The organism is Leifsonia sp., from assembly GCF_051955155.1.
Lineage (GTDB): Bacteria > Actinomycetota > Actinomycetes > Actinomycetales > Microbacteriaceae > Leifsonia.
Map to the genome: position 1 here is coordinate 1 of NZ_JBQCGZ010000011.1, position 53,505 is coordinate 53,505.

Annotated in this window: 60 protein-coding genes and 1 pseudogene (1 of these 61 only partly in view); 28 read left to right on the top strand and 33 right to left on the bottom strand. The window is 73.0% G+C overall.

From position 1 onward, the window contains the following. Together ACTHMF_RS00890 and lnt are read left to right on the top strand one after the other, a co-directional pair. The coding region (locus ACTHMF_RS00890) for a DEAD/DEAH box helicase (RefSeq protein WP_440315910.1) at positions 1-1,709 on the top strand (1,709 nt) is incomplete at its 5' end. 37 nt (positions 1,710-1,746) lie between these two features. Further along, positions 1,747-3,297, top strand: a complete 1,551-nt coding sequence (gene lnt, locus ACTHMF_RS00895; RefSeq protein WP_440315911.1) for an apolipoprotein N-acyltransferase — start codon at positions 1,747-1,749, stop codon at positions 3,295-3,297. A gap of 26 nt (positions 3,298-3,323) precedes the next feature. On the opposite strand, the gene ACTHMF_RS00900 is transcribed toward lnt, so the two are convergent. The 4 genes from ACTHMF_RS00900 to ACTHMF_RS00915 all read right to left on the bottom strand — a co-directional run bounded on the left by ACTHMF_RS00900 (position 3,324) and on the right by ACTHMF_RS00915 (position 6,176). Next, on the bottom strand, positions 3,324-3,695 hold the full coding sequence (locus ACTHMF_RS00900; protein ID WP_314147423.1) for an RNA polymerase-binding protein RbpA: 372 nt from the start codon (positions 3,693-3,695) through the stop codon (positions 3,324-3,326). A gap of 284 nt (positions 3,696-3,979) precedes the next feature. After that, entirely contained in the window at positions 3,980-4,726 is a 747-nt protein-coding gene (locus ACTHMF_RS00905) for a glycerophosphodiester phosphodiesterase family protein (protein ID WP_440315912.1), read from the bottom strand. Next, positions 4,723-5,679, bottom strand: coding sequence for an SPFH domain-containing protein (locus ACTHMF_RS00910; protein WP_314147421.1), 957 nt, complete (start codon positions 5,677-5,679; stop codon positions 4,723-4,725). The genes ACTHMF_RS00905 and ACTHMF_RS00910 overlap by 4 nt, the downstream gene beginning before the upstream one ends. Next, positions 5,676-6,176, bottom strand: coding sequence for an NfeD family protein (locus ACTHMF_RS00915; RefSeq protein ID WP_314147420.1), 501 nt, complete (start codon positions 6,174-6,176; stop codon positions 5,676-5,678). The genes ACTHMF_RS00910 and ACTHMF_RS00915 overlap by 4 nt, the downstream gene beginning before the upstream one ends. Positions 6,177-6,284: 108 nt before the next feature. Here ACTHMF_RS00915 and ACTHMF_RS00920 point away from each other — a divergent pair, with 108 nt between their 5' ends. Together ACTHMF_RS00920 and ACTHMF_RS00925 are read left to right on the top strand one after the other, a co-directional pair. Beyond that, positions 6,285-7,055, top strand: coding sequence for an SDR family oxidoreductase (locus ACTHMF_RS00920; RefSeq protein WP_440315913.1), 771 nt, complete (start codon positions 6,285-6,287; stop codon positions 7,053-7,055). Then, positions 7,052-9,049, top strand: coding sequence for a S9 family peptidase (locus tag ACTHMF_RS00925; RefSeq protein ID WP_440315914.1), 1,998 nt, complete (start codon positions 7,052-7,054; stop codon positions 9,047-9,049). Before ACTHMF_RS00920 ends, ACTHMF_RS00925 begins: the two co-directional genes overlap by 4 nt. 58 nt (positions 9,050-9,107) lie before the next feature. On the opposite strand, the gene ACTHMF_RS00930 is transcribed toward ACTHMF_RS00925, so the two are convergent. After that, on the bottom strand, positions 9,108-9,746 hold the full coding sequence (locus ACTHMF_RS00930; protein ID WP_314147417.1) for an HdeD family acid-resistance protein: 639 nt from the start codon (positions 9,744-9,746) through the stop codon (positions 9,108-9,110). A gap of 129 nt (positions 9,747-9,875) precedes the next feature. Between ACTHMF_RS00930 and ACTHMF_RS00935 the strand changes: the two genes are divergently transcribed. The 3 genes from ACTHMF_RS00935 (at position 9,876) to ACTHMF_RS00945 (ending at position 11,673) form a co-directional block, all read left to right on the top strand. After that, positions 9,876-10,547: a Type 1 glutamine amidotransferase-like domain-containing protein gene (locus tag ACTHMF_RS00935; RefSeq protein ID WP_440315915.1), complete on the top strand. Its 672-nt coding sequence runs from the start codon at positions 9,876-9,878 to the stop codon at positions 10,545-10,547. Positions 10,548-10,844: 297 nt separating this feature from the next. Beyond that, a complete protein-coding gene (locus ACTHMF_RS00940) occupies positions 10,845-11,051 on the top strand; it encodes a hypothetical protein (protein ID WP_440315916.1) in 207 nt (68 codons plus the stop codon). A 181-nt stretch (positions 11,052-11,232) separates the two neighbouring features. Continuing rightward, a complete protein-coding gene (locus tag ACTHMF_RS00945) occupies positions 11,233-11,673 on the top strand; it encodes a winged helix-turn-helix transcriptional regulator (protein WP_314147414.1) in 441 nt (146 codons plus the stop codon). On the opposite strand, the gene ACTHMF_RS00950 is transcribed toward ACTHMF_RS00945, so the two are convergent. From ACTHMF_RS00950 to ACTHMF_RS00960, 3 genes are all read right to left on the bottom strand, one after another. Beyond that, on the bottom strand, positions 11,663-12,343 hold the full coding sequence (locus ACTHMF_RS00950; RefSeq protein ID WP_440315917.1) for an SDR family NAD(P)-dependent oxidoreductase: 681 nt from the start codon (positions 12,341-12,343) through the stop codon (positions 11,663-11,665). The two genes, ACTHMF_RS00945 and ACTHMF_RS00950, sit on opposite strands and share 11 nt — an antisense overlap. Before the next feature lie 51 nt (positions 12,344-12,394). Continuing rightward, positions 12,395-13,045, bottom strand: coding sequence for a DsbA family oxidoreductase (locus ACTHMF_RS00955; RefSeq protein WP_440315918.1), 651 nt, complete (start codon positions 13,043-13,045; stop codon positions 12,395-12,397). A gap of 383 nt (positions 13,046-13,428) precedes the next feature. Further along, complete coding sequence (locus tag ACTHMF_RS00960; protein WP_440315919.1) at positions 13,429-14,373, bottom strand: DUF1214 domain-containing protein; 945 nt, start codon at positions 14,371-14,373, stop codon at positions 13,429-13,431. 243 nt (positions 14,374-14,616) lie between these two features. On the opposite strand from ACTHMF_RS00960, the gene ACTHMF_RS00965 reads away from it, so the two are divergent. Then, positions 14,617-15,270, top strand: coding sequence for a CatA-like O-acetyltransferase (locus ACTHMF_RS00965; protein ID WP_440315920.1), 654 nt, complete (start codon positions 14,617-14,619; stop codon positions 15,268-15,270). A 9-nt stretch (positions 15,271-15,279) separates the two neighbouring features. Here ACTHMF_RS00965 and ACTHMF_RS00970 read toward each other — a convergent pair whose 3' ends face one another. Further along, the gene (locus ACTHMF_RS00970) at positions 15,280-16,134 is read right to left on the bottom strand and encodes a helix-turn-helix transcriptional regulator (protein ID WP_440315921.1); all 855 of its coding nucleotides are present in this window, start codon (positions 16,132-16,134) and stop codon (positions 15,280-15,282) included. Positions 16,135-16,235: 101 nt separating this feature from the next. On the opposite strand from ACTHMF_RS00970, the gene ACTHMF_RS00975 reads away from it, so the two are divergent. Beyond that, complete coding sequence (locus tag ACTHMF_RS00975; RefSeq protein WP_440315922.1) at positions 16,236-17,159, top strand: oxidoreductase; 924 nt, start codon at positions 16,236-16,238, stop codon at positions 17,157-17,159. A 135-nt stretch (positions 17,160-17,294) separates the two neighbouring features. Here ACTHMF_RS00975 and ACTHMF_RS00980 read toward each other — a convergent pair whose 3' ends face one another. The 3 genes from ACTHMF_RS00980 to ACTHMF_RS00990 form a co-directional block, all read right to left on the bottom strand. Further along, the gene (locus tag ACTHMF_RS00980; protein ID WP_440315923.1) at positions 17,295-18,050 is read right to left on the bottom strand and encodes an alpha/beta hydrolase; all 756 of its coding nucleotides are present in this window, start codon (positions 18,048-18,050) and stop codon (positions 17,295-17,297) included. Positions 18,051-18,222: 172 nt separating this feature from the next. Further along, the gene (locus ACTHMF_RS00985; RefSeq protein WP_440315924.1) at positions 18,223-19,116 is read right to left on the bottom strand and encodes a universal stress protein; all 894 of its coding nucleotides are present in this window, start codon (positions 19,114-19,116) and stop codon (positions 18,223-18,225) included. A gap of 90 nt (positions 19,117-19,206) precedes the next feature. Next, positions 19,207-19,905: a helix-turn-helix transcriptional regulator gene (locus tag ACTHMF_RS00990; protein ID WP_440315925.1), complete on the bottom strand. Its 699-nt coding sequence runs from the start codon at positions 19,903-19,905 to the stop codon at positions 19,207-19,209. Positions 19,906-19,954: 49 nt separating this feature from the next. On the opposite strand from ACTHMF_RS00990, the gene ACTHMF_RS00995 reads away from it, so the two are divergent. Further along, positions 19,955-20,656, top strand: a complete 702-nt coding sequence (locus tag ACTHMF_RS00995) for an alpha/beta fold hydrolase (protein ID WP_440315926.1) — start codon at positions 19,955-19,957, stop codon at positions 20,654-20,656. On the opposite strand, the gene ACTHMF_RS01000 is transcribed toward ACTHMF_RS00995, so the two are convergent. The 3 genes from ACTHMF_RS01000 to ACTHMF_RS01010 all read right to left on the bottom strand — a co-directional run bounded on the left by ACTHMF_RS01000 (position 20,653) and on the right by ACTHMF_RS01010 (position 21,787). Next, positions 20,653-20,787, bottom strand: coding sequence for a hypothetical protein (locus ACTHMF_RS01000; RefSeq protein WP_440315927.1), 135 nt, complete (start codon positions 20,785-20,787; stop codon positions 20,653-20,655). The genes ACTHMF_RS00995 and ACTHMF_RS01000 overlap by 4 nt on opposite strands. Beyond that, on the bottom strand, positions 20,777-20,899 hold the full coding sequence (locus tag ACTHMF_RS01005; RefSeq protein ID WP_440315928.1) for a hypothetical protein: 123 nt from the start codon (positions 20,897-20,899) through the stop codon (positions 20,777-20,779). The genes ACTHMF_RS01000 and ACTHMF_RS01005 overlap by 11 nt, the downstream gene beginning before the upstream one ends. A gap of 120 nt (positions 20,900-21,019) precedes the next feature. Continuing rightward, on the bottom strand, positions 21,020-21,787 hold the full coding sequence (locus tag ACTHMF_RS01010; RefSeq protein WP_440315929.1) for a nucleotidyltransferase domain-containing protein: 768 nt from the start codon (positions 21,785-21,787) through the stop codon (positions 21,020-21,022). 241 nt (positions 21,788-22,028) lie between these two features. Between ACTHMF_RS01010 and ACTHMF_RS01015 the strand changes: the two genes are divergently transcribed. Continuing rightward, entirely contained in the window at positions 22,029-22,334 is a 306-nt protein-coding gene (locus ACTHMF_RS01015) for a hypothetical protein (protein ID WP_440315930.1), read from the top strand. Here the strand turns inward: ACTHMF_RS01015 and ACTHMF_RS01020 are convergent. Genes ACTHMF_RS01020 through ACTHMF_RS01030 form a run of 3 tightly spaced genes read right to left on the bottom strand, consistent with a single transcriptional unit; the run spans position 22,304 to position 23,723 of the window. Beyond that, on the bottom strand, positions 22,304-22,783 hold the full coding sequence (locus ACTHMF_RS01020; protein WP_440315931.1) for a GNAT family N-acetyltransferase: 480 nt from the start codon (positions 22,781-22,783) through the stop codon (positions 22,304-22,306). The two genes, ACTHMF_RS01015 and ACTHMF_RS01020, sit on opposite strands and share 31 nt — an antisense overlap. Positions 22,784-22,821: 38 nt before the next feature. Next, positions 22,822-23,583, bottom strand: coding sequence for an alpha/beta fold hydrolase (locus ACTHMF_RS01025; RefSeq protein WP_440315932.1), 762 nt, complete (start codon positions 23,581-23,583; stop codon positions 22,822-22,824). Then, complete coding sequence (locus ACTHMF_RS01030) at positions 23,580-23,723, bottom strand: hypothetical protein (RefSeq protein ID WP_440315933.1); 144 nt, start codon at positions 23,721-23,723, stop codon at positions 23,580-23,582. The genes ACTHMF_RS01025 and ACTHMF_RS01030 overlap by 4 nt, the downstream gene beginning before the upstream one ends. Before the next feature lie 172 nt (positions 23,724-23,895). Between ACTHMF_RS01030 and ACTHMF_RS01035 the strand changes: the two genes are divergently transcribed. The 9 genes from ACTHMF_RS01035 (at position 23,896) to ACTHMF_RS01075 (ending at position 33,326) form a co-directional block, all read left to right on the top strand. After that, positions 23,896-24,144, top strand: coding sequence for a hypothetical protein (locus ACTHMF_RS01035; protein WP_440315934.1), 249 nt, complete (start codon positions 23,896-23,898; stop codon positions 24,142-24,144). Next, positions 24,141-25,172: a glycosyltransferase gene (locus tag ACTHMF_RS01040; protein WP_440315935.1), complete on the top strand. Its 1,032-nt coding sequence runs from the start codon at positions 24,141-24,143 to the stop codon at positions 25,170-25,172. The genes ACTHMF_RS01035 and ACTHMF_RS01040 overlap by 4 nt, the downstream gene beginning before the upstream one ends. Positions 25,173-25,204: 32 nt before the next feature. Then, positions 25,205-26,242: an iron-containing redox enzyme family protein gene (locus tag ACTHMF_RS01045; protein WP_440315936.1), complete on the top strand. Its 1,038-nt coding sequence runs from the start codon at positions 25,205-25,207 to the stop codon at positions 26,240-26,242. Continuing rightward, positions 26,239-26,445, top strand: a complete 207-nt coding sequence (locus tag ACTHMF_RS01050) for a CDGSH iron-sulfur domain-containing protein (protein ID WP_314149228.1) — start codon at positions 26,239-26,241, stop codon at positions 26,443-26,445. The genes ACTHMF_RS01045 and ACTHMF_RS01050 overlap by 4 nt, the downstream gene beginning before the upstream one ends. A gap of 87 nt (positions 26,446-26,532) precedes the next feature. Then, positions 26,533-26,742 carry a heavy-metal-associated domain-containing protein gene (locus ACTHMF_RS01055; RefSeq protein ID WP_314149229.1) on the top strand — a complete coding sequence of 70 codons (210 nt, stop codon included), beginning with the start codon at positions 26,533-26,535 and terminating at the stop codon, positions 26,740-26,742. A 22-nt stretch (positions 26,743-26,764) separates the two neighbouring features. Further along, on the top strand, positions 26,765-29,023 hold the full coding sequence (locus ACTHMF_RS01060) for a heavy metal translocating P-type ATPase (RefSeq protein ID WP_314149230.1): 2,259 nt from the start codon (positions 26,765-26,767) through the stop codon (positions 29,021-29,023). Positions 29,024-29,051: 28 nt separating this feature from the next. After that, a complete protein-coding gene (locus ACTHMF_RS01065) occupies positions 29,052-31,142 on the top strand; it encodes a heavy metal translocating P-type ATPase (protein WP_440315937.1) in 2,091 nt (696 codons plus the stop codon). A 9-nt stretch (positions 31,143-31,151) separates the two neighbouring features. Continuing rightward, on the top strand, positions 31,152-32,009 hold the full coding sequence (locus tag ACTHMF_RS01070; RefSeq protein WP_440315938.1) for an endo alpha-1,4 polygalactosaminidase: 858 nt from the start codon (positions 31,152-31,154) through the stop codon (positions 32,007-32,009). A 90-nt stretch (positions 32,010-32,099) separates the two neighbouring features. Then, positions 32,100-33,326 (top strand): MFS transporter, encoded by a 1,227-nt coding sequence (locus tag ACTHMF_RS01075; RefSeq protein WP_440315939.1) that lies wholly within the window; start codon positions 32,100-32,102, stop codon positions 33,324-33,326. A gap of 213 nt (positions 33,327-33,539) precedes the next feature. On the opposite strand, the pseudogene ACTHMF_RS01080 reads toward ACTHMF_RS01075, so the two are convergent. Both ACTHMF_RS01080 and ACTHMF_RS01085 read right to left on the bottom strand, forming a co-directional pair. Next, positions 33,540-33,902: pseudogene (locus ACTHMF_RS01080) on the bottom strand (isochorismatase family protein); the annotation flags it as partial. Then, on the bottom strand, positions 33,899-34,495 hold the full coding sequence (locus ACTHMF_RS01085; protein ID WP_440315940.1) for a dihydrofolate reductase family protein: 597 nt from the start codon (positions 34,493-34,495) through the stop codon (positions 33,899-33,901). The pseudogene ACTHMF_RS01080 and the gene ACTHMF_RS01085, both read right to left, overlap by 4 nt. A gap of 134 nt (positions 34,496-34,629) precedes the next feature. On the opposite strand from ACTHMF_RS01085, the gene ACTHMF_RS01090 reads away from it, so the two are divergent. Beyond that, positions 34,630-35,217 carry a Dps family protein gene (locus tag ACTHMF_RS01090; RefSeq protein WP_440315941.1) on the top strand — a complete coding sequence of 196 codons (588 nt, stop codon included), beginning with the start codon at positions 34,630-34,632 and terminating at the stop codon, positions 35,215-35,217. A 77-nt stretch (positions 35,218-35,294) separates the two neighbouring features. Here ACTHMF_RS01090 and ACTHMF_RS01095 read toward each other — a convergent pair whose 3' ends face one another. From ACTHMF_RS01095 to ACTHMF_RS01125, 7 genes are read right to left on the bottom strand one after another with little or no spacing between them, the layout of a single operon-like run. Further along, on the bottom strand, positions 35,295-35,969 hold the full coding sequence (locus ACTHMF_RS01095; RefSeq protein ID WP_440315942.1) for a glycosyltransferase: 675 nt from the start codon (positions 35,967-35,969) through the stop codon (positions 35,295-35,297). Further along, complete coding sequence (locus ACTHMF_RS01100) at positions 35,966-37,231, bottom strand: bifunctional PIG-L family deacetylase/class I SAM-dependent methyltransferase (protein WP_440315943.1); 1,266 nt, start codon at positions 37,229-37,231, stop codon at positions 35,966-35,968. The genes ACTHMF_RS01095 and ACTHMF_RS01100 overlap by 4 nt, the downstream gene beginning before the upstream one ends. Next, positions 37,225-38,274, bottom strand: coding sequence for a hypothetical protein (locus tag ACTHMF_RS01105; protein ID WP_440315944.1), 1,050 nt, complete (start codon positions 38,272-38,274; stop codon positions 37,225-37,227). The genes ACTHMF_RS01100 and ACTHMF_RS01105 overlap by 7 nt, the downstream gene beginning before the upstream one ends. Before the next feature lie 60 nt (positions 38,275-38,334). Then, on the bottom strand, positions 38,335-39,450 hold the full coding sequence (locus ACTHMF_RS01110) for a molybdopterin-binding protein (protein ID WP_440315964.1): 1,116 nt from the start codon (positions 39,448-39,450) through the stop codon (positions 38,335-38,337). 35 nt (positions 39,451-39,485) lie between these two features. Next, a complete protein-coding gene (locus tag ACTHMF_RS01115) occupies positions 39,486-39,722 on the bottom strand; it encodes a DUF6457 domain-containing protein (RefSeq protein WP_440315945.1) in 237 nt (78 codons plus the stop codon). A gap of 12 nt (positions 39,723-39,734) precedes the next feature. After that, the gene (locus tag ACTHMF_RS01120; RefSeq protein ID WP_440315946.1) at positions 39,735-40,196 is read right to left on the bottom strand and encodes a hypothetical protein; all 462 of its coding nucleotides are present in this window, start codon (positions 40,194-40,196) and stop codon (positions 39,735-39,737) included. Beyond that, positions 40,193-42,556: a molybdopterin oxidoreductase family protein gene (locus ACTHMF_RS01125; RefSeq protein ID WP_440315947.1), complete on the bottom strand. Its 2,364-nt coding sequence runs from the start codon at positions 42,554-42,556 to the stop codon at positions 40,193-40,195. Before ACTHMF_RS01125 ends, ACTHMF_RS01120 begins: the two co-directional genes overlap by 4 nt. 138 nt (positions 42,557-42,694) lie before the next feature. Here ACTHMF_RS01125 and ACTHMF_RS01130 point away from each other — a divergent pair, with 138 nt between their 5' ends. The 7 genes from ACTHMF_RS01130 to ACTHMF_RS01160 all read left to right on the top strand — a co-directional run bounded on the left by ACTHMF_RS01130 (position 42,695) and on the right by ACTHMF_RS01160 (position 47,411). Next, positions 42,695-43,135, top strand: coding sequence for a hypothetical protein (locus tag ACTHMF_RS01130; protein ID WP_440315948.1), 441 nt, complete (start codon positions 42,695-42,697; stop codon positions 43,133-43,135). Then, entirely contained in the window at positions 43,132-44,364 is a 1,233-nt protein-coding gene (locus tag ACTHMF_RS01135) for an NRAMP family divalent metal transporter (RefSeq protein ID WP_440315949.1), read from the top strand. The genes ACTHMF_RS01130 and ACTHMF_RS01135 overlap by 4 nt, the downstream gene beginning before the upstream one ends. Next, complete coding sequence (locus tag ACTHMF_RS01140; protein WP_440315950.1) at positions 44,361-44,756, top strand: hypothetical protein; 396 nt, start codon at positions 44,361-44,363, stop codon at positions 44,754-44,756. Before ACTHMF_RS01135 ends, ACTHMF_RS01140 begins: the two co-directional genes overlap by 4 nt. After that, positions 44,743-45,087 (top strand): PRC-barrel domain-containing protein, encoded by a 345-nt coding sequence (locus ACTHMF_RS01145; RefSeq protein ID WP_440315951.1) that lies wholly within the window; start codon positions 44,743-44,745, stop codon positions 45,085-45,087. Before ACTHMF_RS01140 ends, ACTHMF_RS01145 begins: the two co-directional genes overlap by 14 nt. A 63-nt stretch (positions 45,088-45,150) precedes the next feature. Next, complete coding sequence (locus tag ACTHMF_RS01150) at positions 45,151-46,365, top strand: cytochrome P450 (protein WP_440315952.1); 1,215 nt, start codon at positions 45,151-45,153, stop codon at positions 46,363-46,365. 57 nt (positions 46,366-46,422) lie between these two features. Continuing rightward, complete coding sequence (locus ACTHMF_RS01155; protein ID WP_440315965.1) at positions 46,423-46,869, top strand: CinA family protein; 447 nt, start codon at positions 46,423-46,425, stop codon at positions 46,867-46,869. An 86-nt stretch (positions 46,870-46,955) separates the two neighbouring features. After that, positions 46,956-47,411, top strand: a complete 456-nt coding sequence (locus ACTHMF_RS01160) for a DUF805 domain-containing protein (protein ID WP_440315953.1) — start codon at positions 46,956-46,958, stop codon at positions 47,409-47,411. Positions 47,412-47,470: 59 nt separating this feature from the next. Here the strand turns inward: ACTHMF_RS01160 and ACTHMF_RS01165 are convergent, their stop codons facing one another. The 6 genes from ACTHMF_RS01165 to ACTHMF_RS01190 all read right to left on the bottom strand — a co-directional run. Continuing rightward, positions 47,471-47,878 (bottom strand): RidA family protein, encoded by a 408-nt coding sequence (locus tag ACTHMF_RS01165; protein ID WP_440315954.1) that lies wholly within the window; start codon positions 47,876-47,878, stop codon positions 47,471-47,473. Positions 47,879-47,909: 31 nt separating this feature from the next. Further along, complete coding sequence (locus tag ACTHMF_RS01170) at positions 47,910-48,389, bottom strand: hypothetical protein (RefSeq protein ID WP_440315955.1); 480 nt, start codon at positions 48,387-48,389, stop codon at positions 47,910-47,912. A gap of 86 nt (positions 48,390-48,475) precedes the next feature. Then, positions 48,476-50,098, bottom strand: a complete 1,623-nt coding sequence (locus ACTHMF_RS01175; protein ID WP_440315956.1) for an esterase/lipase family protein — start codon at positions 50,096-50,098, stop codon at positions 48,476-48,478. A 4-nt stretch (positions 50,099-50,102) separates the two neighbouring features. Further along, positions 50,103-51,626 carry a flavin-containing monooxygenase gene (locus tag ACTHMF_RS01180; RefSeq protein ID WP_440315957.1) on the bottom strand — a complete coding sequence of 508 codons (1,524 nt, stop codon included), beginning with the start codon at positions 51,624-51,626 and terminating at the stop codon, positions 50,103-50,105. Beyond that, a complete protein-coding gene (locus tag ACTHMF_RS01185; protein WP_440315958.1) occupies positions 51,599-52,636 on the bottom strand; it encodes an alpha/beta fold hydrolase in 1,038 nt (345 codons plus the stop codon). Before ACTHMF_RS01185 ends, ACTHMF_RS01180 begins: the two co-directional genes overlap by 28 nt. A 63-nt stretch (positions 52,637-52,699) precedes the next feature. Beyond that, positions 52,700-53,505, bottom strand: partial view of a class II glutamine amidotransferase gene (locus tag ACTHMF_RS01190; protein ID WP_440315959.1) — the 3' portion only. Its footprint extends 37 nt past the window's final position; the window shows 806 of its 843 coding nt (coding positions 38-843); its start codon lies beyond the right edge, outside the window — the gene reads right to left on this strand; its stop codon occupies positions 52,700-52,702.

Below are 53,505 nucleotides of genomic sequence, written 5' to 3' on the forward strand. Positions count from 1 at the left end.
TGGTGCAGATGGCCCGCTACGGCGGCCGGGTGCTCAGCAGCAGGCAGATGCGCGACGTCGGCCGCTACCACTCGAAGGGCGGGCGCCCGGACGGCTACCGCATGAATCGCGCCGACCTCGTCGCGCTGCTCGATGACCGCAACCTGCTGCCCGCCATCTTCTTCATCTTCAGCCGCAACGGCTGCGACGCCGCCGTCCGCCAGACCCTGCGCGAGGGCGTGCGGCTCACCGAGCAGCGCGAGCGCGACGAGATCCGCGCCATCGTCGAGGAGCGCTGCCGCACGCTGCTCGACGAGGACCTCGCGGTGCTCGGCTACTGGGAGTGGCTGGAGGGCCTGGAGCGCGGGGTCGCGGCCCACCACGCCGGACTCCTGCCGGCCTTCAAGGAGGTCGTGGAGGAGCTGTTCCGCCGCAAGCTGGTCAAGGTCGTCTTCGCGACCGAGACGCTCGCGCTCGGCATCAACATGCCGGCGCGCACCGTCGTGCTGGAGAAGCTCGAGAAGTTCAACGGCGAGTCCCGCGTCCCGATCACGCCGGGGGAGTACACCCAGCTGACCGGACGTGCCGGCCGCCGCGGGATCGATGTCGAGGGGCACTCGGTCATCCAGTGGGAGGACGGCCTCGATCCGCAGTCGGTCGCGTCCCTCGCCTCCCGGCGCAGCTATCCGCTGAACTCGAGCTTCCGGCCCACCTACAACATGGCGGTGAACCTGATCGACCAGTTCGGCCGCCAGCGCACCCGCGAGATCCTGGAGTCGTCGTTCGCGCAGTTCCAGGCCGACCGGGCCGTGGTCGATCTGGCCCGCAAGGTCCGCCAGCAGGAGGAGTCCCTCGCCGGCTACGAGAAGGCGATGGAGTGCCACCTGGGCGACTTCCGCGAGTACTCGCGCATCCGCCGCGAGCTCAGCGACCTGGAGAAGAAGGGTCAGCGCATGGAGAACGCCTCCCGCGCCGACCGCGACCGCCGGCAGCGCCAGCTCGCCGCCCTGCGCAAGCGCATGCGCGAGCACCCCTGCCACCGCTGCCCCGACCGCGAGCAGCACGCGCGCTGGGCGGAGCGCTGGTGGAAGCTGAAGCGCGAGACGGACCGGCTGAGCGCCCAGATCCAGTCCCGCACCGGCGCGGTCGCGAAGGTGTTCGACCGGGTCTCCGACGTGCTGATCGAGCTCGGCTACCTGGTCGAGGAGGACGACGGCACCGCGCTGACGGTGCATGGCAGGACGCTGAAGCGGATCTACGGCGAGCGGGACCTGCTCGTCGCCGAATGCCTGCGCCGCGGCGCCTGGAAGGAGCTGGACGCGCCGAGCCTGGCCGCGATGGCGTGCGCGCTGGTCTTCGAGCCGCGCCGCGACGAGGGCCTCGCGCACGACAGGAACCTGCCCCGCGGGGCGTTCCGTCCCGCGCTGGAGAAGACGACGGACCTCTGGGCGCGCCTCGACGACCTGGAGCGCGAGCACCGCCTGCCCGGCAGCGAGCCGCCGTCCACTGCCCTCGCCCTGGCGATGCACCTGTGGGCGAAGGGCTCTGGCCTGGACGCCGTGCTCCGCGAGGCGGACATGGCCGCAGGCGACTTCGTCCGCTGGTCCAAGCAGACGATCGACCTCCTCGACCAGCTCTCGCTCGTCGCCCAGGGCCAGGTGGGCAGGACCGCCCGGCAGGCCCTGGAGGCGATCCGCCGCGGCATCGTGGCGTACTCGTCGGTGGCCTGAGCATTCCTGCAGGCCGGATGCCTTAGGCTCTCCCTTCGTGACCCCGTCCCCGCGCGCCCCGCTCCCGCTCTGGCTCGCGGTGCTCCTCGCGGCGGCCGCAGGGCCGGTGCTGGATGCCGCGTTCCCGGACCGGGACTGGTGGCCGCTGGTCTTCGTCGGCGTCGGGATGGTGCTGCTCGCGCTGCGCGGGCGCCGCGCCGGCTCCGCGTTCCTCGTCGGCTTCGTGGCGGGGGAGGCCTTCTATCTGGTGCACGTCTCCTGGACCGCGCTCTACCTCGGGCCGGTGCCGTGGGTGGCGCTCTCCACGTTCGAGGCGCTGTTCTGGGGCGTCGGCGGCATCCTGATCGCGCTCGCGTACCGCTGGGTGCCGCGCGCGTGGCCGTCGCGGCTCGGTCGGCTCGGGCTCGTTCCCGTGATCGTCGCCGGCCTCTGGGTGCTGCGCGAGTACGTGACGGGGACCTGGCCGTACGGCGGCTTCTCCTGGGGCCGCGTTGCGGAGTCCCAGTCGCAGAGCCCCTTGGCGCCGCTGGTCGCGTGGCTCGGCATCTCCGGGCTCGGCTTCGCGATGGTGTGGCTGGTGGCGCTGCTGATCGAGCTCTGGTTCGCGGTGGACGCGGCCGCGCTCTGGCGGGGTGCCATCGCCGTTGGCGCGGTCGCCCTGGTGCTCGTCGTCCCGGCCTGGCCGACCCCGACGCACGGGACGACAAGGATCGCCGCGGTGCAGGGCAACGGGCCGGCCGGCTACTTCGACAATGCCCCGCCGACCGCCGTGCTCGACACCCAGATCGCCGAGACCCAGAAGATCGAGGACGAGAAGGTGGACATGGTGGTCTGGCCAGAGGGATCGGCGCAGCCCGACCCGACCCGCGACCCGAACACCGCTGCCATCCTGGACGCCCTCAGCCGCCGGATGGAGGCACCGTTCATCGTCGGGACGATCACCTCCCGCGACGGGAAGCTCTTCAACACCTCGCTGCAGTGGGAGGCGGGGCGCGGCGTCGTCGACTACTACGACAAGAAGCACCCCGTGCCGTTCGGCGAGTACGTGCCGGACCGGTCGTTCTGGCGGCCGTTCGCGCCGGAGCTGATCGACCTGATCGGCCGCGACTACACCCCGGGAACGCGCGACAACGTCTTCGACGTGAACGGCGTGCGGGCCGGCATCTCGATCTGCTTCGACATCGTGGACGACCAGCTGCTCACCGACATGATGCAGGGCGGCGCGCAGGTGATCCTGGCACAGACGAACAACGCCGACTTCGGCGAGACCGACGAGAATCAGCAGCAGCTCGCCATCGCGCGGCTGCGGGCGATCGAGTCCGGGCGCGCGCTCGTGAACATCTCGACGGTGGGCAGCAGCCAGATCATCGCGCCGGACGGACGGACGATCTCCGAGATCCCGCCGTTCCGGCCCGGTCACATGGTGGCGGACGTCCCGCTCGGTACGACGACGACGCCGGCGACCCTGCTCAGCCGCGGGATCGAGTTCCTGGTCGCCGGGCTCGGCCTGTTCGGGCTGCTGGTCGCGTTCGGCGGCCGCCGCAACCCGGCCCCGGACGTGAGAAGGCCGCTCCCACCGGTGCGGTGAGAGCGGCCTCTGGGCGCCGGAACGGCTCAGGCGCTGTGCTTGTGCTCCGCGGTGCCGCGACGTGCGCGCAGGTACTGGAGGCGCTCCTCCAGGAGCTCCTCGAGCTCGGCGCGGGTGCGGCGCTCCAGCAGCATGTCCCAGTGGCTGCGCGGAGTCTTGACATCGGAGTGGTCGACCTCGACGGGAACGTCGTCGACGAGAAGCCGGGCCTCGTGCCCGCAGTGGCGGCACTCCCAGGTCTCGGGGGCCTCGGCCTCGGCGGAGAACACCATTTCGGTGTCCTTGCCGCAGACGGTGCACTGGTACGTGTAACGGGAACGCGGAGAATAGACGACGCCCTCTTCGCTCTGTAAGCTCTGGGCGCCAAGTCTCATTCCGCGCAAGCTGCGATCTGCCATTGTGTGGTCTCCTCTTCGCGCGAATCGTCACCAGTTATAAACCAGCAAGCTGGGGATTCTCTTTCCGCGGGAGCCGTTCTCTCAGTGGCCTCACAGTCCCGCAGCGACCTCGCGGCTCAGGAAGGGGCGTGCGTCTCGGCGCTCGCGCTAGCGCTCGCTGCCGCGGTCGCTGTCGCTTCCGCAGTTGTTCACGCGACACGCCGCGCGGTGCTTGCAACAACTGCGGAACGGATGGCGTCCCCGCGAACGCGTCCGCAGTTGTTCACGCGACACGCCGCGCCGGCCTAGCGCGAGTCGACCAGCGCTTTCAGCACGTCGCAGCGGTCCGTCACGATGCCGTCCACGCCCAGCTCCAGCAGCCGGATCATGTCCCCGGCGTCGTTGACGGTCCACACGTGCACCTCGGCCCCCGCCGCCTGGATCGCCCGCACCGATCGGGCGGTCACGATGCGCAGCGGGCCCCTGCGCTCCGGCACCTGCACGGCGGCGAAGCCGCGCAGCGCGCGCCGGGTGAGCCCGGGCAGCCCGAGCTTCGCGCCGAGCAGCGCGGGGACGAACTCGGGGACGGACGGCGAGGTGGCGACCCCGGGCAGCGCGGCCACGACGGAGCGCCTGCGGTCCTTCGAGAAGCTGGTGATCAGGACCCGGTCCTGCGCCCGGGCCGCGCGGATCGCCTCCGCTGCGGGGGCGGCCGACGCCTCGTCCTTGATGTCGATGTTGAACCGCGCCTGCGGGAACGCGTCCAGCGCCTCCGCGAGCGAGCAGAAGCCCTGGCCGTGGCCGAGGTCGACGCGGCGCAGCTCCGGCATGGTGAGCTGGCCGACGTTCACGGAGCGCCCGGCGACCCTGCCGAGGTCGGGGTCGTGGCTGATCACCGCGACCCCGTCCGCGGAGGCGTGCACGTCGGTCTCCAGGTGCGTCGCCCCGGCGTTCAGGGCGCGCAGGAACGCGAGCAGGGTGTTCTCCGGCGCGTCGAGCGCCAGCCCGCGGTGCGCGATGATCCGCGGGCGGCGTCCCTGGAGGAAGGTCACGCCGGGGGAGCGGGCGGAGCCTGCTCGGGCGTGGCCGCAGCCGCCGCCGCGGCAGCGCCCTTCTCGCCGAACGCCTGCCCGATGCCCTTCAGCGCCTCGGTGAGCTCGCTCGGGATGATCCAGAGCTTGTTCGCCGGGCCCTGCGCCAGCTGCGGCAGGGTCTGCAGGTACTGGTAGGCGAGCAGCAGGTTGTCGGGGTTCCCCTCGTGGATGGCGCCGAACACCGTGGTGATCGCCTTCGCCTCGCCCTCGGCGCGCAGGACCGCCGCCTTGGCGTCGCCCTCCGCGCGCAGGATCGCGGCCTGCCGCAGTCCCTCCGCGTTGAGGATCTCGGACTGCTTGGTGCCCTCGGCGGTGAGGATGAGCGCACGGCGGTCCCGCTCTGCGCGCATCTGCTTCTCCATCGAGTCCTGGATGGACGCGGGCGGGTCGATCGCCTTGAGCTCCACGCGGGAGACGCGGATTCCCCACTTGCCGGTCGCCTCGTCGAGCACGACGCGCAGCTGCCCGTTGATGTTGTCGCGGCTGGTCAGCGCCTCCTCGAGGTTGAGGCCGCCGACCACGTTGCGGAGCGTGGTGGTGGTCAGCTGCTCGACGGCGCCGAGGTAGTTGGCGATCTCGTAGGTGGCCGCCCTGGCGTCCGTCACCTGGAAGTAGACCACGGTGTCGATCGAGACGACCAGGTTGTCTTCGGTGATGACCGGCTGCGGCGGGAAGGAGACCACCTGCTCGCGCATGTCGATGAGCGGGCGCACCTTGTCGATGAACGGCACGACGACGTTCAGCCCCGGGTTGAGCGTCTTGTGGTACCTGCCCAGCCGCTCCACGACCCCTGCCCGCGCCTGCGGGATGATGCGGATGGCGCGGAACAGCGTGACCAGCACGAAGATCGCGATCACCAGGACGATGATCGAGACGATGATGGTCACGACGAGCTGGGTGACGTCCGTCACGTGGCGCTCCTCTCGGTCAGGTCGTCGGCTCCGGCCGACACGGGTGCGGGCGCGACGACGGCCGTCGCCCCCTCGATGCTCACGACGACGACGTGCTCGCCAGGCACGAGCTCGGCGGGGCCGAGCGGGGCGGGGGAGAGGCGCGCGGTCCAGGTCTCGCCGATCGCGAGCTTCACCTGGCCGCTGGTCCTGGACACCGTGGAGACGACGACGGCGCCCATCCCGATGAGCGCGGCGACGTTGCTCTTGGCCGGATCGCCGCCGCGCTTGAGCGCGTGCAGCAGGGGCGGCCGGATGAAGAACAGCAGGACGACGGACAGCGCGGCGGCGATGACGAGCTGCAGCCACCACGGCGCGCCGAAGAGTCCGGCGATCAGGCCGCCGAGGCTGCCGACGGCGATCATCAGGAACACGAAGTCGAGCGTCAGCATCTCGATGATGACGAAGACGAGGATGAGGACGAGCCACGCGATCCACGCGAAGGATGCGATGTCCATAGCAGCCCCCTTAGTGTCACTGATGACGCTACCAGCATCGCGCCCGGCCGCACGGAACCCACTTGGTAGTCTCAGATTCGAGAGTTTTCGTCGGATCTAGGAGTCTTCGTGTCCAACCCCCTCGCCGCTGCGTCCCTCACCGGCAAGCGCGCCCTCGTCACCGGTTCCTCGCGCGGCATCGGCGCAGACACCGCCCAGTACCTCGCGGAGGCGGGCGCGTCGGTGGTCATCAACTACCGCAACAAGGAGGCGCGGGCGGTCAAGCTCGCCGACCAGCTCCGGGCCGCGGGCGGCACGGCGCTGACGGTCGGGGCCGACCTGACCGACCCGGCGTCCGTCCAGGCGATGTTCGACACCGTCGCCACCGAGTGGGGCGGCCTGGACATCCTGGTCCTGAACGCGTCCGGCGGCATGGAGTCCGGGATGGCGGAGGACTACGCGATGCAGCTCAACCGCGACGCGCAGGTGAACGTCCTGAACGCGGCGCTCCCGCTGCTCGCCGAGGGCGGCCGCGTCGTGTTCGTGACCAGCCACCAGGCGCACTTCATCCGGACAACGCCGACGATGCCGGAGTACGAGGCCGTCGCCCTCAGCAAGCGGGCCGGCGAGGACGCCCTGCGCGAGCTCATCCCCGCGCTGACCGAGAAGGGCGTCGAGTTCGTCGTCGTCTCCGGCGACATGATCGAGGGCACGATCACGGCGACGCTGCTCAACCGCCTGAACCCGGGTGCGATCGACGCCCGCAAGGAGGCAGCGGGCAAGCTGTACAACGTGAGCGAGTTCGCCGCGGAGGTCGCCTCGGCCGTCGTGGACCCGGTCCCCGCCGATCACACCCGACTGGTCGGGGACGTGTCCAGCTTCGAGCCGGTGGCCGAATGAAGGCCGCAGACCTCGGCCTGCTGACCAGCGTCTCCACACCGACGGTCCACCCCGGCGGCACGCGCGCCGTCGTCTCGGTGACGCATCCCTCGCTCGAGGCGGACGCCGCGGTCGGGCAGCTGTGGAGCATCCCGCTCACCGGCCACGCCGCGCCACGACGGGTCACGCGCGGCTTCCGCGACACCGCGCCGCGGTTCTCACCGGACGGCAGGCTGATCGCCTTCCTGCGCGCGGTGCCGAAGTCGGCACCGCAGCTGTACGTGGTGGATGCGGCCGGCGGCGAGCCTGTGCAGGTGACCGACCGCACGCTCGGCGTGAGCGAGTTCGCGTGGGCGCCGGACGGCCGGTCGCTCGCGTTCGTGAGCAGGGAGCCCGAGCAGGGCAGATACGGCACCGTCGAGGGGATCGACCCGAACAGCGAGCCGGCCCGCCGCATCCGCACGCTGAAATATCAGGCGAACGGGCTCGGCTACATCGTCGACCGCCGTGCGCACGTCTTCCTGGTCGCCGTACCCGACGTCTGGGCGGAGCCGGCCGTCGCGCCGGTCCCGCAGCCGGACGGCTCCACGGGCGAGAAGCCGGGGGTTCCTGACGCGCGGCAGCTGACCTCGGGGGAGTGGGACGACACCACGATCGCGTTCGCCCCGGACGGCGCGACGCTCGCCTTCGTCTCCGCGCGGCACGAGGGCAGGGACGACGACCTGCGCTCGAACGTCTTCCTGGTCCCGGTCGACGGCTCCGGCGAGCCGGTGGACGCCACCGGCGGGCACGGGGACTTCTCCGTCGTCGCGCTGCAGTACGGGCTGAACGGCGTCCTGTACGTCAGCGCGCAGGAGGTGGGGGAGTCCGGGCGCGACTTCGTCGCCCGCAACACCGCGCTGTACGCGATCGACCGGCCGGACGCCGCACCGCGGCTGCTGACCGACCCGGAGACGGTCGACCTGACCGAGTCCGACATCGTCGCGTACGGCGACGACGCGGTGCTGGTCGCCGACCGCCGCCGCGGCGCGCTGGTGCTCACCAGGGTCACCTCGGCGGGCGACGTCGAGCGGCTCACCGACGACACGACCGTCGTCGGCGGCGTCGGCACGGCGGGGGACGTGGTGGTCGTGAGCATCGCGGACGCCGGCACCGCCGGCGACGTCGCGCTCGTGACCGACGGCGGCCTGACCCGGCTCACCGACTTCTCGCGCGCGGTCCGGGCGGCCGGCGTGATCGCCCCGCGCGAGCTGACCGTCACCGGCGCGGACGGCTACCCGGTGCACGGCTGGGCGGTGCTGCCGGAGGGCGAGGGTCCGCACCCGGTGCTGTTGAACATCCACGGCGGTCCCTTCGCGGCCTACACCGGCGCGCTCTTCGACGAGGCGCAGGTGTACGCGGCGGCCGGCTACGCGGTGCTGATGTGCAACCCGCGCGGCTCCGCGGGCTACGGCCAGGAGCACGGCCGGGTGATCCGGCAGCGGATGGGCACGGTCGACCTGGACGACGTGCTCGCCTTCCTGGACGGTGCCCTGGCGCAGCTGCCGGGGCTGGACGCCGAGCGCGTCGGCGTGATGGGCGGCTCCTACGGCGGCTACCTCACCGCGTGGACGATCGCGCACGATCACCGCTTCGCCGCTGCGATCGTGGAGCGCGGCTACCTCGACCCCGAGGCGTTCATCGGCACCAGCGACATCGGCAGCTTCTTCAGCGACGAGTACACGGGGACGGACCCGGAGCACATCCGCACGCAGAGCCCGCAGGCGGTCGTCGACCGCGTGACGACGCCGACGCTGGTGCTGCACTCGTCGTCCGACTTGCGCTGCCCGCTCGGGCAGGCCGAGCGCTACTACGCCGCGCTGAAGCGCAACGGCGTGGAGGCGGAGCTGGTGATCTTCCCCGGCGAGGACCACGAGCTGAGCCGCAGCGGGCGTCCCCGGCACCGCCGAGAGCGCTTCGAGATCATCCTGGACTGGTGGGCGCGGCACCTGCCGAGCAGGACGAACCGGGTCTGAGCCTCGGGACGACGACCGGACCGGCGGGGGAGCGGCACGCTTCCCCGCCGGTGGCGTCTCAGGCCGCGCGCGGCGTCGAGGGGGTGGACGTGGCGGCGAGCACCTCGCGCCCGAACGTGAACGCGCGGACGATGCCGATGATCCCGAGCACGATCAGCGCGACCGCGGCGAAAAGGATCAGGAACACCGTCGACGAGGCGGGCATGACGAGCACGACGAGCCCGGCGAGGATGCTGAGGATGCCGTAGGCGATGGCCCAGCCGGACGAGCGGGCGCGCCCGGACTCGACAAGCGACATGACGCCCTCGACGATCCAGCCGATGCCGATGAACGCGACGGCGAGGATGACGAGCACGGTGGCCGCCTCCGCGACGTTCTTGAGCGCGATGACGCCGGCGATCACCATGAGCACGCCGAGGATGATGTTGAGCGTGCGGATGCCGCCGCCGATGCCGCGGGCGAAGATCCCGACGCCGAGCCGCATGATCCCGGCGACCACGAAGTAGATGCCGAGGAAGATCGCGAAGACGGCGATCGTCTTGGCGGGCCAGAACAGCAGCACGACGCCGAGGATGACCGCGACGGCGCCGCTGACGCCGAGGACGGCGCGCATCGAGTTGATCGCGGCGCGGCTCATGTCGGTGGCGTCCAGCGAGAACTCGCGGAAGGCTCGGTCGAACGGGTCGGTGGTTGACATCGCGGGAACCCTTTCCGATGCGCACCGCGCGGGTCGCGGTGCGTCATTCGAACGATAGCGAGGCGGGCGCGGGTTCGGGCAGTCTGGCGCGCCGAGGGGGATAGGGTGGGCGCGTCGAAGGGGGAGGGGATGAAGCTTCTGCTCACATCGGGCGGCGTCACGAACGGCAGCATCCGGGACGCGCTGGTGGCGATGCTCGGAAAGCCGATCGGGGAGAGCAACGCCCTGTTCATCCCGACCGCGCAGTGGGGCCAGCCCGCGTGCAGCCCGCAGACCGTGTGGCGGTCGACCGTCGACGGCTGGGGCGACGATCCGTCGCTGGCGGGTCTCGGCTGGCGGTCCGTCGGCGTGCTCGAGCTGACCGCGCTGCCCGGCATCGCCGAGGAGCGCTGGATGCCGTGGGTGCGCGATGCGGACGTGCTGCTCGTCGACGGCGGCGAGGCGAGATACCTGGCCACCTGGATGACGAGGTCCGGTCTGGCCGGGATGCTGCCCGAGCTGACCGGCACCGTGTGGGTCGGCGTGAGCGCCGGCAGCATGGTGCTCACGCCGCGCGTCGGCCGAGAATTCCTCGACCTGGACCCGGACGGCCCGGACGAGACGCTCGGCGTCGTCGACTTCTCGATCTTCCCGCACCTGGACTATCCGGGCTGGACGGCGAACACGATGGCCGCGGCACGGCGCTGGGCGGAGCGCATCCCCGGCACCTCGTACGCGATCGACGACCAGACGGCGATCGCCGTGGTCGACGGGAGCGTCGAGGTGATCAGCGAGGGCCGGTGGGAGCGGTTCGGGGGCTGAGCGGGGCGGGGATCCGGTTGCGCGGGGCGGGTCGCAGCGGCCGCCGCAGTGATACTTACTGATGTCCGGTATGGCGCGCGAAGGAATATCCCACGTATGGTGGAAAGGTGCGGCGAAGGCGGCTCGAAGGGGAGTCCGCTCGACGGAGTTGCGACACAGCGTTGTGACGCAGGGCTCGGAAAGGAAGGCCAATGGAGGCGAACAACCCGCTCCGGTCTACGTGCCGTGTTATGCGTGAAGCGGCCTGGAGGTCTGAGCATGCGTGATGCACACTCCGACACAACCTTCTCCGATGTTGTGCGACGCGGACCTTTCGCCGTCGTCTACTGGTCGGTCGTCGTCGTCGCCGCCCTGGTCGTGGTCGCGAGCTACTTCATCGCATCGTCGGCTCAGCGCGCGGTCATCGGGCCCGTCGCGTTCTCTGCCGTGGCGGTGGTGATCGTCGCGCGGCAGGTGCTCGCGGCGCGTCTCCGCAGAAAGCGCCAGCGACAGCCAGACCGCTGACGTCCGTCCGGGCTCATGGGTTGCGCTCGCGCGCCCTGTCGGGCGACGATTCGACTGACAGCTGCCTGGTGCTCGGCTCTGCAGGAGGCGATCACGATGAGGGGACTCCTCCCGGCGACGGGCCGCGTTACATACGGGTAGTGTGGTTACAGGCAGACGAGGAAAGGCTGGGTGCGGCGCGGTGGCTGACAGGACAGTGAGCGGTCCGTGCCGCGCGTGGCCGGCGGAGAGCGGCTTCATCCGCGAGGTGCTGGACCGGATCGGCGACAAGTGGACGATGCTGGTCATCAGCACCCTCGGCGCCGAGCCCCTGCGCTACTCCGATCTCTTGGCCAGCATCCCCGGCATCTCGCAGCGGATGCTCACCGTGACGCTCAAGGCCCTGGAACGTGACGGCCTGCTCACGCGCACCGCGTTTCCCGAGGTTCCGCCGCGCGTTGTGTACGAGCTGACCGATCTCGGGCGTTCCCTGCTGGACGCCGTGCTGCCGATGGCGTCCTGGGCCGCGACCCACTACGAGGAGGTCGCCGCGAGTCGGGCCGCTCACGAGCACAGCGGAGTCGGCCGGGAGAAGGCGCATGGTGCGCTCGCCCGGCCGACCGGTAGCGCCGTTACTTCTTGACCACCAGCTCGTGCACCGCGCGGGTGTCGTGCAGGTCCCAATACAGCGCCGCGATGTCGGCGGCGGGGAGCCAGTCAACGCCGGGGGCCGGCGCATCGTCCGCGATGTACAGCGCGATCGCGACGTGGGCGACGTGCACGCCGGTCCCGGCCAGCGCGCCGCCGAGATTGAGTGCCCAGTTGCGCAGGGCCGCTCCGCCGGCGGTGACGTTGCCGTATTGCGCGACCGGGTAGACCGAACCGGCGCCGGTCGTGAACAGTAGGGTGCCGGATCCCGCGGTCAGGAGGTCGGGCAGGACCGCCTCCGTCGCGGCCATCGCCCCGTACAGGTAGTACTCGATCTGAGGCTGCACGTTCTCCGGTGTGGTCTCGCGGATGTCGACCGGGGCCAGCGGTCCCGCCGAAGCATCGGCGGGGGAGTACTCCAGTACGTCGATGCCGCCGAAGTGCTCCTTCGCGGCCACGAGCGCCGCTCGGAGCGCGGGCCGGTCGAGCACGTCGGCCGCAAAACCTGCGGCGGTGATGCCCTCGGCGGCGAGTTCGTCGACCAGGGCGTCGAGCTTGGCCGTGCTGCGCGAGATGAGCGCGACGTCGTAGCCTTCGGATCCGAATCTGCGGGCGATGGCGAGTCCGAGGCCGCGTCCGGCTCCGACGATGGCGATGGTGGGCATGGTTCTCCTCTGTCTTCTGTTGGTCTCTCTGAGCCGGCGCCGCGGATGCGACTATCCCGCGGCCGAATCTGCGGCGGCGGCCTCGACGGTCTGCTCGAGTGCCTGCGCGTACACCTCGACGGACTGGGCGCCCGAAGCGGCGAAGCGACGGTCGAACGCCGTGAACGGAACACCCTGGACGCCGAGATCCCGGCCCTCCTGAATGTCGTCGCGCACCGAGTCCGCGTATTCGGCGGTCGCCAGCACCTGCCGGACCCGCTGACCAGAGAGGCCGATCTCCTCTGCGACCTGAGCCAGGACGTCAGGGTCGAAGGGGTTGATCTCCCCGGCGAAGAAGCGGTCCTGGACCAGCGAGAAGAGCTCCAGCCCCTTGCCCGCCTGGTCGGCGTAGTGCACGACGCGGTGGAAATCGAAGGTGTTCGCGTTGAGTCTGTCGAGCGAGAACGGCAGGCCCTCCCGATGCGCGAGCGCTTGGATGCGGCGCTCCGCGGTCAAGACGGCCTCGGCGTTCCCACCGTGCGAGCGGATGAACGCGCTCTCGATCGTCTCCGGCGTGCGCGGTGCGTCCGGGTTCAGCTCGAATGACCGCAGCGTGACGACGAAACGGTCCGCATCGGGCCGGCCCGCGATCGCCTTCTCCAGCCGATGCTTGCCGACGTAGCACCACGGGCACCCCAAGTCGGCCCAGACCTCGACGACCACCGGGCGACCGGAACGGGTCGCCGCCACTTGCTCGCGCATAACCTCACCTCACTGCTAGTGCGTAACATCATCATGAGTGAGTTGACCGCGGCGTACAAAAGGCACGTCGATGTGCCTCGTGCGGGTCGGCCTGCACAGGCCGGGGGAGTCCGCCTCTGCCGATCAGTCCTCGCGCCATCTGCTGCCGTCAGGCTGGAAGGAAGTGGCGCCACGGCTGGGAGTTCGATCGCAGCCGAATGAGAGAGAGTGCCCCGGCGTCCTTGATGGTGTAGCCCGAGACCTGACCGGACACCGTTGTAGTCATCACCACGACGGTCAACACGTGCTGGCCGCTGTCGTAGGAAGGTGTAGACCGGCGGCAGTGCGCAGCACAGGTGCGATGTCTAGGGCTGGTGAACGCTGGACAGGGCGGGGAAGGTCCACTCCCGGTTACGTGCAACGTCCTGTGGCTGATACAGACGAACCATATAGTTCCACCCCTCGGGGGTCGGGATGGAGTTGGGTTGGTCGCTGTCGCCGAATCGAATGGTGATGGATCCGTCGTCGTTCGGCACGGCGGTGACGCTGTTGACGCTGACGACATGCCCGGGGTTGTCGACCATGTATCCCTCAGCGTTGTAGACGGTGATGGACCAGAACGCGTCGACCGGGACGTCTTTGACGGTCAGTTCGTACTGGCCGGCGGGGAGTCCGGGCTCGACGTTGAGGTAGATCGCTTCGCTTTCCGGGAAGCCGCCCCAAGCGGAGGCTGTGGCAAGCAGGTGCCGCACTTCGTCGACGTCGCCTTCGCGTCCGAACGCGTTCCGGTAGTCGGGCAGTCCTCGGGAGAGGGCGAGCAGGTGGTTCCGGGTCGTGTCGAAGGAGGCGGTGTCGTAGTCGGGATGAGTGAGGGCAGTGGAGGATGCGGCGTCGATGGTGAACTGATCCTGCAACGTGTTCACGGCCGCGATGTCGTTGTCATCGGTCGGGTCGACGAGGATGCGCACGGCCACCAGCACGTAGTCGCTGCCGCACTCTTCCGCCGTGAGCTCATAGATGCCGGGCGTGTGGAAGATGTCCTGGATGTAGTGGTCCTGGTTGACGATCATCGCCGACGCGTACCGGTCACCGTGTTCCGGGACTGTCAGCCGTGCTCCGCGTGACACATCCACGACGGCGCCGCTGTAGAGGGTGTCCCGGTTTTGGCGGATCACGGGCTGCTCTTCGAAGGGTGTCGGGACGCGGTAGCGCAACCACTGATTGATCCCGCCGGATTGCGACTGGGCGAAGTCGAACATCCGGTTGGTCTCCGCCCTCACGAAGTTGTCCACGTTCACCTGTACCGACATGCCGCGCCCCTTCGTCGAACGTCGTATTGCTGTGAGCGTAGCGGCGGGAACCGACCGGCGAATAGGTGCACTGGCTCGGGCTGTTGCATCAAATGCAACTCACGTTAGTTCAGCGCTGATAATGCACATTATGTCAGCTCAAGCCGTGGAATGTTCCCGTTCGATGCGGGTGCGCCCGCCCAGCCCGGCACTCCCCTGCCTGCTTGCGCGGCCGCGCGTCACGGATCGAGCAGAATGGTCCGCATGGTGAAACCGGTTGCGATCGACGTGGACTCCTGGGCGCGACGCGAGCACTTCGAGCACTTTCTGCGCGCCGTGCCGTGCACGTACTCGATCACGGCCGAACTCGACGCCACGGCGTTCGTCGATGCGGTCCGGCGTGCGGGGCGCAAGACCTACGTCGCGCAGATCTGGGCGCTCGCCGCGGTGGTGAACCGGCACGACGAGTTCCGGATGTGCCTGATGGACGACGGCCGTCCGGCCGTCTGGCCCGTGGTGCACCCCTCTTTCACGGTGTTCAACCCCGATGCGGAGACCTTTGCGAGCGTCTGGGCACCGTTCGACCCCGACTTCGCCACGTTCCACGCGGCAGCCGCGCGGGTGCTGGCCGAACAGCGCGGCGCGACCGCGTTCTTCCCCCAGTCCACCCAACCGCCGAACACCTTCGACGTGTCCAGCCTGCCCTGGGTGTCGTTCACCGGGTTCACCCTGAACATCCGGAACGCCTGGGAGCACCTGGCCCCGATCGTCACGCTGGGCCGGTACGTCGACCGGGGCGGACGGCCGCACCTGCCCGTGGCGCTGCAGGTCCACCACGCTGCGGCAGACGGCTTCCACACCAGCAGACTGCTCACGGAACTGCAGGAGCTGCTCGCGGAGCCGGACTGGCTCGACTGAGCTCCGCCGTCACCGAGCGGGTTCCACCCGGTCCGTCGCCGCGAGCGCCCCGAGCAGCGCGAGGCGGTCTTCGTGCCCCGGGCGCGGTGTCATCACGATCATCGACGCCCCGGTCGTACCCGGCACCGGGTAGGCATCCCACTCGATGTCGATCTCGCCGATGCGCGGGTGCCGGATCGTCTTGTCTCCGGTGACCCGATCGCGCACGTCGTGGCGAGCCCACAGCCGGCGGAACTCCGCGCTCCGCACGCTCAGCGCACCGACGACGGCGATGGCGCGCGGATGCTCCGGATCGCGGGCGACCGCGAGCCGCAGCATGCCGATGTAATCCGTCGCCATCGCTTCGCAGTCGGCGAACCGGGCGACCGCCTGATCACTGAACAGCAGCATCAGGACATTGCGTTCCCCGGCCGGGAGCGCGTCCGGTTCGCCGAGGAGTTCGGCGGCGATCGGGTTCCAGGCGAGCACGTCCAGATGCTGGCTGACGATGAAGACGGGCAGTGCCGTCGCCTCCAGGAGGAGCCGCGCGCTGCGCGGCAGCCGATCGGGCGTGCGCCGAGGCCGCGCTCCCGGGCTCCGGGCCGCACGCGCCAGCCGACCGACGTGCTCGCGCTCCAGGGCATCGAGGCCCAGCGCGTCCCCGATCGAATCCAGGACCGCGTGCGACGGGCGCGCACTCCTGCCCTGCTCGAGCCGCTGGTAGTAGTCGGTGCTCAGGCCGGCCAGCGCCGCGACCTCCTCACGCCGCAACCCCTCGACGCGCCTCCGGGGTCCGGGCTCGAGGCCGAGATCCTCCGGCCTGGTCTGCTCCCTCCTGGCGCGGAAGAAGGCGCCAAGCTCACGCGCTGCCGCTTCGGCATCCATGCCCCCATTCTGGCCCCGCCGGCACCGGGGATGGTGGTACTGCCCGCCCCAGGATGCGCCGAGCGCCGGAACCGGGTTCGCGCGCGCCTATCGTCGCAGCCATGAACTCGTGGCGAGCATCCGACATCCCCGACCTGACCGGCAGCACCGCAATCGTCACCGGCGCGAACGCCGGTCTCGGCTTCGTCACCGCGACCGAGCTCGCGCGGCACGGAGCCGCCGTCGTCCTGGCGGTCCGCAATGTCGAGGCGGGCGCGGACGCCGCGCAGCGGATCCGTTCGGCGCTCCCCCGTGCGAGGCTCGCCGTGCACCACCTCGACCTCGCCTCGCTGGCGTCGGTCCGCGCGTTCGCCGCCGGTGTTCTCGAGCGGGGCGAGGTTGTCGATCTGCTCGTCAACAACGCGGGCGCCCAGTCGCTCGGTCCCCGGCGGACGACCGCCGACGGCTACGAGTTCCACCTGGGGACGAACGTCCTCGGCCACTTCGCGCTCACCGGCCTGCTGCTGCCGGCGTTGACGCGGGCGGCGGCCGCGCGCGTGGTGTCGCTCAGCTCGATCACGCACAAGCGGGCCCACCTCGACTTCGACGACCTGCAGGCGGTGCGGCGTTTCAGCGCGGTCCGCGCCTACGGCGCATCGAAGCTCGCTGCGACGGTCTTCGGCCTCGAACTCGACCGCCGGCTGCGCCGCACCGGGTCGGCCATCGTCAGCGCGCTCGCGCACCCCGGGCTGGCCAGGTCGAACTTCATCGACACCGCGTGGAGCGGACGCGGCCGGCTCGGGACGGCGATGGGCCGCCTGTTCGCCGCGCTCGCGATGCAGCCGACCGAGCAGGGCGCCCTGCCGACCCCGCGCGCGGCGACGGGCCCTGCGACGGGTGGCGCGTTCTTCGGGCCGGGCGGTGCCGGCGAGCGCCGCGGCGACGTCGTCGCCGTCCGCCCGTCGCGCGAAGCGGCGGACCCGGCCGTCGGAGCGCGCTTCTGGTCGGCCGCCGAGGATCTCACCGGGGTGCGCTACCTCGACTGAACCGGCCAGCACTGCTGCCCCTCCCCTGACGGCCGGCGCGCGGCGGTTCCGCATCAGGACGGCAGGGAAACAGTGCCGCTCGACGGGATCGCCGACGAGTCCGCCGGCACGGCGGACGCGTCGGCGCTCCGCCCGCTACCGCAGGTGCCTGGCGAAGAAGCGCGCCGCGTCCTCCCCCGCCCACGGCGGGACGCCGCGGTGGCCGCCGAGGTTCGCCTGCAGCGTCTTCTCCGCCGAGCCGAACGCGTCGAAGAGGTCGAGCGCCGTCTGCCGGTCGTTGCTCTCGTCGTCCCACTGCAGGAGCACGTGCACCGGGATGGTCACCCGCCTGGCCTCCTCCAGGATGCTGCCGGGCACGAAGCTGCCGGCGAACAGGCCGGCGGCGACGACCCGGGGCTCGGCCGTCGCCAGCCGGACCCCGATCGAGATGATCCCGCCCGAGTAGGCGACGGGTCCGCCGACCTCCGGGAGGGCCAGCACGGCGTCCAGGACGCGCTGCCACTCCGGGACGGCGGCCCCGACGAGCGGAAGCACGAGCCGGTCGACGACGTCGGAGGGGACCCGCTCCCCCGCCGGGAGCGCCCGGCGCATGTCGGCCCTCGCCGCCTCGACGCCGTCCAGCGGCGGCCGGGCGCCGCTGCCGGGCAGTTCGATGGTCACGGCGGCGAAGCCCTGGGCGGCGGCGCTCTGAGCGCGGCCGCGCAGGCGGGACAGCATCCTGTCGAGGCCGCCCGGGTGGCCGAGCAGGACGAGCGGGACCGGGGCGTCGGCGCTCGCCCGCGCCGGCGTCCAGAGGACGCCGGGGATCCCGTCGATGACGAATGCGCGCTCCAGGACGTCGCCGTCGATGCGCTGCTGGGAGGTGAAATCGAGAGTGAAGGTGATGGTCATGATCGTGCCTTTCGGAAGTGCTCTGCTGAGGCGCTCCCGGACGATCTACCGTCCGACCGTTACTCCACGCAGGAGCACCCATGTCGATTCGTTCACGGGTATCACCTCCTGCTCTCTGCTGTACGGCCTCGGGAAGCATAGCAGCGCCCGAAGCGGAGCGGAACGGCCGCGATCAGTCGGCGGCGCGCTGCTCCGTGGCGCGGTGTCCGACGACGGCGACGGGGCGCTCGGCGTTGCGCAGCACCTCGCGGCTCACGGAGCCGAGCAGGGCGCGGCGGATGAACCCTTTGCCGTGCGAGCCGACCACGATCAGCTGGGCGTCCTGGGCGTTGGCGACGATCGCCTCCGCGGGGTGGCCGTCCGCGACGATGGTCTCGACGTCGGACGACCCGCCGAGGGTGGGGACGGCCTCCAGGGCGCGGGCGATCACGTCGTCCGCGTCGACCGCTGCGGCCGCGCTCATCCGGTCGGCCAGCTCCGGGTCGGAGGCGGAGACGGCGGGATGCGATTCGGTCACCGAGACGACGCGGACGCCGACACCGCGCACGTGGGCCTCGGCGAGAGCGAACGCGAGCGCTGCGGTGCCGAACTCCGAGCCGTCGACGCCGACGACGACGGGGCCGCCGTCGCGTGGCTGCTCCTCCGGCCCGACGACCACCAGGGGGCACGGGGCCTGGACGCTCAGCCGGTCGCTGACGGATCCGAGCAGCGCGCTCATGGCCGTGCCGAGCCCGCGGCGGCCGACGACGAGCATCTCGGCGCCCTCCGCTGCCGAGATGAGCACCGCTCCGGCCGGACCGATCTCGGCCGCCTCCGACACGTCGATCGCCGGGTCCGCCTCGCGCGCGCGTGCGGCGCCGGCGGACAGGATCTGCATGGTGTACTCACGTGCCCAGTCGACCGAGGTCGGATCGGCCACGAAACCGTAGAACTCCATGGCGGGAAGCGTGTACGCGCTGACCAGGCTCAGGGAGTCGCCGCCCGCCGTGGCCCTGCCGATCGCCCACTCCAGCGCAGCACTGCTCTGCGACGATCCGTCGATCCCGACCACGATCCGACCAGCCATGGACACTCCCACCACTCTCCGAGGGCTACCGACCGCCCCACCCTAGCCACGCCCGCGCCGAGGCGGAAGGGCCGAAATCGCGGTCCCGGTTCAGGCGTCGGGGTCGACGGGCCTCGCGGCCTCGGGCGGAGCTCCGGCCGCGTGCACGGGGACGGGCGCGGCCGGACGGGTGGTCACGCTCGCCGACACCATCCGGTCCAGGCGGAACCAGCGGATCCCCTCCCGCAACCGGCAGTGCCCGACGAGGAACCAGACCCCGTCGGCGCGCGCCAGGAACGAGGGGTCGACCTCGCGCGCCGTCAGCGCTCCCGCGGCGTCGCGGTAGCGCAGCGAGAGCACCAGGCCCTCGTGCAGGGACCGCTCGACGGCGCGCCGCACGCGCGCGTCGCCCGGCTCGTCGGCGTCGGAGAGCCAGATGCGGGCGGCCGTCGCCGAGGCGCGCCGGCGCGCCGCCGCATCCATCGCCGCGAGGACCTTGGCGAGGGCGGCCCGTGCGTCTGCGTCGAACGGCTGGCCGCGGTGCGCCGCGACCGCCGCGGCCAGGCCGGACGCCTCGGCGGCGGTGAAGTTCACCGGCGGCAGCGTCGCCTCCGCCTCCACGGCGTACCCGCCGCCGGGCCCCGGACGCGCCCAGACCGGGAAACCGCCCTGCTGCAGCGCCGAGATGTCGCGCTTGACGGTCCGCGCGCTCACCTCGAACCGGTCGGCGAGCTGCTCCGCCGAGCGTCCCGCCGCCCCGGCCCGGCGGAGCTCCTCGCGCAGCGCGTAGAGCCGATCGGTGCGATTCATCCCACAATGGTGACATACCGGTGACATGGAGGCGCCCGAGGATGGGGACATGACAGTCGCGATCCCGCACTCCCCCGCCGTCCTCTTCCTCAGCGGAGCCGGCCTGCCGCCCTGGATCTGGGACGGTGTCCGCTCCCGGCTCGCGCCGGGGACGCGCAGCGCGGTCGCGGCCCGACCGTCCGCGCCCGCGCGGCTCTCGGACTACGTGGACGCGGCTCTCACGTCGGCGCCGGACGGGCCGTTCACGATCGTCGCGCACTCCGTCGGCGGTGTGGTCGCGGTCGAGCTGCTGCGCCGCGGCCCGGAGCGGGTCGCCGGGCTGCTGTGCGTCTCCGCGGTGGTCCCGCCGCGGGACCGGTCGTACCTGGGCGCGCTGCCCGTGCCGCAACGGTGGCTGGTCGGGGCGGTCATGCGGGTGGCGGGGACGCGGCCACCGGATGGTGTGATCCGCTCGGGGCTGGCACGCGGCCTCCCGGACGAGGTGGCGGAACGACTGGTGGCCGACTTCACCCCGGAGTCGCGCGCGCTGTACACCGACCGCGTCGGCGGCGTCCCGGACGGCGTCCCGTGCGGCGCCGTCGTGACCACGAGGGACCGCGAGCTGCCGGAGGCGGTCCAGCGCGCCTCCGCCGCTCGGCTGCCGTCGCCGTGGCAGCGGGAGCTGCCGACCGGGCACCTGCCGATGCTGGAGGACCCGGTCAGGCTGGCCGGCGCCCTCGCGGATTTCGCCGCCGGCATCCCGGCCCGTTAGCCCCCCGGGTTGTCGACCGGGGTGCCCTCCGGGGTCGTCGCGGTCTCGGGATCGACCGTCTCCGGGTCGGCGGGCTCCGCCGGCGTCCCCTCGGCGTCCGGCCGGTCTGCGGCGCGCGCGTCAGCGGTCATCGGCCCCGCCACCCGATGCGGTGTCCTCGCCGTCGTCCGGCTGTTCGCTCTGCGTGCCGGAGCCGTCCGGCAGCTCGTCCGCGTCCGGGCGGTCCTTCTCGTGGTCCGTCATCGTCCACCTCTCCCCCGGCCGTCCTTCGGCCGTCGCGCGACACTACGCCCGCCAACCGCGACTGTCAGCCCTCGGGACGAACCGAGCCTGCTCGACCGGGGGCGGACGTCCCGGGCGGGGTCAGTCGCGGGTGGCGGAGGAGGCGGCGGACCAGGCGGGAGCGCACAGGGCCTCGACGGCGTCGCAGGCGGCGGCGAGCGCGGCGGGCGACGGGCCGGCGGCGTCGACGATCGCGTCCAGCGCGCGCAGTCCGGCGGCGTCGAGCAGGCGCTTCTCGTTCGTCACCCACTGCCCGCGTGCGGCCAGGACAGCGTGCGCGGTCTGCAGGGTCGCGACCGCGAGCGTCGCGAGGCACTGCGCCTGGCGGCCGGCGGCGGCATGCGAGCGCGCGTACCCCGCGTGCAGCCGGGCACTGCCGGCCCAGACGGCGGGCGCGGCGCGGCGCAGCGCGTCCGGGTACGCGGGCCGCGGGAGCGAACCGGTCAGCACCCGGGCGATCGCCAGCTCCGCGAGCAGCAGGTAGCCGGGGATCCCGGCCAGGTGGAACGCGAGCGGTTCGATGCGCACCCGTCCGGCCTCGGCGTCCGCGATCTCCCTGTCCACCACGTCCAGGTCACGCCAGTGCAGGTCCACCGGCATGCCGCCGACGCGGAGCCACGCTCCCCCGTTGAAGACGCCGCCGCCCCACTCCCCCAGGCCGGAGACGGTCCCCGGGTAACCGAGCGCGCGCACGGTGCCGGGGTCGAAGGCTCCGCGGTAGTACACGCCGAGGTCCCAGTCGCTGTCCGGCCGGGCGTCGCCGGTGGCGCGGGAGCCGCCGAGCGCGATCGCCTGCACGCCGTCCAGCTCCGCCAGTCGGTCGATGAGGTCTCGGAGGGCGTCGTCCACGCGCCGATGCTAGCGGACGGCAAGCAGCGGATCGGCGCGCGGGGCGGACGTGACGCTGGCCGTCCTACTGACCGGCCCGACCGTGAGGACGGAGAGGACGCGAGTCCGGCACTGATCGGATGGCGTGCAATGCGTGCATCGCCCCGCTGACGCTCTCCGATCCACGGGCTGATACAGGGCGGGCCTCGGAACCGGCCGCAAGGGCACGACCCGCGACGATATGCACGCATACCGTGGACGCATGCCGGAATTCGAGATCGCGCTCACCCTGGATGGCAACAGAATGCTCACGCGTGTCGACGCGCGCGACTCCGCGGAGGCGCGCCGGCTCGTCAGCAGCGCGATGGGCGACAAGGTGGTGTTCGAGGCCGCGCCGGCACGAGGCGCAGGCGCATCTCGGTCAGCGCGACGGCCGACGGGGCTGCCATTCCTGCTCCAGGCGTCGGCGGCGGGGATGGCCGCTGTGCTGATGGCCGAGCTGGCCGCGCTCGCCGAGACCGAGAAGCGCGTCGCGTCTCAGCGCGAGCCGACCGGTCTGTGCACGTAGGTGTGCAGCATCCGGTCCTCGACGGCGAAGCCGTTGCGCTCGTAGAACGGCACCGCGAGGGGGCTGGAGTGCACGGTCACCCGCTCGAGCTCCTGCTCGGACGCGCGGCCGAGGACGGCGGCCACGAGGCGCGCCCCGATGCCCGCGTTGCGGAGCTCGGGGACGACGTAAGCGCACTGCAGGTCGCCGGACGCACGATCGAACGCGCGCGCCGAGGGGACCCTCCGCAGCACCGCCAGCCACATCATCCCGACCACCCGGTCGCCCTGGACGGCCACGAAGCACTCGTGCGCGCTGCCGGGGTCGGCCGCCCACGCGCGGAACCGCTCGGCGAACGTCTCGCGGTCCTCCAGCGCCTCGCCGCCGAACTCGCGAAGCGAGTCCCAGCGCAGGCCGCCGACGGCTGCCCAGTCCTCGTCGGTGCCGGGGCGGATCGTCACATCGCTCATCCGGCCACCCTAATCCCGGGGGCGAGACCGGACGCGGGTCACTCCTCCGGGCGTGCGGCAGCGATGGCGCTGCCCACCGCGTGCGGTCGGGCGTGCATCACGACGTGCGGGGCGCCGGGCACCGTCAGCGCGCTCCCCCGGCGCGCGATCCTGGCGAGGGCGGCGACCCAGCCGCCGCGGGCGATCGGGTCGCGCTCGCCGCGGATCAGCTGCACGGGCACGTCGATCCTCGCGAGCTCCGACTCCAGCCGGTGCGCGAGCATCGACGGGAGCACCGCGAGGTACCAGCGCGGTCCGCAGCGCAGGTAGTCGCCGATGACGATCCGGTTGCTGCGCGGCCGCTCCCGGAGGGTGTCCAGCAGCAGGCGCCAGCCGGCGCGCAGCGGCGTACGGTCCCTGGGGGCCATCACGGGGCCGATCAGAACGAGCCGTGCGACCAGGTCCGGCCTGGTGACCGCGAGCCGGGCGGCCACCTGCGTGCCCATCGAGTGCCCGACGACGACGCACCGCCGCAGTCCCAGCTCGTCGAGCAGCCGGGCGAGGACGGCGGCGAAGTCGTCGACGGTGTACGGGTGGGACGGGCGCGGCGCCCGCCCGAAGCCGGGCAGGTCGACGCCGATCGTCCTGCCGTGCGCGGCGAGCACCGGCGCGAGGCGTTCGAAGTAGCGGGAGCTCACGCCGATGCCGTGCACGAGCAGGTAGGTCTCCCCTCCCGCAGGGCCCTCGTCGAACGTGACGACAGGGCGCGCCGCCGGCTCGGTCCGCCTGGCGGGCGCGGCGTCGCGGTGACCGGTGGTCACCGGGCGAGCATCGTCAGCAGGCTCGCGACCACGATCGGGGCCGCCATAAGCACCGCGGCGCCGAGCGCGACGCCGCGGCCGAGCAGGTCGAGACCGCTGCCGCCTGCGATCCCGTTCCCGGTGCGTCTCTGCCAGCTCATGGCGGTCTCCTCTCGTCGCGCTCCTGCGTCGCGTCCACGTTCCCCCGGTTGCTGCGCGGTCGGGAGGGGCTTGACACCGGGGCCCCCGTCCGCCGTTGTCAAGCCCTGCCGGACGGCCGCTGGCAGTGGTCGGCTGGAGGGGTCGGCCCGTGCGGCCGGTGAAGGAGGAACCATGCTGGCGATGTACGAAGGCGTCCCCGTCCGGCCGGAGCTGGAGATCGTCGCGCTGTCCGAGCGCTCCTGGCGGGTCTGCGACAGCAGGATGCCGCCGACCGACGCGGCGGGGATGCTCGCCTACGTCGAGCGCGACGCCGACGGCTTCGAGGTGATGCTGCTGCGGCCCGGCCGGGTGGAGACGGCGCGTGCGGACTGCCTCGCCGAAGCGCTGGCGCTGGTGGGCGCCAGGATGCAGAACCCGTGACGGCGGCCGAGCCGGCCGGGGTCCGCGACCGCCGGCCGGCACACGGGACCGGATCGCCGCGGATCGAAGCGGAGTACATCCTCCCCCTGCGCTGGGCGGACGACGGCGGGCTCGCCGAGCTGGTCGGCTACCTGCGCGGCCTCTCCGCCGCCATCGACGTGACGGTGGTCGACGGGTCGGCCCCCGAGCGCTTCTCCGCGCACGCCGCTGCGATCCCGGCCGGCGTCCGGCACCTGCCAGTGCAGCCCTGGCCGGGCAGGAACGGCAAGGTGGCCGGGGTGGTGACCGGTCTGCGCGCGGCACGCCACGAGCGGGTCGTGATCGCCGACGACGACGTCCGCTACCGCGCGGACGAACTCGCCCGACTGGTCGCGCTCCTGGACGACGCGGACGTCGTCGCGCCGCAGAACCACTTCGATCCGCTGCCCTGGCACGCGCGCTGGGACACGGGGCGCATCCTGGTCAACCGCGCGCTCGGGCACGACTTCCCCGGGACGCTCGCCGTGCGGCGTTCCCTGCTCGTGGAGCACGGCTACGACGGCGACGTGCTCTTCGAGAACCTCGAGCTGATGCGGACCGTGCGCGCGGCCGGTGGCCGGCACCTCGCGGCAGACGACCTGTTCGTCAGGCGCCGCCCGCCGACGGCGCGGCACTTCGTCTCCCAGCGGGTGCGGCAGGCCTACGACAGCCTCGCCCAGCCGGCGCGGCTGGTCGCCGAGCTGCTGATCCTGCCGGCGGTGCTGCTCGCCGTGCTGCGCCGCCCGAGCACCCTGACCGCGCTCGCTGCGGGCGCCGTCGCCCTCGCCGAGGCCGGCAGGCGGCGCGCGGGCGGGGTGCGCGTGTTCCCGGCGGGATCGGCGCTCTGGGCGCCCGCGTGGCTGCTGGAGCGCGGGATCTGCGCGTGGGCGGCGCTCGCCCTGCGCGTGCGCGGCGGTGTGCGCTACTCGGACGGCCGGCTCGCCCGGGCGGGGACACCGCTCCGCGTGCTGCGCGGCGAGCACCGAAACCGCGCCCGCGCAACCGCTTGAACGCGGCACGCCGCGCGGACATCGTCGGAGACATGACACCAGAACTCACACCGCGCGGGCCGGTGAGCGGGGCGCTGCTCACCGCCCTCGCGACCGACCAGCATCCCGAGAGCGCCGCCATGCGCGTCGTCGTCGACGAGACGGAGCGGGCGCTCGCCGGAGCGGACGACCTCCTCACCGACGAGGACCTGCAACTCTCGCTCTACATCGCCTACGGGCTCTCCTACGGCGACACCGTCGACGCCGACGACGAGTGGGAGTGGGATCCCCAGCTCGTCCTCGCCAGGCGCCGGATCGAACGCGCCGTGGAGGCGCAGCTGCGCGAGCGCATCCCTCTCGACGACCTGCCGGAGCCGGACGCGGAGTCGGTGGCTGCGTACCTGTTCGCGCTGACCGCCGAGGATGGCGGCCCGAGCCTGTCCCGCTACATCGCCAAGAAGGCGACAGACGAGCAGGCGCGCGAGTTCGTCATCCAGCGCTCGATCTACACGCGCAAGGAGGCCGACCCGCACTCCTGGGCCATCCCCCGACTCACCGGCCGGGCGAAGGCGGCGCTGGTAGAGGTGCAGTCCGACGAGTACGGCGGCGGCCGCCCGCAGCGCATCCACGCCGAGATCTTCGGCCGCACCATGCGCGGTCTCGGCCTCGACGACACCTACGGCGCCTACGTGGACGTCGTGCCGGCGATCACGCTCGCGTCGTTCACGACGATGTCGATGTTCGGCCTGAACCGGAGCCTCCGCGGCGCCATCGCGGGGCACCTGGCGGCGTTCGAGATGACCTCGTCCATCCCGAACCGGTTCTACGGGAACGGCTTCCGCCGCCTCGGCTACGACGCGGACGTGACCGACTACTACGACGAGCATGTGGAGGCGGACGCCGTGCACGAACAGATCGCCGGCCGCGACCTGGCGGGCGGCCTGGCCGAGCAGCATCCCGAACTGCTGCCGGACATCGTGCTGGGCGCGAAGGCCTGCCTGTACGTGGACGGCCTGGCCGGCGCGCACATGCTGCAGAGCTGGGAGGCCGGGCGCAGCTCGCTGCGCTCCCGAGAGCGGGTGCCGGCATGACGCGCGACGACGAGCTGCCCCAGGTGGTGGTCTGCCCGAACGGTCCCCTGCTGGTGCGCGGTCACGTCGACCTGGTGACGCCGGAGGGCGAGCCCGTCGAACAGCGCAGGCGGACGATCGCGCTCTGCCGCTGCGGGGTGTCGGCCATCAAGCCGTTCTGCGACGGGACGCACAAGGCGGTGCACTTCAGCACGGAAGACTGATCGCGCGGATCCGGAATACCCTCAGGGGGTAGTAGTGCTACACTGTCCGAGGAATACCCACAGGGGGTATCTCGGAAGGATGGAACGATGACCGTCAGCGAGTACCAGGTGACCGGCATGACGTGCGAGCACTGCGAGCGCTCCGTTCGCGAGGAGGTCGGGCAGCTGCCCGGCGTCGAGGACATCCGGGTGAGCGCGAAGACCGGCTCCCTCGTCGTCACCTCCGCCGCGCCCCTCGACGACGCCGCCGTGCTCGCCGCTGTGGACGAGGCCGGCTACAGCGCGGTCCGCGCCTGACCCGCCGGAACGGGGAGAGCCGATGAGCACGACGGCGTCGCCGGGCACCGCGGGATCGAGCGTCGAGCTCGAGATCGGCGGGATGACCTGCGCGTCCTGCGCGATGCGGATCGAGAAGAAGCTGAACCGGCTGGACGGCGTGACCGCGACGGTCAACTACGCGACCGAGAAGGCGACGGTCAGCGTCCCGGCCGGCTACGACCCCGCGCTGCTGGTGGCCGAGGTCGAACGGACGGGGTACACCGCGGCGCTCCCCGCGCCGCCGGCCGAGCAGGGCCGAGGCGCGGCCGCCGGGGACACCGATCCCGAGCTGGACGCGCTGCGCACGCGCCTCATCGGCGCCATCGTGCTCTCGGTCCCTGTCGTCGCGATGGCGATGATCCCGGCGCTGCAGTTCACGTACTGGCAGTGGGCGTCGCTGGCGCTCGCGGCGCCGGTCGCGGTCTGGGCCGCCTGGCCGTTCCACCGCGCCGCGCTGATCAACCTGCGGCACGGCGCGGCGACGATGGACACGCTCATCTCTCTCGGCGTCTCCGCCGCGTTCCTGTGGTCGCTGTACGCGCTCTTCTTCGGCACGGCGGGGATGCCAGGGATGACGCACCCGTTCGAGCTGACGCTGTCCCGCTCCGACGGCGCCTCCCAGCTGTACCTGGAGGTCGCTGCCGGCGTGACGACGTTCATCCTCGCCGGCCGGTACATCGAGAAGCGCTCGAAGCGCAGGGCGGGAGCGGCGCTGCGCGCGCTGCTGGAGCTCGGCGCGAAGGACGTCGCCGTGCTGCGCGACGGGACGGAGCGGCGCATCCCGGTGGCCGGGCTGCGGGTCGGCGACGCTTTCGTCGTGCGGCCGGGCGAGAAGATCGCCACGGACGGCGTCGTCGTCTCCGGGAGCTCGGCCGTCGATGCGTCGCTGCTGACCGGGGAATCCGTGCCGCGCGAGGTCGAGACCGGCGACACGGTGATCGGCGCGACGCTCAATGCCGGCGGCCGGCTGGTCGTGCGCGCGACCAGGATCGGCTCGGACACGCAGCTGGCGCAGATGGCGCGGCTCGTCGAGGAGGCGCAGAGCGGCAAGGCGCGCATCCAGCGCCTGGCCGACCGGGTCTCCGCCGTGTTCGTGCCGGTCGTGATCGGGATCGCGCTGCTGACCCTCGCGGTCTGGCTGCTGGTGGGTGCTGGAGCGGCGGCGGCGTTCACCGCGGCGGTCGCCGTGCTGGTCATCGCGTGCCCGTGCGCCCTGGGCCTCGCGACGCCGACCGCGCTGCTGGTCGGCACCGGACGCGGAGCGCAGCTGGGCGTCCTCATCACCGGCCCGGAGGTGCTGGAGAGCACGCGCGCGGTGGACACGGTGGTGCTGGACAAGACCGGCACCGTGACGACCGGCCGGATGACCCTGGTCGGGACGGTGGCCGAGGAGGGCACCGACCCGGCGGAGCTGCTGCGCCTGGCGGGAGCGCTGGAGGACGCCTCCGAGCACCCGATCGCGCAGGCGGTCGCGGCGGCGGCGCGCGAGGCCGGACCGCTGCCCGGCGTCGACGGGTTCCGGAACGTCGAGGGCAGGGGCGTGCACGGGGTCGTCGACGGCCGTGCCGTGCTGGTCGGCCGGGAGAGCCTGCTCGCCGATTGGTCGCTGGCACTGAGCCCCGCGGTCGCCGCGGCGAAGGCCGAGGCGGAGCGGGATGGGAAGACCGTCGTCGCGGTCGGTTGGGACGGTCGCGCGCGCGGCATCCTGGTCGTTGCCGACGCAGTGAAGCCGACGAGTGCGGAGGCGGTCGCCCGGCTGCGCGCGCTGGGGCTGTCCCCGGTGCTGCTGACCGGGGACAACGAGGCCGTCGCCCGGCGGATCGCCGCCGAGGTCGGCATCGACAGGGTGATCGCGGAGGTGCTCCCGCAGGACAAGGCCGACGTGATCGCCAGGCTGCGCGGCGAGGGCCGGGTGGTGGCGATGGTCGGCGACGGCGTGAACGACGCCCCCGCGCTCGCCACCGCAGACCTCGGGATCGCAATGGGCGGCGGCGCGGACGTCGCCATCCAGGCCGCGGACATCACGCTGGTCCGCGGCGACCTGCGCGGCGCGGTCGACGCCATCCGGCTCGCCCGGCGCACGCTCGGGACGATCCGGTCCAACCTGTTCTGGGCGTTCGCGTACAACGTGGCCGCCATCCCGGTGGCGGCGCTCGGCCTCCTGAACCCGATGCTGGCCGGGGCGGCGATGGCGTTCTCGAGCGTGTTCGTCGTGCTGAACAGCCTGCGGCTGCGGGGGTTCCGCAGCATCGTCCGCTAGTACCGTGAGAGCAGAGGAAGGCGATCCGATGACCGATCCGCACGCCCACCACCAGACGACGGGGACGCCGGAGCACGGCGGGCACGACATGCACGCGGGGCACGACATGCACGGCGGGCATGACATGCACGCGGGCCACGCCGGCCACGGCGACCACGTCGGCCAGTTCCGGCGCCTGTTCTGGATCAACCTCGTCATCGCCATCCCGGTGGTCGCCACCTCCGGCATGTTCGCGATGATCCTGGGCTACAGCGTCCCGTCGTGGGCCGGCTGGATCGCCCCCGTGCTCGGCACCGTCATGTACGTGTGGGGCGGCTGGCCGTTCCTCACCGGCGCGGTCTCCGAGCTGCGCTCGCGGGCGCCGGGGATGATGCTGCTGATCGGGCTCGCCATCACGGTGGCGTTCCTCGCCTCGTGGGGTGCGACGCTCGGCCTGCTCGACCACGAGCTCGAGTTCTGGTGGGAGCTCGCGCTCCTGATCGTCATCATGCTGCTCGGCCACTGGATCGAGATGCGCTCGCTCGCGCAGACCAGCTCCGCGCTCGACTCGCTCGCCGCGCTGCTGCCGGACGAGGCCGAGCGCGTGGAGGGCGACACGGTTGTGCCGGTCTCCCCCGCCGACCTGCGCGTCGGCGACGTCGTGCTGGTGCGGCCGGGCGGCAGCATCCCCGCCGACGGCCGGATCGTCAGCGGCCGCGCGGACGTCGACGAGTCGATGGTCACCGGCGAGTCGCGCACGGTCTCGCGCGGTGAGGGCGACGCCGTCACCGCGGGAACGGTCGCCACCGACTCCGGGATCCGCGTGGAGGTCACCGCGACCGGCGACGACACCACGCTCGCGGGCATCCAGCGGCTGGTCACGGAGGCGCAGAACTCGTCGTCCCGGGCGCAGCGGATCGCCGACCGCGCCGCGGCGCTGCTGTTCTGGTTCGCGCTCGGCGCGGCGGTCATCACGGCCGTGGTGTGGACGCTCGTCGGGAGCCCGGACGACGCGGTCGTGCGCACCATCACCGTGCTGGTGATCGCCTGCCCGCACGCGCTCGGCCTGGCCATCCCGCTCGTGGTCTCGATCGCGACCGAGCGGGCCGCCCGCGGCGGCGTGCTGGTGAAGGACCGGCTTGCGCTGGAGAGCATGCGCACCGTCGACACCGTGCTGTTCGACAAGACCGGGACGCTCACGACCGGCGAGCCCACCGTGACCGAGGTGGCCTCGGCCGGCGACCTGAACGAGGACGCCGTGCTCGCGCTCGCCGCGGCCGCGGAGGCCGACAGCGAGCACCCGCTCGCCCGGGCGATCGTGCACGCGGCGCGGACGAAGGACCTCGCGCTCGCGGCGGCGAGCGGGTTCGCGTCCTCCCCCGCCGTCGGCGTGACCGCGACGGTCGACGGGGCCGAGATCCGCGTCGGCGGCCCGCGGCTGCTCGAGGAGATCGGCGGGTCCGAGCTGCCGAGTGCCGAGGCGTGGCGCAGCGACGGCTCGATCATCCTGCACGTCGTCCGCGAAGGCCGGGTGGTCGGCGCGCTGCGGCTCGCCGACGAGGTGCGGCCCGAGTCCCGGCAGGCGGTGGATGCGCTGCACGCGCTCGGCGTCCACGTCGTGATGATCACCGGCGACGCCGAGGCGGTCGCGAACGCGGTCGGCTCCGAGCTGGGCATCGACCGGGTGTACGCGGGCGTGCGGCCGGAGGACAAGTCGGCCACGGTGGCCGCTCTGCAGAAGGAGGGCAGGAAGGTCGCGATGGTCGGCGACGGCGTGAACGACGCGCCCGCGCTCGCGCAGGCCGACGTCGGCATCGCGATCGGCGCGGGGACCGACGTGGCGATCGCCTCGGCCGGGGTGATCCTCGCGAGCTCCGACCCGCGCAGCGTGCTCTCGGTGATCGAGCTGTCCAGGGCGACCTACCGCAAGATGAAGCAGAACCTGTGGTGGGCGGCCGGCTACAACCTGATCTCGGTGCCGCTCGCCGCGGGCGTGCTCGCCCCGATCGGGTTCGTACTGCCGATGTCGGTCGGCGCCATCCTGATGTCCCTCTCCACGGTCGTCGTCGCGCTCAACGCGCAGCTGCTGCGCCGGCTCGACCTCTCGCCCGAGAAGAGTGCACGGGCGGTCTCCCGCTAGGGTGAAGCGGTGCGGAGGGGTGCTGCGAGAGCCGGAGCGGCGGTCGTCTGCACCCTCCTCGCCGCCCTCACCGGCTGCGCCGCCGTGCCGGACGCACAGGGCCCGACGCCCGCGCCTGCCACGGCGGCCGGGCACGCGGTGCGACTGCCGGACCCGCACGCGGGGTTCGACTACCAGCTCGGCGGCGCGTATCCCCCGCCGGCCGGGGTGACGATCGTCGAGCGCGACCGCACCGCGGAGCCTGCCGGTGCGGGCTACGACATCTGCTACGTGAACGGGTTCCAGACCCAGCCGGAGGACTCCCGCTCCTTCGCGCAGGCGCATCCCGACCTCGTCCTGCACGCCCGAGGCGCCCCGCTGGTGGACCCGGGCTGGCCGGACGAATACCTGTTCGACACCTCCAGCGCGTCGCGCAGGCAGGCGCTCGCGTCGATCGTCGGCGGCTGGATCGCGGGCTGCGCGCGCGATGGCTACGCGGCGGTCGAGATCGACAACCTGGACTCGTACACGCGTTCGCGCGGCGCGCTGAGCGCCGAAGACAACCTCGCGCTCGCCGCCGACTACGCGCGCATCGCACACCGGGCGGGCCTCGCGATCGCCCAGAAGAACACCGCGGAGCAGACCGGACGGCTCGCGGCGGCGGGATACGACTTCGCTGTCACGGAGTCCTGCGCGGCCTTCGAGGAGTGCGACGCCTACGCCGCGGCGTACCCGGTGGTGCTCGACATCGAGTACACGGACGAGCTGGGGGCGGCCCGCTTCCCGGCCGCGTGCGCGCGCCGGGCCGACCAGGTCACCATGATCCTGCGCGACCACGACCTCGTCCCTCCCGCCGACCCCGCGCACACCTACCGCCCCTGCCCCTAGCCCCGCGCCCCTCGGTGCCGGACGGAGGCGGCGGGATACCCTGAGGGCGGGAGGACGCGGATGTCGGGGACCGGACAGGGGCGGGGCGGAGTGTTCCGCATCCCCGGGTTCGCGGCGTACTGGAGCGCCTACACCGTGTCCGCGTTCGGCTCGTACGTGACGACGCTCGCGCTGCAGGTGCTCGTCGTCGCGACGCTGCACGGCACAGCGCTGGACGTCGGGCTGGTGAGCGCGGCGCGCTGGCTGCCGTACCTCGTGCTCGGCCTGGTGGTCGGAGCGCTGGTCGACCGGCGGCGCCGCGTGCCGATCGTCGTCGGCAGCGACCTCGGCCGGTTCGTGCTGCTCTCGGCCGTCGCCGTGCTCGGCATCCTGGGCTGGCTGACCATTCCGCTCCTGCTCGTGCTCGTCGCCGCGGTCGGCCTGCTCTCGCTCACCGGGGACGCGGCGTCGCAGGCGCTGCTCCCCCGCATCGTGCCGCGCACCGCCCTGCTGCCCGCGCACGCCAGAACCGACCAGAGTGACGCGGTCGCGCAGACCACGGGACCGCTCGCCGCAGGCGCGCTGGTCACGCTGCTCGGGGCGGCGAGCGCCGTGCTGGTGGATGCCGTCAGCTACCTCGCGTCGGCGATCGCCATCGCGTCCATCCGGGTGCGGGAGCCGGTGGCGCCGCGGGCGGAGGGCGCTCGGCTCGGGCGGGAGATCGCCGAGGGCCTGCGCTGGGTGTACCGGCACGGGACGCTCGGGCCGATGGCGGTCGGCACGCATCTCTGGTTCCTGTTCAACGCCGTGTTCGGCACCGTCTTCGTCTCGCTCGCCCTGCTCGGGCTGCGGTTGTCCGCGTTCCAGCTGGGCGTCGCGCTGGCCGCGGCGGGGGTCGCCGGCCTGATCGGCAGCTCGCTCGCGCCGCGGGCGGGACGGCGCTGGGGCGCGGGCCGGGCGGTCATCGCGAGCAATCTCGTGATGACGCTGGGCTGGGCCGTCGTCGCCTCCGCTCCGCTCGGCCTGGCCGGCTGGCCGGTCGTCGTCCTGCTGTGCGCGGGGCAGGCGCTGTACGGCCTCGGGCTCGGCCTCAGCAACGCGAACGAGATGGCCTACCGGCAGGCGGTGACGCCGGACCACCTGCAGGCGCGCACCAACACCACGATCCGCTCGGTCAACCGCGCGATGATCGTCGTCGGCGCTCCGCTCGGCGGCGTGCTCGCGACGGCGCTCGGCTACCAGGACGCCGCGTGGATCGCCGTGGCCGGCATCCTGCTCGCCACCGCCGTGCTCGCGCTCTCCCCGTTCCGCCTGGCCCGCCACGAAACCGCCCCCTGAACCCCCGCGAAGGGCACGGAAGAAGTCAGCGGAGCGGGACGGTGGCGGCGGGGGCGACGTCGGCGGTGCGGCCGGGCCGGTGTGGCCCGACCAGTACAGGTTGGTGTGCGCGACCACGAGCTCCGGGGCCGGTGCTCCCCACTCGCTCAGGTCCTCCGTGGTGTGGGCGTCGCCGACCAGCGTGACGTCGTACCCGCGGGTGAACCCGCCGTGGATCGTCGAGCGGATGCACTCGTCGGTCTGCGAGCCGGTCACCACGATGCGCTCCACGCCCGCCGCGGCGAGCACCGCCTCCAAGTCGGTGCCCTCGAACGCGTCGGGGTAGTGCTTCGGCACGAGCGCCTCGCGGTCCTCGCGCACCAGCTCGGGGACGAACCGCCACGCGTCGCTGCCCTCCGGCACGTGCTCGTCGGAGTGCTGCACCCACACCACAGGGACGCCCTCGCCCCGCGCGCGGTCCACGAGCGAGCGGATGGTCGCGACCACCTCGTCCCGCCGGTGCGCTCCGCCGATCACCCCGTTCTGCACGTCGATCACCAGCAGCGCGGATCCGGCCCGGCCCGGAAGCGTGCTCACGACGCCTCCGCCCGCCGGTACGTGCTGATGACGATCCCCGAGGCCAGGCCCCTGGTCTCCACGAGCGCCAGCCGGGAGAGCGGGAAGCCATCGCCGAACAGCCTCTTCCCGGTCCCGAGGACGAGCGGGTAGACCATCAGCCGGTACTCGTCGACCAGGTCGTGCTCGGCCAGCGTCCTGATCAGCCGGGTGCTCCCCCAGACCCGGATCTCGCCCTCCGCCTCCTCGCGGAGCCGCCGGACCGCTGCCGGCACGTCCGGCCCGAGCAGATAGGAGTTCCGCCAGCCGACCTCGCCGAGCGTGTTCGACGCGACGTACTTGGGGATGCGGTTGTAGAGCCGGGTGAGCTCGCCCTGGAACCCCTCCGCCGACTCGTCCCAGACGCCCCACGAGTTCGCGAAGATCTCGTACGTCCGCCGTCCCAGCAGCAGCGCGCTCGTGCGCGTCTCCCACGCGCGGACGGTGTCCTCGTCGTCGTATCCCCACTGCCAGCCGCCGTGCTCGAAACCGCCGTCGCCGTCCTCGTCGGTGGCGCCCGGCGCCTGAGCGACGCCGTCGAGCGTCAGGAACGTCTGCACAACTATCGAGCCCATCTCGCCTCCTTGCGATCACGACGAGTCTGCGCCGCCCGCCACCCGGGCGCCAGCCCCGGCGTCAACCCGGTTGCCCGGGGCGGCGGCCCGGGCTACCGTCCCCGGCGAACCCATCCACCAGAAGGAGGAAGACCATGGCAACTGCGGGAACGAAGTCCGGGACGAAGACGAAGCAGGCGAAGGTCGCCGCTGCGCGGACCAGCTCCCCGAAGGCCGCGAGCGCCGGAGAGCACTCGACCCGCCGCGAGAACGCCGAGGGCGGCTTCGTCGCCTCCGCCTCGCTCGCCGGCGACCTGCAGCGCGTGCACGTCGACCTGATCGAGCTGCACCTGCAGGGCAAGCAGGCGCACTGGAACATCGTCGGCCGCAACTTCCGCGACCTGCACCTGCAGCTCGACGAGATCGTGGAGGCCGCGCGTGAGTTCAGCGACGACGTCGCCGAGCGCCTGCGCGCGCTGCACGCGACCCCGGACGGCCGCTCGCGCACCGTCGCGGAGTCCACGTCGCTCGAAGAGTTCCCGAACGGCGAGATCGATACGACGGAGGCCGTCGACCTGATCACCAACCGGCTGGAGACCGTCGTGCGCACCATGCGCTCGGTGCACGACGACGTGGACGAGGAGGACCCGACCTCGGCCGACCTGCTGCACGCGATCATCGAGCGCCTGGAGCAGCTGGCCTGGATGGTCAGCGCCGAGAACCGGACGCCCTCCGCGAGCTGAACCCCGCCGCCATCGCTTCCGGGATCGCTGCCGCGACACGCCGGGCGCGAGCGTGGCGAACTCCGGAAGCGATGGCGTCAGACCGTGAGGTCGCGCAGGTAGCCGGCGTACCCGTCCGGGGCCCTGCCGACCAGGCGGCTGGAGGTGCGGACGGGATGCGCGTCGTCCGCCGCGACGACGTGTCCCGCCGCCCGCAGCCGCTCCACCAGGTCGACGTCCTCGCCCACCGCGAGCGGCCGGAAGCCGCCGACCGCGGCGTACGCGCTGGCCCGCACGCCGAGGTTGGCCCCGTGCACGTGCCCGACGGTCGCGCCGGGGCCGTGGCTGCGCCGCCACGCCCTGCGCCGGGGAGCGTCGAGGTCGCCGAGCCGCGGGATCACCGCGCCGACGTACGCGTCCGCCGCCCGCTCGGCCGCCAGGTGCTCCCCCAGCCAGCCCGGCGCGACGGTGCTGTCCGCGTCGGTGAACGCGAGCCAGGTCTGCTCCGGCGGCGTCGGGACGGCGCCGAGACCGATCGCGACCGCGTCCGCGCGGCTGAGCCCGACGTTCCCGTGCGTCCGCTCGGCGGCGATCACGTCGGGGAACCGGCGCAGCACGTCCGCCGATCCGTCGGTGCACGAGTCGAGGACCACGACGACGGTCGACGGGATGGCGATGCGCTCGCGCGTCCGGCCGAGGGAGCGCAGGCACGCCGCGAGGGTCGGCTCCTCGTCCCGGGCGGGGACGGCGACCACGAGGTGCCGCACGGTCATCCGAATACCTCGAGCAGGAACTCGTCCTCGGTGTGCCCGACCATCCGGCGCAGTCCGCTCCGCGCGGCGAAGGCGGCGTGCGCCTGCGCCCCGGACTGCGCGAAGTCGTCGGCTGTGCCCGTCCAGTGGCACAGCGCGACGTGCCCGCCGGGAGCCAGGGACGCGGCGATGCGTTCGGAGCAGGCCGCCCACTGGTCCGCCGCCAGGTAGTAGGCGACCTCGGAGACGACGATCAGGTCGAAGCGGCCGGACGGCCACTGCTCCGGCACCCGCATCCGCTCGACGGCGACACCGGGCAGCCCGGCCGTGCGCTCGCGGGCGAGGGCGACAGCGGAGGCGGCCGCATCCACGCTCAGCAGCCTGCCGCAGCGCTCCGCGAGCGCCGCGGAGGTCTCGCCGTTGGAGCAGCCGATCTCGAACCCGCTGCCGTACCGCTCGCGGGGCAGGGACGCGGTGAGCAGGCGTCGCTTGCGCCGCTCGTACCAGCGCGTGCGCGCACCCCACGGGTCGTCCGCCTCCCGGTGCAGGCGTTCGAAGTGGGCGGCGAGCGGATCGGCGACCGGTGCGATGAACAGCTCGTCGCCGTCGACCGCGCGCGCCAGCAGCTCGGGCGACAGCACGCCGTCCGGCGTCTCCGGCGTGTGGCGCTGGGAGACGAACGCGTCGAGCGCCGCGCGCTTGCGGTCGCGCTCGTCGTCGGTGGGGCGGTAGCCGCCCGCGCGCTCCCACGGGACGTCCTCCGGCGTCCCCCACTGCCACAGCCAGATCGGGTACAGCAGGACGCGGTCGCCGGCCTCCCGCGCGGCGCGCGCGACGACCCGGCCAAGGGTGCGGTGGTCGCCGTGCCGGTCGCCGGGCCACGGCGCGAGCACGAGCCTCGTGCCCGCGCCGCCGGTCGGGAGGACGTGGGCGACCGCGGCCTCCAGCTCGTCCTGATGGTGCTTCAGCCCGCCGTCCGGCAGGTCGAGCCAGGTGGTCCCCGCGCGGACGCCGAGCGCGGCGACGGCCGCGTCGAGCTCCGCGCGGCGGCCGGGCTCGCTGCACGTCGCGACCACCACGGAGACGTGGCGGCCGAGGGCGGCGGCCGCGGCGATGGTCGCCCCGGCGCCGAGCGTCTCGTCGTCGGGATGCGCGGAGAACACCACCACCGAGTCGAACCCGGCGAGGTCGGCGCGGGTCAGCGGTTCGCCGCTCGCGCGGCGCGACGCGTCCTGCCAGACGGCCGCCGGGGTCAGGGCGAGGAGCGGATCGAACGTCACCACGACGCGTCCTCCTCGCCCAGGTGGCGCGCCAGCGAGGCGTCGTCCCTGCCCCGGTGGTACTGCGCGACGTACAGCTCGAGGTCGGCGCAGCGGCGGGCGAGGGAGGCGTCGAACGCGAGCGCGGCCGGGCCGAGCACGTCCCTCGCGCACGCGAGCGCCTCGACGGCGGCGTCGGCGGCGAGGCCGCGGACCGTGTGCGCGAGCGCGGCGGGCTCCCGCTCCGCTCCGCCGTCGATGCGCGCGGCGGCGTCGGCCAGCGCCAGCCGTGCGGCGTGCACGCTGCGGTGCAGCGCCCCGGCGCGCGCGCCCGTGAGCGCGTCGTCCTGGCGCGAGCGCGCTTTCCCCGTCACCGCGCCGAGGAGGGGCAGCGTCGCGCCCAGCCAGCACGCCGCCACTCCGATGCCGCCCCAGCGGAAGCCGGGCCGGTCGAGGTACCAGCCGGTCGCGCCGACCGGGGTCGCGGGGGCGGCGTCGAACCGGACCGGGCCGCTCTCGACCTCGGCGAGCCCGTGCGCGACCCAGCCGGCCGGCTCGACGCGCACGCGCTCGTCGCGCAGGGCGACGGCGAACAGGCGGCGGCCGCCGTCGTCGTCGGTGACGGCCGACACCAGCGCGTGCGTGAGGGATCCCGCCAGCGAGCACCACGCCTTGCGTCCATCCAGCGCCCAGCCGGCGCCGGTGCGCACCGCGCGCGTCTCCGCGCCCGGAGCCTCGGCGGCGAACACGCCCCAGGTGCTGCCCGCCGGCGGGGCGGGCTCGCCCGCCTCCGCGAGGATGGCGACCGCGTCGAGGTGCGGTTCGAGCACCCTGGCCGCCGTCACGTCGGCCGCGGCGACTCGCGCGAGGCCGCGGAACCGGTCGAGCGTGGCCCCGGAGCCCGGGAGCGGCAGCAGGTCGGCCGGGGCAAGCCCGGCGAGCGCGTCGAGCAGGGGCGCCACGTGCCCGTCGGCCTCTGCGGCGACAGCGAGGTAGCTCTCGAGCGCCGGGCTGCCGGGATCGGGGCGGTCGATGGCGGGTGTCTGGTCGAGGGCAGGGATCACCACCCGAGCATCCCCCGGTCGGCCGCCGATGGCGAGCCCCTTGACGGCGGCGGCCGCGGCCGGTCACTCCGACCAGGGCAGCCGAAGCAGCCGGGTGTCGCCGGAGGAGACGAGCGCGAGGTGGGTCGCAGCGGTGAGCCCGCGCAGCATCCCCGAGCGCTGGTGCGGCACCGCGACCAGGACGCCGTCGTGCAGCCGGCACACGACGGCCCGCACCCGGCCGTCCACCGCCTCCGCGGGCCAGGACGGCAGCGCGGGCAGGGTGGGCAGCGGGCGCAGCAGCCGGCCGAGCAGCAGCGGTCCCGCCAGCAGCAACGCGCCGACCACGGCGGCGAGCGGGTTGCCGGGCAGCGCCAGCAGCGCCCTCCCGTCCGGGAGCTCGGCGAGGATCACCGAGCCGCCCGGCCGCACGGCCATCCCGTCGACCAGGATGCGCGCCCCGAGCGCGTCGAGGGCGGGCCGCACCACGTCCGCCGGGCCGTGCGCGGTGCCGCCGGAGGTGACAAGCGTTGCCGCCGTCCCCGCGGCGAGCGCGTCCAGCAGCGCTCCGGTGCGGTCCGGGATCGGCGTGCGCACGCTGCACTCCGCGCCGTACGGCCCGAGGAGTGCCGGCATCGTCGGGGCCAGCGCGTCCGGGACGCGGCCGGGTGCCTCCGCGGCTCCGCTCAGCTCGTCGCCGATCGGCAGGAAGTCCACGACGGCCGGCTCCCGCACGGGAACGCGGGCGACACCCGCAGCAGCGAGCAGTCCGAGGGCGGGCGGACCGACGACCTCGCCCGTGGTCAGCAGCACCTCCCCGACGTCCACCTCCTCGCCGCGCAGCCGGATGTCCTGGCCGGGCTCCGGTACGCCGAGGGTGTCGACCAGGGTGCCGCCGTCGACCGTGTCCACGATCCCGGCCTCCGCGCGGAGGATGCCGAGCGTTCCTGGCGGGACGGGCGCGCCGGTCGCGCTCGGGCGCGCCTCCCCGCTCTGCAGCACCCGGCCGTCCGGCGCGTCGCCGGCGAGCACGGGCGCGCCCTGCCGCCACGGCGCCTCGCCTGCCACCGCCCAGCCGTCCATCGCCGAGTTGTCGAAGGTCGGCAGGGCCCGCCCGCTGCGCACCTCGGCCGCGAGCGTGCGGCCGAGCGCGTGCGACGCCGGGACGTCCTCCTGCTCCGTCGGCCGTGCGGCGCCCAGCGCTTACGCCGCCTCCGCCGCCTGCTCCCACGGCGTCACCGCTGCTCACCGCCGATCACGGTCCGCAGGGCGGCGACCGCGTCCTCCAGGCTCCGTCCGGAGCCGACGGCGAGGCCGGCGAGGTAGGCCGTGAGCGGCGCCGCCGGGCGTGCGACGCCGTGCGCGGCGTCCCTCGCGAGGTCCAGCAGGACCGCGACGTCCCCGTCCTCGATGGCGACGCCCAGCTCTGCCGCCGCGCGCCGCGCATAGTCGTCCAACTGCTCCGGTTCCATGTCCCGTCCCCTTCAGCGCGCCGCGATCAGGGCCTGCGGCGCGGCTTGCTTCATCCTGGTCCGCAGCCAGCGCAGCTGTACAGCCGTCTCTGTGTCGCACGCCTGGACGACCGAGAGCAGTTCCGCGTCCCGCAGCGCCATCGCCGACTGACCGATCATCGACCAGGTGATGTCGGTCATGCTCGCCAGCAGGTAGAGGTCCTGCAGGTCGCGCAGCAGGCCGAGCGGTCCGCTGCGCGGCTCGGACAGCGCGTCCGCGTGCAAGCGTTCCGGCTCGTCGTCCTCCGTCGACTCCCCCACCCGGTCGATGACCGGCTGGAGCCGCTCCCGGTGCGCGTCGCACTGCGCGGCGAGGCTCAGGCAGAGGGCGTGCACGTCCGGCTCGTCGCCGTGCGCCTCGGCGACCTGGCGATAGCTCTCCGCGAGCGTCGACTCTGACTCGGCCAGCAGGCCGAGGTAGACGGGCAGCTTCACGACGCACCTCCCCACGGCCGCACGGAGACCGCGGCCGTCTTGAACAGCGGCTGCTTGGACACCGGATCCCACTCCGTGAGCGTCAGCTCGTTGGCGGCGGTCGGGTGCCGCTCCTCCGCCCCGGGCGGTGCGTCCCAGTAGCCGTAGTGGAACGGCGCGAACACAGTGCCGGCGCGGATGCCGGTGATCCGAACGGGCGCGACGATCCGGCCGCGGCGGGAACGCACCTCCACCAGCTCGCCGTCGGCGATGCCCTGCCGCTCGGCGTCCTCGCGGGCCAGTTCCAGCCACACCGACGGCGCCGCTTCGCTCAGCTCCGGCGTGCGTCCCGTCTTGGTGCGGGTGTGGAAGTGGTAGACGCTGCGGCCCGTCGTCAGCCGGAACGGGTACTCGTCGTCCGGGGCCTCGTGCGGGCCGGTGTACGGCGCCGACTTCAGGATCGCCCTGCCCCCCGGCTGCAGCGCCGTGTACGCCTCCTCGCCGACGGTCGCGCCGGTGAGCAGGTCGTGCCCGAACGTCTCGCAGTAGTCCGGCCGGGACGGGAAGTCGGCGTCGGTGTACAGCCGGGTCACGCTCTCCCGCTCCGCCGCGCGCCTCGGCCAGTGGATGCCGCTCTCGGCGCGGAGGTCGTCGTACGAGATGCCGGTGTAGTCGCAGGGACGCCCGCGCGAGCACTCCTGCCACGCCCGGTACGCGTCCTCCGGCCCGGCCCAGTCCAGCAGCGGCGTTCCGTCGTCGCGGCGGAAGCCCATCCGGCGGGCGTAGTCCAGGAAGATGTCGAGGTCGCTGCGCGCTGACCCGGGCGGCTCGACCGCCTTCTCCGACAGGTGGACGGTGCGCGTGGCGTTCGTGAACGTCCCGGTCTTCTCGCCCCAGCCCGCGGCGGGCAGCACGACGTCGGCGAGGCGGGCGGTCTCGGTCAGGTAGAGGTCCTGCACCACGAGGAAGAGCGAGTCGGTCGCGAGCGCGTCCCGGATCCGGGCGAGCTGCGGCAGCGAGACCGCCGGGTTGGTCGCCGACACCCAGAGGAAGCGCAGCGAGCCCTGCTCGGCGTACCGGAACAGCTGCATCGCGTGGGTCGGCGCCGCCCAGTGCGGGATGACCAGCGGGTCGACGCCCCACAGCCGGGCCAAGTCGGCGACATGCTCCGGGTTCTCCCAGTTCCGGAATCCGGGGAGGTCGCCGTCGGCGCCGCACTCCCGGTTGTTCTGCGCGGTCGGCTGGCCGTTCATCTGCAGGATGCCGGCGCCCGGGCGCCCCAGCATCCCGCGCAGCAGGTGCAGGTTGTTGACCTGGCACGCCGAGGCCGTCGCCTGCGACGACTGGTAGAAGCCCTGCAGGACCGTGGAGAGCACGCGCTCGGAGGTCGCGAAGATGCGCGCCGCCTCCCGGATGTCCGCCGCGTCAACGCCGCACACCTCGGCCGCGCGTTCGGGCGTCCACTCCTCGCACAGCCCGCGCAGCTCGTCGAGGCCGATGGTGTGCGCGAGCAGGAACTCCTCGTCCGTCCAGCCGTTCACGAGCAGCTCGCGCACCAGCGCGTGCATGAGCGCCAGGTTCGTGCCGGGACGGACCGCGAGGTGGACGTCGGCGCGCTCGGCCACCGGCGTCCTGCGCGGGTCGACGGCGACCAGCCGGGGCGGGTTGGGCCCCGCCAGCCGGTCGAGCACGCGCGACCAGAGCACGGTCTGGGTCGCCGCCATGTTGTGGCCCCACAGGAACAGGGCGTCGCACTCGTCCACGTCCTCGTAGCAGCCGGGCTGGCCGTCCGCGCCGAACGTCTCCTTGAGCGCCTGCGCGGCGGTCGCGGTGCACAGCCGGGTGTTGCCGTCCATGTGCGGCGTGCCGATGCCCGCCTTCCCGATCACGGCGAGTGCGTAGTACTCCTCGATGAAGAGCTGGCCGCTGGTGTAGAAGCCGTGGCTGAGCGGGCCGATCTCCTCCAGCCGCGCGCGGCTGCGCGCGACGATCGTTTCCATCGCCTCGTCCCAGCTCGCCTCCACCAGCTCGCCGTCGCGGCGGACGAGCGGCGTCGTCAGCCGGTCGCGTGCCTCCATCGCCTGCCAGCTGGCGTAGAGGCCCTTCGGCCCCAGCCTGCCGCGGTTGATCGCGTCGTCGGCGCGGCCGCGCACGCCGACCATCCTGCCGTCCTTCACGGCGATGTCGAGGCCGCAGCCGTTGCTGCACAGCACGCACGCCGACCGCACCCAGCGCTCGACGTCCGCTTCGGTCACACCGTCGGCGAGCATCGTGTCGACGCGCGCCGGCCATTCGCCGTTCGCGTACGGTGTCCTGGCGCCCCAGACGTCCGTGATCCGGGAGTCTCCGATCCGGGCGCCATCGATCCGGGTCTTGTCCATGACGACACCGTGCGCCGCGCGCAGACTGCGGCACAACCCCTTGCGAGGCGCCGGGATCGGGTGTGCGCCCGGCCTCAGCATGACAGCCGTGAGGGCAGAGCTTCCGCCGGCCGTTCTCCGCGCGTACCGTGTCGGGACGTGAAGCGGCGCGCACTCCTCCCCCTGGCGCTCGTGGCCGTGCTCCTGACCGGGTGCAGCGCGGACGCTCAGGCGCGGTCCTCGCTCGCCCAGACGGCCGGCACCGCCGCGTCCAGCGCCCGCTCGGCCGGGCTCTCGCTGGGGCTGGAGGCGAACGACCGCCTGACGCCCGGTGTGCTCGACACCGCGCTGAGCGATTCGGGGAAGGCGCTCGGCGACGCGGCGACGAGCCTGTCCGAGCTGACGGCGACCGGCGGCATCGGCGCGGCGCGGGACAACATGATCGCGCTCGTGCGCAGCGCTCAGGATGCCGTGCTCACCGCGCAGGACGCGGACAGCGCCGGGCGGCTGACCCCGTCCGCCGCTGCGCGGCTCAGCGAGCGCCTCGACGGCATCGCGCAGAAGCTGGCCGCGGGGTCCAAGCGGATGGAGCGCGGATGAAGGGCCTCTTCGCCGTCGCGCTCGGCGTCCTCACCGCCATCGGCGGCTTCGTCGACATCGGCGATCTGGTGACGAACAGCGTCGTCGGGTCCCGGTTCGGGATGACGTTGACCTGGGCCGTGCTGGTGGGCGTGGTCGGCATCTGCCTGTTCGCCCAGATGTCGGGCCGCGTCGCCGCGGTGAGCGGGCGCGCGACGTTCGAGATCATCCGCGAGCGGCTCGGCGCCCGGCTGGCGCTGGCGAACCTGTCGGCGTCGTTCCTGATCAACCTGCTCACGCTCACCGCGGAGGTCGGCGGCATCGCGCTCGCGCTGCAGCTCGCCTCCAGCATCGCCCCCGCGCTGTGGTTCCCGGTCGCCGCGATCGCGGTGTGGATCGTGATCTGGCGCGTGAAGTTCTCGATCCTCGAGAACGTGACCGGGCTGCTCGGCCTCGCGCTCGTCGTCTTCGCGGTCGCGGTGTTCCTGCTGCACCCGGACTGGTCGGCGCTCGGCTCGCAGATCCTGGTGCAGCCCTCCCCGCACACCGACGAGTCGCCGTGGACGTACTGGTACTACGCCGTCGCCCTGTTCGGCGCGGCGATGACGCCGTACGAGGTATTCTTCTTCTCCTCCGGCGCGATCGAGGAGAAGTGGACGGCGAAGGACCTCAAGCAGTCGCGGCTGAACGTGCTCGTCGGCTTCCCGCTCGGCGGCCTGCTGTCGCTGTCGATCGCGGCGTGCGCCAGCATCGTCCTGCTGCCGAAGGGCATCGCGGTGACGTCGCTGTCGGAGACCGTGCTCCCCGTCGCGCAGGCGGCGGGGAAGATCGGGGTGATCATCGCCCTGCTCGGCTTCGTCGCCGCCACGTTCGGCGCCGCGCTGGAGGTGACGCTCTCCAGCGGCTACACGCTCGCCCAGTTCTTCGGCTGGCCGTGGGGCAAGTTCCGGCGGCCCGCGTCGGCGTCCCGGTTCCACGCGACGATGATCCTGTCGCTGGTGGTCGGGCTCGGCATCCTGTTCACGGGCGTCGACCCGGTTCAGGTCACCGAGTTCTCCGTGGTGTTCTCGGCGATCGCGCTGCCGCTGACCTATCTGCCCATCCTCGTCATCGCGAACGACCCGAAGTACATGGGAGACAAGGTCAACGGGAGGACGACCAACTTCTTCGGGCTGGTCTTCCTCGCCCTCATCCTGGTCGCGTCGATCGCGGCCATCCCCTTGATGATCATCACGGGAGCGGGAGCATGAGCGCGTTCCCCGATCCTCCCCGCGTCGCCGGCCGCGTGCTGGACGCCCAGCTCGACCTGCTCGACCGGCAGATCCTCGACCCGGACGGCGTCCCGGTGACCACGGTCGACGACATCGAGCTGAGCGACCCGGAGGATGCGGCGCACCTCGACCCGGACGCGCCGCCGACACTGGACGCGCTGCTCACCGGTCCCGTCTTCGCGACGCGCGTGTTCGGCGGCCGGCCGCCGCGCTCGCGGTTCGTGCGCATCCCCTGGCGCACCATCGCGGACGTCGGGATCGTCCTGCGCACCGGTGTGCGAGCGGAGCACTTCGACGCCGGCTGGGTGGAGCGCTGGCTGCGCGACCACGTGATGGCCCACATCCCGGGAGGCCGCCATGATCCTGAGTGACCTGATCGACCGGCCGGTGCGGGATGCGGGAGGCGAGCGGCTCGGCGTCGTGGTCGACGTACGCTTCGCGATGGACCGCAGCGACGGCCGGCTGCTGTCCACCCCGCGCGTGTTCGAACTGATCGTCAGCCCGCGCTCGTCGTCCTCGTTCCTCGGCTACGAGCGCACCGGCGTCAACGCCCCGGCGCTCCTCGCGCGCTGGTTCGCCTGGCGGGAGCGCGGCTCGTTCCTGGTGCTGTGGGAGGACCTCGCTGCGCTGGGCGAGGACGCGGTGACCCTCCGGGAGGGCGCCGTGCGCTACTCGCCGCGTCTGGCCGGAACCGGGGATTGAGGGCTGTCAACTCCTTGCGCGCGCCCGCGGGAACCGGTTGCGTTGGCGTGGGAGGGGATGCGGATGCGTGACGAGACCCTGGCGTTCGTGCGGGAGGGCTACCTGTTCGGGACGCGGCGGTTCGAGCGGGCAGGAGCCGACGTCGCGACGACGCGGCTGGAAGGCGTGCCGCTGACGCTGCTGCGCGGGGCCGACGCCGCCCGGTTCTTCTCCGAAGGCGGCCGGTTCACCCGGGCGGGGGCGATGCCCGCGTCCGTGCAGCACCTGCTGCAGGACGAGGGCAGCGTGCAGGCGCTCGAGGGCGCGGCGCACCGGCAGCGCAAGGCCCTGTTCCTCGGGCTGCTGACGGACGGCGCGGCGGGCGGACTGGTCGAGGTGTTCGAGCGCGAGCTCACGGCTGCCGCACGCGCGTGCGCCGGTGGCGAGGTGCGGCTGATCGACCTGTTCTCGCTGTCGCTGCTGCGTGCGGTGTGCGCGTGGACCGGCCTGCCAGAACGCGTCGCCGCCGAGCTGGAGCGCAGCGGCGCTCTGCAGCGGATGATCGCGGCGGCCGGGACGGTCGGCCCCGTCAACTGGTTCGCGCGGCTGCGGCGCCGGGACGCGGAGCGGCTGCTGGCGGAGACCGTCGCGCGCGAGCGGCACGCGCCGTCCGCTCCCCCGGGTTCTCCGCTCGCGGTGCTGGCCGCGTACGGCGAGCCGGACCCGCTGCCGCCGGAGATCGCCGCCGTCGAGCTGCTGAACATCCTGCGACCGGTCGTCGCCGTCGCCTGGTTCCTGACCTTCGCTGCGCTGGCGCTGCAACGGCGCCCGGCGTGGCGTGGGCGGCTCGGCTCGGCCCAGAGCGACGACGTGCGCCGGTTCTCGAACGAGGTGCGCCGGTTCTACCCGTTCTTCCCGTTCGTGGCCGGACGCGCCGCACGGGACCTGGAGTGGGACGGCAGGCGGTTCCCGGCCGGCGCCCGGGTCGCGCTCGACCTGTACGCGACGGACCACCACCCCGCGCTGTGGGAGGCGCCCGGCCGGTTCGACCCCGAACGCTTCGGCGGTCGCGCGATCGAACCGAACACGCTCATCCCGCAGGGCGGCGGACACTACGCCGACGACCACCGCTGCCCCGGCGAGCCGGTGACGCTCGACCTCATGGATGCGGGGGTGCGCCTGCTGACCCGCCGCATCCACTACGCGGTGCCGGAGCAGGACCTGCGCGTGAGCCTGCGCCGGTTCCCCACGCTCCCGCGCAGCGGACTCGTTGTCGGCCGGCTCGCCGTGCACGACTGACGACCGACGGACGGACGGAAGGACCTCGCCATCGCCATCGACGACACCCTCGAACGGATCGCTGACACCGCCGCCGCCTCCGGCGTGCGCATCGCGGTCGCCGAATCGCTCACCTCGGGCGCCATCGCCACGGCGCTCGGCTCCGCCCCGCAGGCGAGCCGCTGGTTCGTCGGCGGGGTCGTCGCGTACTCCGAGCACGTCAAGTTCGATGTCCTCGGCGTCGAGCCGGGACCGGTCATCACCGCCGCGTGCGCGGAGCAGATGGCCGAGGGCGTCGCCCGGCTGCTGGACGCGGAGGTCGTCGCCGCGGTGACCGGCGCGGGCGGCCCGGGCCCGGAGGAGGGCCGGCCTGCCGGCACGGTGTTCCTCGCGCACGGCCGACGCGGCGCCCTGACCGTCGAGCACCTGCGGTTCGTCGGCGAGCCCGCCGAGGTGGTCCAGGCGACCGTCGAGGCCGCCGTGCGCGCTCTCCACGACGACCTCGCCGCCGGCCGGCCTCGGTGAGGTCTCTCAGCGAGTCCGAGCAGCGCGTCAGGTTGCGGGGTTAGCCTGCGGGCACGGTTCGTGGCGAACCGGGCAGGGAGGGCGCCGTGTCCGCACCGGGTTCCTCGCGGGAGGCCGTCCCGCTCGAGCTGCCGTACTACGGGGCGCCCTTCTCCGCCGCCTTCGCCCGGTTCTGGCGCAAGTACGCGGACTTCCACGGCCGCGCCAGCCGCAGCGAGTACTGGTGGTGGGTGCTGTTCTCGGGCGCCGTCGGGATCGCGATCGAGGCGATCTACGTCCCCTCGCTGCTGGCGCGCCCGCGCGGCGGAGGCTTCCACCTCGATGCCGGGATCGTCGTCGCCGCTGTCCTGGCGCTCGCCTGGGGTCTTGCCACGATCGTCCCGACGCTGGCGCTGGTGTGGCGCCGGTTGCACGACGCGAACCTCAGCGGGGCGTTCTGGCTGCTCTCCTTCGTCCCGCTGGTCGGCTGGATCGCGGTGCTCGTGCTGACGCTCCTGCCCGCCGACCCGGCCGGCGCACGCTTCGACCGCGCCGCTCGCTGACCGTCCCCGTTCGGTACGTGCCGCCCCCACTCGCGCGGGGACGGTCGTACCGGACGGGGTCAGTCGGTGGAGGGGGTCTGCTCCGGGACGGAGGCGAGCGCGTCGATCTCGACCAGCGCGCCGGGGCGGGCCGGCGCGACGCCGAGCACGGTGACGGCGGTGCGGTGGTCGCCCCAGACCGTGCGCGTCGCGCCGTACGCCTCCGTCGGGTCGACCGACGGGTCCAGGTGGATGGTCAGCTTCGCGACGTGCTCCGGGCCGCAGCCCGCCGCGGCCAGGACGCTCAGCACGTTGCGGAGCGCCTGCCCGGTCTGCGCCTGCAGCCCCTCCAGCAGCGTGCCCTCGGCGTCGACGCCGTTCTGGCCGCCAACCACGAGCACCGGCCCGGCCGGGAGGATCATCCCCTGCGCGAACGCGGGGCTCCGGAACAGCTCGGGCGGGTCGACGGGACGGGGTTCTGCGGACATGGCTTCCTCCTCGAAGGTCGTGTCGGGCCGCTCAGGGCGCCGGGGTGAACGTCAGCTCCGCCCACACGAACGGGAACGGGAGGATCGTCGTGCCGCTCCCCCGTACCGGATCGAGCGGGATCAGGAACATCCAGACCGTACCGATCACCACCGACACCAGCGCGACCGCGATGATCAGGATCGCCGCCCGGTCGAGCGTGCGCAGCGCCTCCGGCACCGTCGTCGCCCGGCGGGCGACCCTACCGATCGCCACGAACAGGATCACGGCGAACGCCGCGTACACCAGCCAGCTCGGGTGCGCCGTCAGGCCCGCGCACATGGACGCGGCCGGGCTCCGGTCGGAGCCGCCCCCGCCCGTGCACTCCATCCTGCTGCTGTTGGCGAGCGCGCTGTAGACGAACGCGGCGATGCCCGTGCTCACCAGCAGGCCGCGCAGCCGCATCAGGATCGGCCCGGCCGGCAGGCGCGAGGCCACCCCCGGATCCACGCGCGGATACTCTGTCGTCGGCATCTGTGTCCCCCCTCGTGCGACGTCGACACGATCCTGGCACGGAACGCCGGCCCGGCGCGAGCGGCCCGCTGCGAACGGTCCGCCGCTCAGCCGGCCGCCGGGACCGCGACGACCGGGGCGCGGCGGGCGACCGTCACCGCCAACGACGCGTCGGCGCCGAACACCGGCAGCCCCCTCGCCACGTCCGGCAGCGGCACCGTCCCGGTGAACGTGCCGTCGTCGCGCCCGGTCAGCTGCAGCCGATCGGGCATCCGCGGTGTGGCCTCGATCGGGCCGACGAGCCGGCTGTTCCAGCACGTCCAGGCGCCGAACCCGGAGCCGTCCTCCTCCGGGCCGATGTCGACGATCAGGGTGTCGCTCCAGTCCGAGATCTGCTCCAGGTGGTCGGCGAAGTCGAAGCCGCCGTTGTTCTCGGTCAGCTTGTAGACGCGCAATCGCAGGGCGTAGCGGGACAGCAGCTCCGCATCCGTACGCGCTCCGCCGACCGGCGGCTCTTTGGCGAACAGGAACGTGCGGACGATCGGGATGGGCGCGTCGACACTGTCCTTCTCGTGCCGGATCTCCGCGTTCAGCTGGATCGGGCACCAGTGCGCGGCCTGCTGCTCCGACATCACGATCGGGAGCCCGCGGATGGACAGCCCCATGTCGGCCTGCCAGGCGTCCTCCGGGTCGAGGCCCTCCGTGCTGGAGGGCAGTCCGGCGAAGGCGATGGCCGCCATCCAGCTGCCGAACAGGAACCGCGAGAGGTTCTGGTAGCCCTCCTCCGAGTTGACCTCGCCGTAGCGTCCGGAGTGCGACTTGTAGACGTACGCGCGGTGCGCCCCGCGCACGTAGGCGTGCTCGATCAGCACCAGCCCGTCGCTGCGCGGGCCCACCGCGACGCGTGCGAGCGTGTAGTCGTTCGGATCGGTGCCGATCAGGCAGAACACGTCGTCCGCGTCGAAGATCTCCGGCGGGATGCGCTGCGGGTCCCAGCCGTCGCCGGCCGGCGCCCGATCGCCGAAGTTCTTCCCCGGCGTGAGGTAGCCGTACATCTTGGACGGCGAGAACACGTCGGAGCCGGCTGGCCCGAACGCGTCCATCGCCCAGTTCGCCGCGCCGAGGACGAGCTGGATGCCGCCGTGCGGCGTCCCGTAGGTGAACAGCTTCGCCACGATGTCCCTGGCGTGCCGCCGCGGCGTCCCGTCCACCGGCGTCTCGCACACCTTCTGCATCATGCAGCGCGCCACCAGCCCGCCCATCGAGTGCGCGACCAGGTTCACCTTCGGCGCTCCGGTGCGTTCGAGGACGCGGATGACCAGGTCGTAGAGCTCCGCGGCGGCGCGCTCGATGTCGAAGCCGTTGTCGTCGACGTGGCTGGTGATCGCGTCGACGATGCCCTCCAGGAAGTTGCGCTTCTTGGGCGCGGCGAAGGTGGTGGCGACCTCGTCGTAGTACCGGTGCACCCAGACCGACTTCGGCGTGAGCGGTTCGGTTCCGCTCTCCAGGAAGCGCCTCTGGTCGCCGCGGACCAGGAACTGGTAGCCGTGCTCGGTCATCAGCCGCAGCAGCGGCCCCTCGAACTGGTAGAACATCGGGTCGCCGTCACCGCCCACCCGCACGTGCGTCGCGCCCTCGTTGAACCCGTAGAAGGGGTCGTCGACGGTCACGTCGATCTGGCTGCTCGGGCCCGCGTAGCCGCGGACGTAGACGATCGGGAGTGCATCCATGCGGTCAGGATGCGCGCGCCCGCTCCGCTTTGGCAAGGCTCGGGCGCACCGTGTACTCCCTCGGGTCGAACCGCCGCGTCTCCCGGGCGAACCGGGCCGCGCGGTACGGCCACAGGAAGGTGTTCGCGCCGCCCGCGTCCAGGTAGTAGCTGGAGCAGCCTCCGGTCGACCACACGCCTCGCGCGAGCGCCCTGCCGATCCGGGCGCGGTAGGCCGCGACGGCCGCGGGCGTCGCCTCCAGGACGGCGTCCGCCGGTGAGAGCGTGACGGCCTGCACGGCGTAGTGCACCTGACGCTCGATCATGTAGACGGCGCTGTTGTGCGAGAGCGCCGCATTGGGGCCGTGCAGCAGGAACAGGTTCGGGAAGCCGGGCACGGTCGCCCCGCGCAGCGCGTACATCCCATCGGCCCACACCTCGGCGAGCGTGCGGCCGCCCGCGCCGACGATGCGCTCCGCGATGTGCGGGCGGGTCGCGTCGAACCCGGTCGCGTACACGACGACGTCGAGCGGGATCCGCCTGCCGCTCGCCGTGACGGCCCCCTCCGGCTCCAGCCGTTCGATGCGGTCGGTGACCAGCTCGACGTTCGGGCTGCCGAGCGCCGGGTAGTAGTCGTCGGAGACCAGCACGCGCTTGCAGCCGATCCGGTAGTCCGGGGTCAGCGCAGAGCGCAGCCGCTCGTCCCGCACCTGCCTGCGCAGGTGCCGGCGCGCGTAGCCGGCGATCCCGGCCCCGAGCACCGGGGAGGCGAACCCGAACCAGCGCGCGTCGTCGAGCACGAACTCGGTGCCGCGGGACAGCCGCTGCAGCACCGGCAGCCGCCGGAACAGCGCGCGCCGGCGCGCGCTCGTCGGCCGGTCGTGCCGCGGGATGATCCACGGCGCGCTGCGCTGGAAGACGGTGAGCGTCCCCGCCGTGCGCGCCAGCTCGGGGACGACCTGGATCGCCGACGCCCCGGTGCCGATCACGCCGACGCGCGCGCCGTCGATGGGGACGGACGGGTCCCAGCGCGAGGAGTGCATGCTCACCCCCGCGAACGACTCCGCGCCGGCGATGCGCGGGATGCTCGGGTCCCCGAACGGGCCGTGCCCGCTCAGCAGCACGCGCGCGCTCAGCTCCCCCGTCGTGGTGCGCAGCCGCCACCGGTCCGCTCCCTCCTCCCAGACGGCCGCCAGCAGCTCCGTCCCGAACCGGATGTGCGGCAGGATGCCGTGCGACTCCGCCACCCCGCGCAGGTAGCCGAGGATCTCCTCCTGCCGCCCGTAGGCGTGCCGCCAGTCCGGGTTCGGCGCGAACGAGAACGAGTACAGGTCGCTGCGGATGTCGCACGCCGCGCCCGGGTAGCGGTTGTCCCGCCACGTGCCGCCCAGCTCGTCGGCCCTCTCCAGCACCACGACGTCGCCGCGGCCGGCCTCGAGGAGCCGCCACGCGGCGGCGATCCCGGCGAACCCGGCGCCGACGATCACGACGTCGTGCTCGGCCACCGCCGCGCCCGCCCCGCTCACGACCGGCTCCCGGAGGCGTACCACGCGGCGATCTGCGCGCGGGAGCGGAAGCCGAGCCGGGTGAGGATGTGCTCCAGGTGCGACTCCGCCGACTTCTCGGTGATCGTGAGCGCCAGCGCGATCTCGCGGTTGGTCAGCCCGTCGGCGACGAGCGCGGCGACCTCGAGCTGCCGGGGCGTCAGCGCGGGCGGCGCGGCGGGCGGCCCCGCGATGCCGAGGAAGCGCAGGATCGGCGTGCTGAGCGCGGTGACGTCGCCGAGGTACGGGATGTGCGAGCGTCCGGGGATCGCCTCGAACCGGGCGCCGGGGATCAGCCGGGCGAGCCGGCGCCCCTCCGCCACCGGCACTGCGCGATCCTCGGCACGGTGCAGGACGAGCGTCGGGCAGGTCACCGCGCGGGCGTCCGCGCTCGCGTCCACCCGGTAGGAGAGGGCGAGGATGTCCGCCGCGGTGGCGGCGCTCGCCGCGGCGCGCTGGTAGCGCGCGAACGAGGCACGGCCGGTCGCGTCGGCGTCGGCGGCGAAGATATCGGCGAGCACGTCGGAGCCGAGCCCCCAGTGCGCGCGCACCAGCGCGGGGATGCGCTCCCGCAGCTCCGGCGGCGCGAGCGCCGAACCATCCGCCCAGCCGCCGTAGAGCACCAGGGAGCGCACACGGTCCGGGTGCGCGGCCGCCCAGGCCAGGGCGACCGCCACCCCGAACGACACGGCGTACAGGTCGACCGGGCCGGCGCCCTCGGCCGCGATCACCGCGTCCAGGGTCGCGACGGCGAGCGGGATGCTCGGCGCGGCCGTCGCCGGTCGCGAGCGTCCGCAGCCCGGCAGGTCGTAGCGGATGACGCGGCGCCCGCGGCCGATCGCCTCGGCGACCGCGCGCTCGGGCCGGATCGCCCAGCCGAGCTCGACGTCGCTGATCCAGCCGGGGACGCACACCAGGAGCGGGCCGGCGCCGCTGACGGCGTAGGCGACCGGCTGGCCGTCCGCCTCCGTTGTGCCGATCCGCTGCTGCTCGATCCGGGTCATCGTGATGCTCATACCGTCAGGATGCGCGTCCCCGCCGGCCCGGGGCATCGGGGAGATCACCCAACCCGGCGCCGCTCACTCCCCGTCGTCGAGGAAGGGCTCGTGGTGGTAGCCCTCGTCGCTCAGGATGGCCACCGTCGACTCGCCGACCTCGACGAAGGCGCCCGGCAGGTCGTTCAGCGGCTCGGACACGACGACCTTCGCCTTGTCGCCGAACTGCGCCAGCTGCGCCGCCTCCGGGTACATCTCCCGCATCTCCGGGAGCGCGACCGAGTGGTACAGGCTGCGGCTGCGGCGCGCGGTCGAGTACCGGAACGCCCACAGCGTCGCACCGTCGGAGAGCGCGAGCGTGCCCTGCATCGGGAACTTCACCCCGTGCTTCTCGCCGACCTCCTCGACCATCCTGACCGTCTTCGCCATCGCCCCGATCGGGTCGTCCTTCAGCCCGAGCGTCAGCGCCAGGTGGAACAAGACCTCCGAGTCGGTCGTGCCGAGGATGTCCGGGTACAGCGACGGGTCCACAGCGAAGGTGAGGTCGCGCTTCATCTCGCGGAACCCGCCGAGGAAGCCGTTGTGCATGAACATCCAGTTCTCGTGCCGAAACGGGTGGCAGTTGGTGCGCTGGATCGGCGGCCCGCCGGCCGCGCGGACGTGCCCGAAGAACAGGGGGCTTGCGATCGACTCCGTCAGCTCGCGCAGGTTCTCGTCGTTCCAGGCCGGCTCGATGCTGTGGAACAGGGCGGGGATGCTGCCCGCCTTCGACCCCTCCGGGTACCAGCCGAAGCCGAAGCCGTCCCCGTTCACGGTCTCCGCCCCGAGCGGCGAATTCAGCGACTGGGCGACCAGCGAGTGCTGGGCGTCCAGCACCAGCAGCGCGGGCT

Bases quoted from the DNA above. Each gene is read 5' to 3' on its own strand.
- ACTHMF_RS00900 (WP_314147423.1), bottom strand. From the start codon at position 3,695: ATGGCAGATCGCAGCTTGCGCGGAATGAGACTTGGCGCCCAGAGCTTA.
- ACTHMF_RS00915 (WP_314147420.1), bottom strand. From the start codon at position 6,176: ATGGACATCGCATCCTTCGCGTGGATCGCGTGGCTCGTCCTCATCCTC.
- ACTHMF_RS00925 (WP_440315914.1), top strand. From the start codon at position 7,052: ATGAAGGCCGCAGACCTCGGCCTGCTGACCAGCGTCTCCACACCGACG.
- ACTHMF_RS00930 (WP_314147417.1), bottom strand. From the start codon at position 9,746: ATGTCAACCACCGACCCGTTCGACCGAGCCTTCCGCGAGTTCTCGCTG.
- ACTHMF_RS00935 (WP_440315915.1), top strand. From the start codon at position 9,876: ATGAAGCTTCTGCTCACATCGGGCGGCGTCACGAACGGCAGCATCCGG.
- ACTHMF_RS00950 (WP_440315917.1), bottom strand. From the start codon at position 12,343: ATGCCCACCATCGCCATCGTCGGAGCCGGACGCGGCCTCGGACTCGCC.
- ACTHMF_RS00960 (WP_440315919.1), bottom strand. From the start codon at position 14,373: ATGTCGGTACAGGTGAACGTGGACAACTTCGTGAGGGCGGAGACCAAC.
- ACTHMF_RS00965 (WP_440315920.1), top strand. From the start codon at position 14,617: ATGGTGAAACCGGTTGCGATCGACGTGGACTCCTGGGCGCGACGCGAG.
- ACTHMF_RS00970 (WP_440315921.1), bottom strand. From the start codon at position 16,134: ATGGATGCCGAAGCGGCAGCGCGTGAGCTTGGCGCCTTCTTCCGCGCC.
- ACTHMF_RS00975 (WP_440315922.1), top strand. From the start codon at position 16,236: ATGAACTCGTGGCGAGCATCCGACATCCCCGACCTGACCGGCAGCACC.
- ACTHMF_RS00980 (WP_440315923.1), bottom strand. From the start codon at position 18,050: ATGACCATCACCTTCACTCTCGATTTCACCTCCCAGCAGCGCATCGAC.
- ACTHMF_RS00985 (WP_440315924.1), bottom strand. From the start codon at position 19,116: ATGGCTGGTCGGATCGTGGTCGGGATCGACGGATCGTCGCAGAGCAGT.
- ACTHMF_RS00990 (WP_440315925.1), bottom strand. From the start codon at position 19,905: ATGAATCGCACCGATCGGCTCTACGCGCTGCGCGAGGAGCTCCGCCGG.
- ACTHMF_RS00995 (WP_440315926.1), top strand. From the start codon at position 19,955: ATGACAGTCGCGATCCCGCACTCCCCCGCCGTCCTCTTCCTCAGCGGA.
- ACTHMF_RS01000 (WP_440315927.1), bottom strand. From the start codon at position 20,787: ATGACCGCTGACGCGCGCGCCGCAGACCGGCCGGACGCCGAGGGGACG.
- ACTHMF_RS01005 (WP_440315928.1), bottom strand. From the start codon at position 20,899: ATGACGGACCACGAGAAGGACCGCCCGGACGCGGACGAGCTGCCGGAC.
- ACTHMF_RS01015 (WP_440315930.1), top strand. From the start codon at position 22,029: ATGCCGGAATTCGAGATCGCGCTCACCCTGGATGGCAACAGAATGCTC.
- ACTHMF_RS01020 (WP_440315931.1), bottom strand. From the start codon at position 22,783: ATGAGCGATGTGACGATCCGCCCCGGCACCGACGAGGACTGGGCAGCC.
- ACTHMF_RS01030 (WP_440315933.1), bottom strand. From the start codon at position 23,723: ATGAGCTGGCAGAGACGCACCGGGAACGGGATCGCAGGCGGCAGCGGT.
- ACTHMF_RS01035 (WP_440315934.1), top strand. From the start codon at position 23,896: ATGCTGGCGATGTACGAAGGCGTCCCCGTCCGGCCGGAGCTGGAGATC.
- ACTHMF_RS01045 (WP_440315936.1), top strand. From the start codon at position 25,205: ATGACACCAGAACTCACACCGCGCGGGCCGGTGAGCGGGGCGCTGCTC.
- ACTHMF_RS01050 (WP_314149228.1), top strand. From the start codon at position 26,239: ATGACGCGCGACGACGAGCTGCCCCAGGTGGTGGTCTGCCCGAACGGT.
- ACTHMF_RS01055 (WP_314149229.1), top strand. From the start codon at position 26,533: ATGACCGTCAGCGAGTACCAGGTGACCGGCATGACGTGCGAGCACTGC.
- ACTHMF_RS01060 (WP_314149230.1), top strand. From the start codon at position 26,765: ATGAGCACGACGGCGTCGCCGGGCACCGCGGGATCGAGCGTCGAGCTC.
- ACTHMF_RS01065 (WP_440315937.1), top strand. From the start codon at position 29,052: ATGACCGATCCGCACGCCCACCACCAGACGACGGGGACGCCGGAGCAC.
- ACTHMF_RS01085 (WP_440315940.1), bottom strand. From the start codon at position 34,495: ATGGGCTCGATAGTTGTGCAGACGTTCCTGACGCTCGACGGCGTCGCT.
- ACTHMF_RS01090 (WP_440315941.1), top strand. From the start codon at position 34,630: ATGGCAACTGCGGGAACGAAGTCCGGGACGAAGACGAAGCAGGCGAAG.
- ACTHMF_RS01095 (WP_440315942.1), bottom strand. From the start codon at position 35,969: ATGACCGTGCGGCACCTCGTGGTCGCCGTCCCCGCCCGGGACGAGGAG.
- ACTHMF_RS01115 (WP_440315945.1), bottom strand. From the start codon at position 39,722: ATGGAACCGGAGCAGTTGGACGACTATGCGCGGCGCGCGGCGGCAGAG.
- ACTHMF_RS01125 (WP_440315947.1), bottom strand. From the start codon at position 42,556: ATGGACAAGACCCGGATCGATGGCGCCCGGATCGGAGACTCCCGGATC.
- ACTHMF_RS01135 (WP_440315949.1), top strand. From the start codon at position 43,132: ATGAAGGGCCTCTTCGCCGTCGCGCTCGGCGTCCTCACCGCCATCGGC.
- ACTHMF_RS01140 (WP_440315950.1), top strand. From the start codon at position 44,361: ATGAGCGCGTTCCCCGATCCTCCCCGCGTCGCCGGCCGCGTGCTGGAC.
- ACTHMF_RS01145 (WP_440315951.1), top strand. From the start codon at position 44,743: ATGATCCTGAGTGACCTGATCGACCGGCCGGTGCGGGATGCGGGAGGC.
- ACTHMF_RS01150 (WP_440315952.1), top strand. From the start codon at position 45,151: ATGCGTGACGAGACCCTGGCGTTCGTGCGGGAGGGCTACCTGTTCGGG.
- ACTHMF_RS01165 (WP_440315954.1), bottom strand. From the start codon at position 47,878: ATGTCCGCAGAACCCCGTCCCGTCGACCCGCCCGAGCTGTTCCGGAGC.
- ACTHMF_RS01170 (WP_440315955.1), bottom strand. From the start codon at position 48,389: ATGCCGACGACAGAGTATCCGCGCGTGGATCCGGGGGTGGCCTCGCGC.
- ACTHMF_RS01175 (WP_440315956.1), bottom strand. From the start codon at position 50,098: ATGGATGCACTCCCGATCGTCTACGTCCGCGGCTACGCGGGCCCGAGC.
- ACTHMF_RS01185 (WP_440315958.1), bottom strand. From the start codon at position 52,636: ATGAGCATCACGATGACCCGGATCGAGCAGCAGCGGATCGGCACAACG.